Source organism: Streptomyces sp. NPDC048191, from assembly GCF_040652655.1.
Lineage (GTDB): Bacteria > Actinomycetota > Actinomycetes > Streptomycetales > Streptomycetaceae > Streptomyces.
In genome coordinates this window covers 170,244-221,280 of sequence record NZ_JBEZMO010000015.1, presented here as the reverse complement: position 1 = coordinate 221,280, position 51,037 = coordinate 170,244, and the positions used below count along the sequence as shown (strand labels likewise).

Genomic DNA, 51,037 nt, shown 5'->3' with positions numbered 1-51,037 from the left:
CTGTGGGGCGCGGCCACCTTTAAGGTCGCGGCCCCCATCTGCGTATCGTCAGTGATCGTGTCCGAGGGGGGACTTGAACCCCCACGCCCGATAAAGGGCACTAGCACCTCAAGCTAGCGCGTCTGCCATTCCGCCACCCGGACCAGGTGTCTGTCGCCTGGGCGGGGGTGCTCCCCGCGGCGACATGGACAACAATACCAAGGTTTCGGAGTGCGTTTCACCTGCGTATCCGTCCCGTGAGTGGTGGCCCGGACCGAACCGGGCCGCCGGATCAAGGCCGGATACGGACGGCGAGATCCCGTGCACAGGTGGTGAGGATCAGGGCATGAGCTGGTACTCCGGGAAGTTGCCCGGCAGACGCTCACCCGCCGGCCCCCGGGTGACGGCACGCACCAGAAGCTCGCCGCCGACGAAGGCTCCGCGCCAGGATGCGCCGAACCCGCCGAACAGCTCGTCGCGGTCACCGCGGGAGCGGGGCACGCCGTGCCCGGTCTTGAAGGCGCGGATCTGCGGGGCGAGCCGGTCGTAGGTGGCCCGGTCGTCCGTGGCGAGTGTGGCGACCAGCGCACCGTTGGACGCGTTCATGGCGGCCAGCAGCTCGGCCTCGGTGTCGACCAGGACGATCGTGTCGACGGGGCCGAAGGGTTCCGCGTGGTGCAGCGGGGAGGACGGCGGTGGGTTCAGGAGGGTGACCGGGTGGACGTAGGCGGAGGTGTCCTGGCCCGGCAGGAACCGTCTGTCGTCGGGGCGGCCGCGGTACAGCGGTACGGCGCCCCGCTCCGTGGCCTCGGCGACCTGGTCGGTGAGCTCCTTGGCCTTGGCGGCGTTGATCAGCGGACCGAAGTCCAGCTCGGGTAGGGGGTCGGCGGGGTCGGCGACCGCGAGGGGATGGCCGACGCGGACGGAGCGGACCGCGGGCAGGTAGGCGGCCAGGAACGCGTCGAAGAGGGACCGCTGCACCACGAACCGCGGGTAAGCGGTGCAGCGCTGTTTTCCGTAGTCGAAGAGCTTGGGGATCACGGCGGTGAGCCGCTTCCAGTCGGAGAAGTCCCAGATGCCCCAGGTGTTCAGGCCCTCCTGTTCCAGGATGTGCCGTTTGCCGAGGCCGGCGACCGCGGTGGCGACGTCGGCGCCGGTGTCGCGGCCGCCGACGAAGGACACGCAGCCGATCTCCGGTGCCCGCACCAGGGCGTGGTTGAGCTCACGGCCGCTGCCGCCGACCAGCGTGAGGGGCACCCCTTCGCGGGCGGCGAGCGCCGTGGCGAGGGTGAGGCAGGCCACGCCGCCGTCGGTGGGGGTCTTGGCGATCACCGCGTTGCCCGCGAGGGCCTGCACGAGGGTGGCGTGCACGAGCACGCTCATCGGGTAGTTCCAGCTGGCGATGTTGGAGACAGGCCCGTCCAGCGGGGTCCGGCCGGCGAGCATCGGCCCGATGCCGTCGACGTACCAGCGCACGCCGTCGATAGCCCGGTCCACGTCCGCGAGGGCGAGCCGCCACGGCTTGCCGATCTCCCAGACGAGCAGTAGGGCGAGCAGGTCGCGGTGCGCGGTGAGCGCGTCCAGGGTGGCGCTGGTCCGCGCCCGCCGTTCCGGCAGCGGGATGTGCCGCCAGGCGCGGTGTTGGTCGAGGGCGGCGCGCACGGCCTGCTGGGCGGTGGCGCCGTCGAGGCGCGGGGCCCCGGCTATCGGGGTGCCGTCGACCGGGGTGGTCGCGGGGAGCGTGCGCCCGTCGGGGCGCCAGGCGGCTCCCCAGAGGTTCAGGACACGGTCGTCCCGGAAGGCCTCGGGCGCGGCGGCCAGGCAGCGCCGCCACGCGTCGGCGTAGGCCGTGCCCGGTTTGAGGAATGCGGGGGGCGGGGGGTCGGCGGACGGAGGGTTCGGGGTGAGGGTGGGTGCCATGCGTCAGCTCCGCTCTCGGTGCACGGTCGGGGCGGGGTGGAAAACGCTTCGGTAACGGGCAGGCGTCAGCCGGTGGGCAGGAAACGCTTCGGGACCGGTGAACCGGTCGGTCAGTCGGCGGGCAGGAAAGCGCTCCCGTAACAGGCAGGCGTCAGCCGGTGGGCAGGAAAACGCTCCCGTAAAAGGTCGGTGTCAGCCGGTTCGCTGGGTCTCCAGCACCAGTCGGGCCGTCTCGGTCGGGGTGCGGCCGACGCGGACTCCGGATGCCTCCAGTGCCTCCTGCTTGGCGCGGGCCGTGCCCGAGGAGCCGGAGACGATCGCGCCGGCGTGGCCCATGGTCCGGCCCTCGGGTGCGGTGAACCCGGCGATGTAGCCGACGACGGGTTTGGTGACGTGGTCCCGGACGTAGGCGGCGGCCCGTTCCTCCGCGTCACCGCCGATCTCCCCGATGAGGACGATCAGTTCGGTGTCGGGGTCGTCCTGGAAGGCGGCCAGGCAGTCGATGTGGCTGGTGCCGACCACCGGGTCACCTCCGATGCCGACACAGGTGGAGAAGCCGGTGTCGCGCAGCTCGTACATGAGCTGGTACGTCAGCGTGCCCGACTTGGAGACCAGGCCGACGGGGCCGGGCTTGGTGATGTCGGCGGGGATGATGCCCGCGTTGGACTGGCCGGGGGTGATCAGGCCGGGGCAGTTGGGGCCGATGATCCGGGTGCCGTTCCGTCGTGCGTACGCGGTGAAGGCGACCGTGTCGTGGACCGGGATGCCCTCGGTGATGACGACTGCGAGGGGGATCCCGGCGTCGGCGGCCTCGACGACGGCGGCCTTGGCGAAGGCGGGCGGCACGAAGACGACGGTGACATCGGCTCCGGTCGACCGGATGCCGTCGGCGACCGACCCGAAGACCGGGACCGCCTGCCCGTCGAAGTCGACGCTCTGCCCGGCCTTGCGCGGGTTGACCCCGCCGACGACGTTCGTGCCGGCCGCGAGCATGCGCCGGGTGTGCCGCATGCCCTGGCCCCCGGTCATGCCCTGGACGAGGACCCTGCTCTCCTTGGTGAGGTGGATGGCCATGTCCCGGCTCCTCAGGCGGTGTGGGCGAGTTCGGCGGCCCGGCGGGCGGCGCCGTCCATGGTGGTGGCCTGTTCGACGAGCGGATGGGCGCGCTCGCCGAGGATCGCGCGGCCGCGCGCGGCGTTGTTCCCGTCGAGGCGGACGACGAGCGGCTTGGTCAGGCGGACGGTGTCGACGGCCGCCACGATGCCTTCGGCGACGGCGTCGCAGGCGGTGATGCCGCCGAAGACGTTGACGAGGACGGACTTCACGGCCGGGTCGGAGAGGATCACCGACAGTCCGTCGGCCATCACCTGCGCGGAGGCCCCGCCGCCGATGTCGAGGAAGTTGGCGGGACGGGCGCCGCAGCCGGCGACCACGTCCAGGGTCGACATGACCAGTCCGGCGCCGTTGCCGATGACCCCGACCTCGCCGTCGAGCCGGACGTAGGTGAGGCCGCGCTCGGCGGCGGCGGCCTCCATCGGGTCCCCGTGCCCCTGGTCCCGTCCGCCCCAACGGGCCTGGCGGAAGCGGGCGTTGTCGTCCAGGGTGACCTTGCCGTCGAGCGCGAGGATCCGTCCCCGCGCGGTGCGCACCAGCGGGTTGACCTCGACCAGCAGGGCGTCCTCGCGGACCAGCACCTCCCACAGCCGCACGAGGACGTCGGCGCTCTGCGGCGGCAGCCCGGCCGCGCTCGCGATCCGGCCCGCCGTGGCCGACGTGACACCCTCGGCCAGGTCGACGGGGATCCGCGCCACCGCTTCCGGCCGGGTGGCCGCCACCTCCTCGATCTCCATGCCGCCCTGGGCGGAGGCGATGGCGAGAAAGCCGCCGGTGGCGCGGTCGAGGACGTAGGAGACGTAGAACTCCTCGGCGATGTCGACCGGTTCGGCGAGCATCACGGTGCCGACCCGGTGTCCCTTGATGTCCGCCCCGAGGATTTGACGTGCCGTCAGTTCGGCCGTCGCGGGGTCGGCGGCGAACCTGACCCCGCCCGCCTTGCCGCGCCCGCCCGTCTTCACCTGGGCCTTGACGACGACCCGGCCGCCGAGCCGGCGGGCGATCCCGCGGGCCTCCTTGGGCGAGTCGGTGACCTCGGCCCGCGGCACGGGGATGCCGTGGTCCTCGAAGAGCTGCCGTGCCTGGTGTTCGTACAGGTCCATGTGCGGCTCCTGTCTGCCAGGTCGTCACGGTGCCGCGACGCCTGCTGTCGGTGTGTCACCGCCGGAGCCAGCCGCGGTGAGGGAGAGCGGCCGGATTTCGGTGACCGAAAAGTGCGTACGCCCCCTGGACACCACCCACCGGGATGGGGGATAACAAGCTTCATACAGTATTCGTCGACTGTATGCAATCTACCGCATACAGCATGCCGTACCACGCATGCAGGACCAAGCGAGCCGCCCGACCCCCCTACGAAAGGGACAGGACTTCGCCATGCCCGACGACACCCAGGACGTGATCTCCGGTGGTCATCTCGTTGCCAAGGCGCTGAAGGCCGAGGGGATCGACCGCATCTACACCTTGTGCGGCGGCCACATCATCGACATCTACGACGGCTGCGTCGACGAGGGCATAGAAGTCGTCGACGTACGCCACGAGCAGGTCGCCGCGCACGCCGCCGACGGCTATGCCCGTATCACCGGCAAGCCCGGCTGCGCCGTGGTCACCGCCGGCCCGGGAACGACGGACGCCGTCACCGGGGTCGCCAACGCCTTCCGCGCGGAGTCCCCGATGCTGCTGATCGGCGGCCAGGGCGCGCTCACCCAGCACAAGATGGGATCGCTGCAGGACCTGCCGCACGTCGACATGATGACGCCGATCACCAAGTTCGCGGCGACGGTGCCGGACACCACGCGCGCCGCCGACATGGTCTCCATGGCGTTCCGCGAGTGCTACCACGGCGCGCCCGGCCCCTCCTTCCTGGAGATCCCCCGCGACGTCCTGGACGCGAAGGTGCCGGTGGAGAAGGCGCGGGTACCGAAGGCGGGCGCCTCCCGGGCCTCCACCCGCTCCGCCGGCGACCCCGAGGCAATCGAGAAGCTCGCCGACCTTCTCGTGCACGCGGAGAAGCCGGCGATCCTGCTGGGCAGCCAGGTGTGGACGACCCGGGGCACCGAGGCCGCCGTCGAGCTGGTGCGCACCCTCGACATCCCGGCGTACATGAACGGCGCGGGACGCGGCACCCTGCCGCCCGGCGACCCGCACCACTTCCAGCTCTCCCGCCGCTACGCCTTCTCCAACGCCGACGTCATCGTGATCGTCGGCACGCCCTTCGACTTCCGCATGGGCTACGGCAAGCGCCTCTCCCCCGACGCCACGGTCGTCCAGATCGACCTGGACTACCGCACCGTCGGCAAGAACCGCGACATCGACCTCGGCATCGTCGGCGACGCCGGACTGGTGCTGAAATCGGTGACCGAAGCGGCCGGCGGGCGCGTCAACGGAGGTGCGTCCCAGCGCAAGGAGTGGCTGGACGAGCTGCGCGCGGCCGAACAGGCGGCGATCGAGAAGCGGTTGCCGCAGCTGAAGTCGGACGCGTCGCCCATCCACCCGTACCGCCTGGTCAGCGAGATCAACGACTTCCTCACCGAGGACTCGGTCTACATCGGCGACGGCGGCGACATCGTCACCTTCTCCGGGCAGGTCGTCCAGCCCAAGTCGCCCGGCCACTGGATGGACCCGGGCCCGCTCGGCACGCTCGGCGTCGGCGTCCCGTTCGTGCTCGCCGCCAAGCAGGCCCGCCCGGACAAGGAGGTCGTCGCCCTCTTCGGGGACGGTGCCTTCTCGCTGACCGGCTGGGACTTCGAGACCCTGGTCCGCTACGACCTGCCGTTCGTCGGCGTCGTCGGCAACAACTCCTCGATGAACCAGATCCGTTACGGCCAGGCCGTCAAGTACGGCAGGGAACGCGAACGGGTCGGCAACACCCTCGGCGACGTGACGTACGACAAGTTCGCGCAGATGCTGGGCGGTTACGGCGAGGAGGTCCGTGACCCCGCCGACATCGGGCCCGCGCTGCGCCGGGCCCGCGAGTCGGGCAAGCCGTCGCTGATCAACGTCTGGGTCGACCCGGACGCGTACGCCCCCGGAACCATGAACCAGACCATGTACAAGTGAGGAGCGCCAGTCATGACCAAGGCTCTTGACGGCATCCGCGTCCTGGACATGACGCACGTCCAGTCCGGGCCCTCCGCCACCCAGCTGCTCGCCTGGCTCGGCGCCGACGTCATCAAGCTGGAGGCACCGACCGGCGACATCACCCGCAAGCAGCTGCGGGACCTGCCGGACGTCGACTCCCTCTACTTCACGATGCTCAACTGCAACAAGCGGAGCATCACCCTGAACACCAAGACCGAGCGCGGCAAGGAGATCCTCACCGAACTGATCCGGCGCTCCGACGTCATGGTCGAGAACTTCGGGCCGGGCGCCGTCGACCGGATGGGGTTCACCTGGGACCGCATCAAGGAGATCAACCCCCGGATCGTCTACGCCTCCATCAAGGGGTTCGGCGAGGGGCCGTACACCGGTTACAAGGCGTACGAGGTCGTCGCGCAGGCCATGGGCGGGTCGATGGCGACCACCGGTTTCGAGGACGGGCCGCCGCTGGCGACGGGAGCCCAGATCGGTGACTCGGGCACCGGAGTGCACACCGTCGCCGGGATCCTCGCGGCGCTCTTCCAGCGCGAGCGCACCGGACGCGGGCAGCGCGTCAACGTCGCCATGCAGCACGCCGTGCTCAACCTCTGCCGGGTGAAGCTGCGCGACCAGCAGCGCCTCGCGCACGGCCCGCTCGCCGAGTACCCCAACGAGGACTTCGGCGACGAGGTGCCCCGCTCCGGCAACGCCTCCGGCGGTGGCCAGCCCGGCTGGGCGGTCAAGTGCGCGCCGGGCGGCCCGAACGACTACGTGTACGTCATCGTCCAGCCCGTCGGCTGGAGGCCGCTCAGCGAGCTCATCGGCCGGCCGGAACTCGCCGCCGACCCCGAGTGGGCGACCCCCGAGGCCCGGTTGCCGAAGCTGAACAAGATGTTCCAGCTGATCGAGGAGTGGTCGTCCACCCTCCCCAAGTGGGAGGTGCTGGAGAAGCTGAACGCGCACAACATCCCGTGCGGGCCGATCCTGTCCACCAAGGAGATCATCGAGGACGCCTCGCTCGCCGCGAACGAGATGGTGGTGCGCGTCCCGCACCCCGAACGCGGCGAGTTCGTCACCGTCGGCAGTCCGCTCAAGCTGTCCGACTCCTCCGTCGAGGTGACGGCCTCACCGCTGCTGGGCGAGCACAACGAAGAGGTCTACGTCGGCGAACTGGGCCTCGGTGACGAGGAGTTGCGCCTGCTCAAGTCGAACGGAGTGATCTGACGTGATGGCAGAGGACCGGGAGCTGCGGGTGCGCGCGCTCCTCGACTCGGTGCGCGCCGAGGGCCGTACGGCTCTCACCGCGCCCGAGGGCAAGGTGATCGCCGACGCGTACGGGATCGCCGTACCGGGCGAGGAGCTGGCGACGGACGTGGACGAGGCGGTGGCCGCGGCGGCGCGCCTCGGCGGGCCCGTGGTCATGAAGATCGTCTCGCCGGACATCCTGCACAAGACGGACGCCGGCGGCGTCGTGGTGGGCGTGCGGGGCGCGGCGGAGGTACGGGCCGCGTTCTGCCGGATCGTCGAGAACGCCCGCGCGTACGACGCCGCGGCGCGCATCGAGGGCGTGCAGGTGCAGGAGCTGCTGCCGCGGGGCCAGGAGGTCATCGTCGGCGCGGTCACCGACCCGACCTTCGGGAAGGTGGTGGCGTTCGGGCTCGGCGGTGTGCTGGTCGAGGTGCTGAGGGACGTGACGTTCCGGCTGGCGCCGCTGGATGCCGACGAGGCGCTGTCGATGCTGGACTCCATCCGGTCGGCGGAGATCCTGCGCGGGGTGCGCGGGCAGGCCGGCGTGGACCGGTGGGCTCTCGCGGAGCAGATCCGCCGGGTGTCCCAACTGGTCACGGACTTCCCGGACATAGCCGAGGTGGACCTCAACCCGGTGATCGCCACCGCTCAGGGCGCGGTCGCCGCCGACATCCGGGTGATCCTCGCCGGGAAGCAGCCGCCCCCGCGCAGGACGTACACGCGCGAGGAGATCCTCACCTCCATGCGCCGGCTGATGCAGCCGCGCTCGGTCGCGGTGATCGGCGCCTCCAACGAGCAGGGCAAGATCGGCAATTCGGTCATGCGCAACCTGGTCGACGGCGGTTTCGCCGGGGAGATCCATCCGGTGAACCCCAAGGCCGATGACATTCTGGGCCGCAAGGCGTACAAGAGTGTCACGGACGTTCCCGGTGAGGTGGATGTGGCCGTCTTCGCCATTCCCGCCAAGTTCGTGGCAGCCGCGCTGGAGGAGGTGGGACGCAAGCGGATCCCCAACGCCGTCCTCATCCCCTCCGGCTTCGCGGAGACCGGCGAGCACGAACTCCAGGCGGAGATCGTGGAGATCGCCGAACGGCACGGCATCCGCCTGCTCGGTCCGAACATCTACGGCTACTACTCCACCTGGCAGGACCTGTGCGCCACGTTCTGCACGCCGTACGACGTGAAGGGCGGGGTGGCGCTGACCTCGCAGTCGGGTGGTATCGGCATGGCCATCCTCGGTTTCGCCCGCACCACCAGGACGGGTGTGTCGGCGATCGTCGGCCTCGGCAACAAGTCCGACCTGGACGAGGACGATCTGCTGACCTGGTTCGGCGAGGACCCGCACACCGAGTGCATCGCGATGCACCTGGAGGACCTCAAGGACGGCCGCGCCTTCGTCGAGGCGGCACGGAACACCGTACGCAGGAAGCCCGTTGTGGTCCTCAAGGCGGGGCGCACCGCGGCCGGTGCCAAGGCCGCCGGTTCGCACACCGGCGCCCTCGCGGGCGACGACGCCGTGTACGACGACATCCTGCGGCAGGCCGGGGTGATCCGGGCGCCGGGCCTGAACGACATGCTGGAGTACGCGCGCGCCCTGCCCGTCCTGCCGACTCCCCGGGGCGACAACGTCGTGATCATCACCGGCGCGGGCGGCAGCGGCGTGCTGCTGTCCGACGCGGTGACCGACAACGGGCTGTCCCTGATGGAGATCCCGCCGGACCTGGACGAGGCGTTCCGCCGGTTCATCCCGCCGTTCGGGGCCGCGGGCAACCCGGTCGACATCACCGGTGGCGAGCCGCCGTCGACGTACGAGGCCACGATCCGGCTGGGCCTGGAGGACCCGCGCATCCACGCGCTCGTCCTCGGCTACTGGCACACGATCGTCACCCCGCCGATGGTGTTCGCCGAGCTGACCGCGCGGGTGGTCGCGGAGTTCCGGGAGCGTGGCGTCGAGAAGCCGGTCGTGGCCTCGCTCGCCGGGGACGTCGAGGTCGAGGAGGCCTGCCAGTACCTGTACGAGCGGGGGGTCGTGGCCTACCCGTACACCACCGAGAAGCCGGTGGCCGTGCTCGGCGCCAAGTACCGGTGGGCGCGGGCGGCCGGGCTGCTGGGGGGCGGCTCATGACCTAGGCGAGGAGGGAGCCGGCCGGCGGTGCGCGTCGGCCGGACCCGGGACCCGTGCGCGCACGAAAGGCATTGGACAGGGGGCGCTGGCCAGAACTTTCGACGCAAGGGGTGCAGAGCAGCCATGAAATCCACCGATCTATCGATACCCGTCCCCTTCAGGGAGGTGACGGATCGCAACGGCCGCGTGTACCGGATCGGCGAGACAGACGTCGATCTCATGGGCCGAACACGCATGTGGATGGTCGTCCTGCCCTGGGTGGGCATGATGGGCATCAGCTCCGCCGAGTACGCGTTCACCTCCGCGGAGGACACGCTGCACGAGGCGCATCTGTGGAGCAGCGGGAACATCTTCTGGCTGCTGGGCGTCTGGGTGTTCTTCCAGGCGGCCGTGGCCTTCCCGGCCGGGCAGCTGCGGGAGAGCGGACGGCTCCCGGCCCGTACGGCCATGCTGGTCGGCGCGGCGGGCACGCTGCTGGGCTATCTGTCGCCGGCGTACGCGCCGAACGTGGCCGTCGCCTGTCTCGGCTTCGGCATGTGCAGCGGCATCGGCGCCGGTCTCGTCTACGCGACCTGCGTGAACATGGTCAGCAAGTGGTATCCGGAGCGCAGGGGCGGCAAGACGGGTTTCGTCAGCGGCGGCTTCGCCTACGGGTCCGTGCCGTTCGTGTTCCTCTTCACCTCCGTGCTGGACCTGAGCAACTACCGGGTCGTGCTCACCACGGCCGGCGTCGGGCTGTGTCTGGTGGTGGCCACGGCCGGCTGGTTCTTCCGGGACCCGCCGAAGAACTGGTGGCCGCCGCACGTCGATCCGCTCAAGGCCGACCGGGACCCCCGGACACGGCGGGCCCTGGAGAAGAACCCACCCGCGATCAGGCAGTACACCCCGAAGGAGGCCGCCCGTACGCCCGTCCTGTGGATGATGTGGTTCTGTCTGCTGTGCACGGCCGGGATCAATGTCTTCGGCATCGCCTTCCAGGTGCCGTTCGGCAGGGACATGGGGTTCGCGGGCGGGATCGTCGCCACCGCGATGTCGTTGCAGGCGATCGTCAACGGCACCGGTCGCGGGGTCGTCGGCTGGGTCTCCGACCGGTACGGCCGCCGGAACACGCTGATCATCGTCTGTGCCGTGCTCGGCGGTGCGCAGTTCGGTGTGCTGGTCTCCGGCCAGGCGGGCAGCATGCCGTTCTTCCTGTTCTGCTCCATGGTCTCCGGGTTCGGCGGCGGGGCGGTCTTCCCGCTGTTCGCGGCCATGACGGCGGACTACTTCGGTGAGAACCACAACGCCACCAACTACGGGCTGGTCTACAGCTCCAAGCTGGTGTCCGGGCTGGTGGGCTCCGGGCTGGGCGCGGTCGTCGTCGGGGAGTGGGACTACCACGGCGCGTTCGTCCTGGCGGGCTCCATCGGCCTGGCCTCAGCGGTACTGGCCCTCTTCCTCAAGGCACCGGGCAGGCCCGACGCCCGGCGCATCGTCCCCAACCCGCATCCGCTCGGCGAGGAGATGGCGTGACATGACGGCAGACCCGATAGCCACGAACAGCACCGGTGCCGAACGACGTCCGTACCGCGAGGTGACGGACGCCCACGGCCGGGTGTACCGGATCGGCGAGACCGACCGGGACATCCTCGGCCACTCCCGCAAGCTCATGGTGTATCTGCCCTGGATCGCCATGATGGCCATCAGCGTCTTCGAGTACGCGTACGGTTCCGCCGAGGACACCCTGTCGCGCGCGCACGGCTGGACGCAGTCCAACACCTTCTGGATCCTGAGCATCTGGGTGTTCTTCCAGGCCGGCATCGCCTTCCCGGCGGGCTGGCTGCGCGAGAAGGGCGTCCTGACCGCGCGGCGGGCGATGCTCACCGGATCCGGGATGTGCCTGCTCGGCTTCCTCGCCCTGTCCCACATCAGCGAGATCTGGCTGGCGATCATCGGATTCGGGGTGATCGGCGGGCTCGGTTCCGGCCTCGTCTACGCGACGTGCATCAACATGGTCGGCAAGTGGTTCCCCGAACGGCGCGGCGCCCGGACGGGTTTCGTGAACGGCGGCTTCGCCTACGGCTCGCTGCCCTTCATCTTCGTCTTCAACTACGCCTTCGACACGGCCAACTACCACCGGGTCCTGGACCTGATCGGGCTCTACGTCATGGTCGTGGTGCTGGTCAGCGCGTTCTTCTTCAAGGACCCGCCGAAGAACTGGTGGCCCGCCGACATCGACCCGCTCACCTTCGCGGGCGACACCAAGAACGCGGCGAGCCTCGCCAAGAACCCGCCCGCAGTACGGCAGTTCACCCCGAGGGAGGCCGTCCGCACCGGCATGCTGCCGCTGATGTGGATCTCCATCGTGATGACCGCCGGCGTGTCGATCTTCGGGATCTCCTTCCAGGTGGACTTCGCCAAGGACGTGGGCTTCGGCCCGCTCGTCGCGGCCTCGTCAATGGGCGTCATGGCGGTCATCAACGGCATCGGCCGGGGTGTCGTGGGCTGGCTGTCGGACCGGTTCGGCCGCAAGTCCACGCTCGTCTTCGTGATCGTCGTCCTCGGCCTCGCCCAGTTCGGCGTGATCTGGGCCGGTGACGTCAAGAGCGAGTGGCTGTTCCTGTTCTTCGCCTTCCTCTCCGGTTTCGGCGGCGGCGCCTTCTACCCGCTGTTCGCCGCGCTGACCCCGGACTACTTCGGCGAGAACTACAACGCCACCAACTACGGCCTGGTCTACAGCGGCAAGCTGGTCAGCGGTCTGTTCGGCGGCGGCCTCGGTTCCATGGTGGTCGGCGCCTGGGGCTACGACGGGGCCTACGCGCTGGCCGGCGGTGTGTCGATGCTGGCGGCGGCGATCGCGCTGCTGCTGCGCCAGCCGGGCCGGGGCCGGGCCGGGACGGCCGTGGCGGCACCGCGGACACAGCCCGCCTCCTGAGCACGGCCCAACGGTTCCCCCTCTGCGATCCGCTCGCCGGTCGCGGAGGGGGACCTCCACATGCCCACCACGCCGTCGGACACGGCCGGCCGGGCGACGCCGATCCTCGCCGCCCTGTTCATCTCCGGGGTCCGCGTTGACGCTTTCGCCGCCGGGCGGCCGGCGCCCCGCTCGCCGCGGCCACCGCCACGGCCGGAATCGGCCCGCCGGTCCACGGCGAACTCCTGCTGCCCGTGGCCGCGCTGGTGAGCATGCCGACGGTGGAGACCCGGGCGGGCACGGTGGCGCCCCACCACCACGATGGGCGGGCCGTGGGATCAGGACTCGTTGCGTTCGTGGTAGGAGTGGCGGGTGTGTTCCGTGTGGAGCCGCATCAGGTGGGCGGCCCGCTCGTCGTCGCGGTCGGCGATCGCGGTGATGAGTTCCCGGTGCTCGATCCACGACTGGCGCCCGCGCTGCCGGGCCACCGGGGTGTAGTACCAGCGGACCCGGCGGTCCACCTGGGCGGCGAGTTCGGCGAGGACCGCGTTGCCCGCCAGTTCCATGATCTTGGCGTGGAAGGCCGCGTTGAGGGCGACGGCGCGGTCCACGTCGTCGGCGGCGACGGCCTTCTCGCCCTCGGCGCACAGCTCCTCCAGCGCGCTGACCCCGGGGGTGCCGGCGTGGGTGGCGGCCAGCCGGGCCGCCTCCGCCTCCAGCAGGGTGCGGACGGAGAGCAGCTGGTCGGCCTCCTCCACGGTCGGCTCGTGCACGAACGCGCCCTGCGCGGGCCGCAGATCGACCCAGCCCTCGGTGTTGAGCCGCTGCAGCGCCTCGCGCACGGGTTGCCGGGAGACGCCGAGGTGCCCGGCGAGCTCGCTCTCGACCAGGTGCTGGCCGGGCCGCAGCGCGCGCGTGGTGATGAGCTCGAGCAGTGCCTCGTAGACGCGCTCGCGCAGCGGTCCGGGACGCTCCAGCTTGGGCACCGCCCCCTGCGGCAGTCCGGTCGGCAACATCACGGTCCCCCTCCTGGGCAGGTCTGGCACGCAGACGCTGGACGCTCAGTTTCGATTGTCTTTTGTCTACAGTCTACGGTGCACAAAATCCAGGCCCGATACACCTTTTCCGCCGCTCACGGACAGCGCACGACCTGCCCGGCGTACGAGAGGTTGCCACCGAAGCCGAACAGCAGCACCGGATCGCCGGAACTGAGCGCTCCCTGCTCCAGCAGCTTGGAGAAGGCGAGCGGGATGCTGGCCGCCGAGGTGTTGCCGGATTCGGTGACATCGCGGGCGACCACCGCGTTGACGGCGCCGAGCTTCTCCGCAAGTGGTTCGATGATGCGCAGGTTGGCCTGGTGCAGGACGACCCCGGCGAGGTCCTCGGGGGCCACCCCGGCCCTCTCGCAGGCGCTGCGGGCGATGGCCGGCAGCTGGGTGGTGGCCCAGCGGTAGACGCTCTGCCCCTCCTGCGCGAACCGCGGCGGGGTGCCCTCGATCCGCACGGCGTGCCCCATCTGGGGCACCGACCCCCACAGCACCGGGCCGATCCCCGGCTCCTGACCCGGCGGGCAGGCCTCGACGACGGCGGCCCCGGCCCCGTCGCCGACGAGCACACAGGTGGTGCGGTCGCTCCAGTCGGTGACGTCGGACATCTTGTCGGCGCCGATGACGAGCGCGCGGGTGGCCGCGCCGGCCCGGACGGTGTGGTCCGCGGTGGCCAGGGCGTGGGTGAACCCGGCGCACACCACGTTGACGTCCATCGCGGCCGGCCGGGGGATGCCGAGCCGGGCCGCGACCCGGGCGGCGGTGTTCGGGGAACGGTCGATCGCGGTGGAGGTGGCGACCAGGACCAGGTCGATGTCCTCGGGGGCCAGACCGGCGGCGGCGAGCGCCTTGGCGGCGGCGTGCGCGGCCAGTTCGTCGACCGGCTCGTCGGGTCCGGCGATGTGCCGGGTCCGGATGCCGACCCGGCTGCGGATCCACTCGTCGCTCGTGTCGACCATGCCGGCCAGGTCCTCGTTGGTCAGCACCCGGGCGGGCCGGTAGTGACCGATGGCGGCGATGCGCGAGCCGTTCATGACGAGAGGTCCCCTCGTTGCCGTGGGTAGCGGGATCCCTCAGTCTGATCAGTGACCCACGGGTACGCCGGCAGGTGAAGCCACAGGAATCGGGCGTCCGAGTTGTCGGCTTCCCTCAGACCCTCGGACGCCCGGACATTCATCCCGTGAACAGTTGCATCGCCTTCTGCACGAGTTCGTAGACCCCGTAGGCGAGGGGCGCTCCCACCCACAGCCAGGCGAGGAGGATCAGGCCCCGCCGGCTAGGCGGGCTGCTGTCGCTGGGCATCGGCGGCCTCCCTCTGGGCGGGGACGTGGTGGCGGGTGTGGACGGGGCGGACGAGTTCGTTGGCCACGAAGCCGACGACGAGCAGGCCGATCATGATGCCGAACGACAGCCCGTACAGCGCCGGGCCGTGCTTCCCGGCCTCCTTCTGCCGGTCCGCGATCCAGTTGACGATCAGCGGCCCGAGTACGCCCGCGGTGGACCAGGCGGTGAGCAGCCGGCCGTGGATCGCGCCGACCTGGTAGGTGCCGAAGAGGTCCTTCAGATAGGCGGGAACGGTCGCGAAGCCGCCGCCGTAGAAGGACAGGATCACCAGGGCGCACAGGACGAACAGCGGTTTCGCCGAGTCCCCGAACAGCGCGAGGAGCAGGTACATCAGCGCGCCGACGCCGAGGTAGACGCGGTAGATGTTCTTGCGGCCGATGCGGTCGGAGGCGGACGACCAGCCGATCCGGCCCGCCATGTTGGCCGCCGACAGCAGCGCGACGAAACCGGCGGCCGCGGAGGCCGACACTGGGGTGGAGCCGCCGGTGAAGAAGTCCGTGATCATCGGGGCGGCCTTCTCCAGGATGCCGATGCCGGCGGTCACGTTGGTGCACAGCACGACCCACAGCAACCAGAACTGCGGGGTGCGCAGCGCGCTGCCGGCGGACACCTGCACACCGGCGACGGAGCTCGGCCCGCTCGCGCTCGAGCCGGGCGTGTCCCCGCGAGGCACGCGGACGAGGAGCACGCCGAGCGTCATGAAGACGGCGTACACCAGACCGTGCACGAGGAACGCGAGCGCGATGCCGGAGTGGCCGGTGCCGAAGGAGTCGAGCATCTGCGCCGACCAGGGCGAGGCGATCAGCGCGCCGCCGCCGAAGCCCATGATGGCGATGCCGGTGGCCATGCCGGGCCGGTCGGGGAACCACTTGATCAGGGTGGAGACGGGCGAGATGTAGCCGATGCCGAGGCCGATCCCGCCGACGAAGCCGTAGCCGAGGACGATCAGCCAGTACTGCCTCGTCTGGGCGCCGAGCGCGGAGATCAGGAAGCCGGAGGAGAAGCAGACCAGGGCCACGGTCATCGCCCAGCGCGGCCCGTTGCGTTCGACGAGCGTGCCGCCGAACGCGGCCGACAGCCCGAGCATCACGATCGCCAGTTGGAAGGGCAGGGCGCTCTGGGTGCCGTCGAGGTTCAGCGCGGATTCCAGGGGCGGCTTGAACACGCTCCAGGCGTAGGCCTGCCCGATGGACAGATGGACGGAGAGGGCGGCGGGCGGTACGAGCCAGCGGCTCCAGCCCGGGGGTGCGAGAGGGGGGCTGCTCATGCCCGCGGACGCTAGGGCCGGCAGGGGGAGTTGAGAAGGGTGCGGTCGACCGTATGCGGTGAACGGTGTCCGGGACGCGTTCAACGGTCGGCGCACGACCCTTGCCGAGGATCATTCCATACTGTAGACAATATTTCGTCGACAGGATTCAGCCGACGTTCGACGGTCGGCCCCTCTCCCTCTCCGCGGTATCCCTCAAACCGAACGGAGTGCTCCCGTGAAAGTGGCAGTTCTCGGCGCCGGCGCCATAGGCGCCTACGTCGGTGCCGCGCTCCACCGCGCCGGCGCCGATGTGCACCTCATCGCGCGTGGACCGCATCTCGCGGCCATGAGGCAGCACGGAGTACGTGTGCTCAGCCCGCGTGGCGACTTCACCGCGCACCCCCACGCCACCGACGATCCCGGCGAGGTCGGCCCGGCGGACTACGTCTTCCTCGGCCTGAAGGCCAACGCGTACGCGGCGTGCGGGCCGCTGATCGCGCCGCTGCTGCACGAGCGCACCGCGGTGGTGGCCGCACAGAACGGCATCCCCTGGTGGTACTTCCACCGGCACGGCGGCCCCTACGACGGCCACCGCCTCGAAAGCGTCGACCCGGGCGGCGCCGTCAGCCGGGTCCTCGCCCCCGAGCGGGCGGTCGGCTGCGTCGTCTACGCGGCCACGGAACTCCAGGCACCCGGTGTCGTACGGCACCTGGAAGGCACCCGGTTCTCCATCGGCGAGCCCGACCGCAGCGCCTCGGCCCGCTGCCAGGACCTCAGCGAGGCCATGCGGACCGGGGGTCTGAAGTGTCCGGTGGAGCAGGAGCTGCGCGCGGACATCTGGGTCAAGCTGCTGGGGAACATCTCCTTCAACCCGATCAGCGCCCTGGCCCGCGCCACCATGCGGCAGATGTGCCTGCACGGCGGCACCAGGCGGGTCATCGAGACGATGATGCGCGAGACGCTCTCGGTCGCCGAGGCCCTCGGCTGCACGGTCGGCGTCTCCGTCGAACGCAGGCTCGCGGGCGCGGAACGGGTCGGCGACCACCGCACCTCCACCCTCCAGGACCTGGAGCGCGGCAAGCCGCTGGAACTGGACGTGCTGCTCGCGGCCGTCGTCGAACTCGCGGAGATCACCGGCGTCGAGGTGCCCACGCTGCGCACCGTGCACGCCATATCGGACCTGCTCGCGCTGAGGAGCGCCGCATGAGGAACCGGCAACCGAAGACCTACACCCGGCTGACCCACCCGCTGGTCCGCGACTCCCGGGAGGAGCCGTTCCGGCGGGCGTCCTGGGAGGAGGCGCTGGACCGGGCGGCCCGGGGTCTGGAACGCAACCGGGGCGCGTTCGGGATGTTCTCCTGCGCCCGCGCCACCAACGAGATGAACTACGTGGCGCAGAAGTTCGCCCGGGTCGTCATGGGCACCCACAACGTCGACTCCTGCAACCGGACCTGTCACGCCCCGAGCGTCGCGGGTCTGTCGGCGGCGTTCGGCTCCGGCGGCGGCACGTCGTCGTACGAGGAGATCGAGCACACCGACGTCATCGTGATGTGGGGATCCAACGCCCGTTTCGCGCACCCGATCTTCTTCCAGCACGTGCTGAAGGGGATCAGGAACGGCGCCCGGATGTACGCGGTCGACCCGCGGCGCACCTCGACCGCCGAGTGGGCGGAGAGCTGGCTCGGGCTGAACGTCGGCACCGACATCGCGATGGCGCACGCGATCGGCCGCGAGATCGTCCACGCGGGGCTGGCCAACGAGGCGTTCATCGAGCGGGCCACCACCGGATTCGAGGAGTACCGCGCGCTGGTCGAGCCGTGGACGCCGTCGCTCGCCGAGCAGGTGACCGGCGTACCGGCCCGCGCGATACGGGAGTTGGCCCACGCCTACGCCCGCGCCGAGCGCGCCCAGCTGTGCTGGACGCTCGGCATCACCGAGCACCACAACGGCACCGACAACGTCCGCGCACTGATCAACCTGTCCCTGCTCACCGGTCACGTCGGCCGCTACGGCTCCGGACTGCAGCCGCTGCGCGGGCAGAACAACGTGCAGGGCGGCGGCGACATGGGCGCCATCCCCAACCGGCTGCCCGGCTTCCAGGACATCCTCGACGCGGGCGTCCGGCTGAAGTTCGAGTCGGCGTGGGACACCGTCATCCAGCCGCACTACGGCCTGAACCTGACGGAGATGTTCGAGGCGATGGAGGAGGGGAGTCTGCGGGCCGTGTACTGCGTCGGGGAGAACCCGGCGCAGTCGGAGGCCGACAGCGAGCAGGCCGTACGACGGCTGAGCGCGCTGGACTTCCTCGTCGTCCAGGACATCTTCCTCACCAGGACGGCCCAGCTGGCGGACGTCGTGCTGCCGGCGACCGCCGGGTGGGCGGAGACCGAGGGCACTACCACCAACAGCGAACGCCGGGTGCAGCGCGTCCGGCGGGCCGTCAGCCCGCCCGGCGAGGCCCGTGAGGACATCGACATCATCTGCGCGCTGGCGGCCCGGCTCGGCCACGACTGGAAGTACGCCGACGCCGAGGCCGTGTGGAACGAACTGCGGTCGGTGTCCCCGGACCACTACGGCATGACGTACGAGCGGCTGGAGGAGCACCGGGGCATCCAGTGGCCCTGCCCGAGCACCCGGCAACTCGAACCGTCCTATCTGCACGGCCGGTTGTGGGAGTCCGACCCGCGGCGGCGGGGCACGCCGGCGCCGTTCGGGCTCGTGCGGCACGATCCGCCGGTGGACCTCACCGACGAGGAGTACCCGATCCGGCTGACCACGGGCCGGCGCCTGGACTCGTACAACACCGGTGTGCAGAGCGGCGGTTTCGCCTCCCCGCTGCGCCGCGGCGAGTACGTCGAGCTGTGCCCGGAGGACGCCGAGCGGTACGGGGTCGTCGTCGGCGAGGAGGTGCGGGTGACCTCGCGGCGCGGGTCGGTGGTGGCGCCGGTGTGGGTGGACACCGCGCTGCGGCCCGGTCTGGCCTTCATGACCATGCACTTTCCCGACGAGGTGGACACCAACCGGCTGACGATCGAGGCGAACTGCCCGATCGCCGGGACGGCGGAGTTCAAGGCGTCGGCGATCCGGATCGAGAAGCTTCCCGTCGCGACCATCGTGAGGTGACCTGGTGGATCTGCACTTCGGCGACAGCAAGCCGACGGACGAGGAACGGGCCGCCGTGGACGCCCTGCTGGGCCCGCCGGAGTCCTCCTGGGAGGGCGCCGACCGCAGCGACGCGGACCTGCGGTGGGCGCGCGGCGGCCGCGCGGCCCGGGACCGCCGCGACCTGCTGCTGCCGGGGCTGCACGCGCTCAACGACCGGGTCGGCTGGATCAGCGAGGGCGCCCTCGGCTACCTGTGCCGCCGGCTGACCGTCCCGCCGGCCGAGGCCTACGGGGTCGCCACCTTCTACGCGATGTTCTCCGTGAAGCCCCGCCCGGCGACCGTCCTGCACGTCTGCACCGACCTGGCCTGCGCGTCCGCCGGGGCCGACGCGCTGTGCACCGGCCTGGAGGAACGCCTCGGCAGCGGGGTGAGCGTCGAGCGCAGCCCCTGCCTGGGCCTGTGCGAGCGGGCCCCGGCGGCCCTCGCCGTCAGGGCGGGGGATCCGGTGCGTACGGCGGTGGCGGCGCCGGCCACCGTGGACGAGGCCGTCCGCGCGGCCGGCGCGCCCGACTCGGCCGAGGAGGAGCCTCCGGCTGCGGCGGCCGTGCCCCAGGCGGGCCAGGAGGGCCTCCTCCTGCTGCGGCGGGTGGGGGTCGTCGACCCGGCCTCGCTGGACGACTACCGCGCGCACGGCGGCTACACCGCGCTGCGCCGGGCCTTCGCGCTCGGGCCCGCCGCGGTCATCCGCGAGGTCACCGACTCCGGGCTGGCCGGGCGCGGCGGCGCCGCCTTCCCCACCGGCCGCAAATGGCAGGCCACGGCGTCCCAGGCCGACCACCCGCACTACCTCGTCTGCAACGCCGACGAATCCGAGCCGGGCACCTTCAAGGACCGCGTGATCATGGAGGGCGACCCGTACGCGCTGATCGAGGCGATGACCGTCGCGGCGTACGCGACCGGCGCCCACCGCGGTTACCTGTATCTGCGCGGCGAGTACCCGCGCGCCCTGCGCCGCCTGGAGCACGCGATCGCGCAGGCCCGCGCGCGTGGCTTCCTCGGGGACGACGTCCTCGGCCAGGGGTACGCCTTCGACATCGAGATCCGGCGGGGCGCGGGCGCGTACGTCTGCGGTGAGGAGACGGCCCTGTTCAACTCCATCGAGGGGTACCGGGGCGAGCCGCGCTCCAAGCCGCCCTTCCCCGTCGAGAAGGGGCTGTTCGGCAGGCCTACGGTCGAGAACAACGTGGAGACACTGGTCAACGTCCTGCCGGTCCTGACCATGGGCGCCCCGGCGTACGCGGCGATCGGCACCGAGCAGTCGACCGGGCCCAAGCTGTACTGCGTGTCCGGGAGCGTGGCACGGCCGGGTGTCTACGAGCTCCCCTTCGGCGCCACGCTCGGCGAACTCCTCGAACTGGCCGGAGTCCGGCAGGGGTTGCGGGCGGTGCTGCTCGGCGGTGCGGCGGGCGGTTTCGTACGGCCCGACGAACTGGACATCCCGCTGACCTTCGAGGGCACCCGCCGGGCGGGCACCACGCTCGGCTCGGGTGTGGTGATGGCCTTCGACGACACCGTGCCGCTGCCCCGGCTGCTGCTCAGGATCGCCGAGTTCTTCCGGGAGGAGTCCTGCGGTCAGTGCGTGCCGTGCCGGGTCGGGACCGTCCGGCAGGAGGAGGCGCTGCGCCGGGTCGCCGAGCGCACCGGGGCGGCGGCCGCCGACGACATCGCCCTGCTGCGGGAGGTCGGCCGGGCGATGCGGGACGCCTCGATCTGCGGTCTGGGGCAGACCGCGTGGAACGCCGTGGAATCCGCCATCGACCGTCTGGGGGCGTACGCATGACCGTCACACCGCTGGGCATCCCGCGCCGGCTGCTGGAGTTCACCCTCGACGGCGAGCCGGTCCGGGTGCCGGAGGGCTCGACCGTCCTGGACGCCTGCCGGGCGGCGGGGAAGGACATCCCGACCCTGTGCCAGGGCGACACGTTGCGGCCGAAGAACGCCTGCCGGGTGTGCGTGGTGGAGGTGGAGGGCTCGCGGACGCTGGTGCCGGCCTGCTCGCGCCGGGCGGAGCCCGGTATGGAGGTGCGCACCGGCACCGAGCGGGCCCGGCACAGCCGCAAGATCGTCCTGGAGCTGCTCGCCTCCTCGGTCGACTTGTCGACCACGCCGAGGGCGGCCGAGTGGATCAAGGAGTACGACGCGAAGCCGGACCGTTTCGGCCCCGACGCGGCCGGGGTGAACGAGGAACCGAGGATCGACAACGACCTGTACGTGCGGGACTACGGCAAGTGCATCCTGTGCTACAAGTGCGTCGACGCCTGCGGCGAGCAGTGGCAGAACTCCTTCGCGATCTCGGTCGCCGGGCGCGGTTTCGACGCCCGGATCGCCGTCGAGCACGACGCGCCGCTCACCGACTCGGCCTGTGTGTACTGCGGGAACTGTGTCGAGGTGTGCCCGACCGGGGCGCTGGCGCCGAAGACGGAGTTCGACATGCGGGCGGCGGGCACCTGGGACGAGTCCCGGCAGACGCGGACGTCCACGGTGTGCGCGTACTGCGGGGTGGGCTGCACCCTCACGCTCCATGTGCAGGACAATGAGATCGTGAAGGTCACTTCGCCGCACGACAATCCGGTGACCCACGGCAACCTCTGCATCAAGGGCCGTTTCGGCTACCAGCACGTACAGAACCGGGGCTGATCAGGACATGGGACGAGTCACGGAACGACGCAAGGTCCTCCGCATCCGGGACGGGGCGCTCTCCACCCGGCCGGACACACTCGTCGCCGAGGAACCCCTGGAGATCCGGCTGAACGGAAAGCCGCTCGCGATCACCATGCGTACCCCGGGCGACGACTTCGCGCTGGCGGCGGGGTTCCTGGTGAGCGAGGGTGTGCTGGCCGGCGCGGACGATCTGCAGAACATCGTCTACTGCGCGGGCGCGACGGCGGACGGCTCCAACACCTACAACGTGGTCGACGTGAGGACCGCGCCCGGCGTCGCCCTGCCGGACTTCACCCTGGAGCGGAACGTCTACACGTCCTCCTCCTGCGGTCTGTGCGGAAAGGCCAGCCTGGACGCCGTACGCACGACCGCGCGCTTCCCGATCGCCGACACTCCCCCGGTCCGGGTCACCCCCGAGCTGCTGGCGAGCCTCCCCGACCGGCTGCGGGCGGCCCAGCGGGTGTTCGACCGGACCGGGGGCCTGCACGCGGCGGCGCTGTTCACCGAGGACGGCGAGCTCGTGGACATCCGGGAGGACGTGGGCCGGCACAACGCGGTCGACAAGCTGGTCGGGCGGGCGCTGCGGGACGGCCGGCTGCCGCTGTCGCGGACGCTGCTGCTGGTCTCCGGACGGGCCTCGTTCGAGCTGGCGCAGAAGGCGGTGATGGCGGGCATCCCGGTACTGGCCGCGGTGTCGGCGCCCTCGTCGCTGGCCGTGGACCTGGCCGCGGAGACGGGTCTCACCCTGGTGGGCTTCCTGCGGGGCAGCTCGATGAACGTGTACGCGGGCGAGGACCGCATCGCCCTGCGGGAGGCGGCCGCCCAGGGCTGAGGTGTCTCCCCGCGGCACGGCGGCGGGGGCCCGGCCGGCGGGGAGCGCCCCCTGCGCCGCCGGGCCCCGCCTCAGCCGAGCGGCTGCGCCGCTTCGACGAACGCCGTGATCGTGGGTCGCTGCTGGAGCCGCCGGCCCATGCCGGGTCCGAGTGCCGCGTCGGCGCTGTGCGGGCCGACGGGGCGCTTCCCGTGGAGCCGGCGCCGCTGCGGGTCGGCGCGGTCTCGCCCGGGGTGGCGCGTACCGAGCTGTGGCGGGAGCTGCCGGAGACGGACCGCGCGGGGCTGTTCCGGTCGTCCGCCGAGTCGCTGCCGGTGGGGCGGGTCGGCGAGCCGGCGGATGCGGCGGAGGCGTGTCTGCGTCTGACGCGTGGGGGCTGCGGCACCGGTTCGGTGGTGGTCGTGGACGGGGCGGGGCGTCCGTCCGAGGTGTCAGGTGACCGCGAGGCGTACGCCGGCGGCGGTCACGACCGCGCCGAGCCGGGGGAAGTCGAGCCGGACCGACGCCTCGTGCTCGGCGGCGGTGAGGGCGGCCATGGCGTCCTCGACGAAGACGAGGTCGTAGCCGAGGTCGGCGGCGGCGCGGGCGGTGGACTCGACGCCGAGGTTGGTGGCGATGCCGCCGAACACCAGGGTGGTGACGCCACGTTCGCGCAGCCGCTCGTCAAGTCCGGTGCCCTGGAAGGCGCCGAGGGTCCGCTTGACCACCTCCAGGTCGCCGGCCCGGGCGAGGCCGGGCACGAGGGAGCTGCCGGGCGGCTGCTCGGCGACCGAGGGGCGTTCGACCCGGACGAGGACGACGGGCGCTCCGGCGGCGCGGAAGGCGCCCGCCAACTCCTCGGCGGTGGCCAGCACTTCGGTGCCTTTGCGGGGTTCCAGGGGCAGCGCGACGATGCGTTCCATCAGGTCGACGAGGACCAGGGCGGTGCGCTGCGGATCGAGCACGGGAGCTGCGGTCATGACGGAACGTTAGCCGCCGTCAGCCGTCCGTGCCGGAAATCCGGATCAACAGGCCCGTGAACTGATCGCGTTCGGCGGCGGACAGCGGGGCGAGCAGCTCCTCGTTGGCCTCGCGGGCCGCCTTCTCGCAGCGGACGAGGAGGCGGGCGCCGTCGCCGGTGAGGGAGACGGCGTTCTTGCGCCGGTCCCCGGGGTCGGGGGCGCGGACCACGTGACCGGCGGACTGCAGGTCGTTGAGCACACCCACCAGGTCCTTGGGATCCAGGCCCACGCTGCGGCCGAGGTCGGCCTGGGCGACGGGCTGGAGGTCGCGCACGGCGGAGAGGACCACGTGGTGCCACATCTTCTGCCCCTCGGCCGCGAGAGCGTCGGCGACCAGGGCTCGGCCGCGGGCGGCGGCGCGGCCGAGGAGCCAGCTGGGCAGGGAGCGGATCGCGGGCAGGGGTGCTTCGGCCATGGGGGCAGCGTATCCGAGAAACCGTTGGACCTCCCAACGAAACCGGGATACCGTTGGGACTCCCAACGAGTTCGTGGGGTCCCCCCGATCGACGGGCCGGGTGTGCCCGGCCGTGGAGGTGTGTGCGATGCGTCGCGTCCGGTACGAGTCCACCGGCGGCCCGCTGTTCGTGGAGGAGGCCCCCGTCCCGGAGCCCGGCCCCGGGGAGCTGCTGGTGCGCTGCGCCGCGGTCGGCGTGACCCTGCCCGTGGTCCGCAAGGTCACCGAGGCCGCCGAGCCGATCGCGCTCGGCGGCGAGATCGCCGGCGAGGTGGTGGCGGTGGGCGAGGGCGTGACCCGCTTCCGGCCCGGCGAGCGGGTGACCGGGCTCTGTTTCGGGCACGGGTACGCCGACTTCGCCCTGCTGCACGAGGCCATGGCCACACCGGTCCCGGACGGCGCCGACGCCGTGGACGCGGTCGCGCTCGTGCGCAGCGGTCTGGTGGCGTACGGGGCGCTGGAGGCGGCGCGCCCGGCGCCGGGCGAGTCGGTCCTCGTCACGGCGGCGGCGAGCGGCGTCGGGCACCTGGCCGTGCAACTGGCGCGAGCCCGGGGCGCGGGACGGGTGGTCGGGGCCGTGTCCGACCCGGGCAAGGCGGACTTCGTCCGCTCGCTCGGCGCGGACGACTGTGTGGCGTACGACGACGGCAGCTGGGGAGATCCGGTCGACTGTGTGCTGGACGCCGTCGGCGGCGACCTGCTCACCCCCGCCCTCGCCGCCCTGGCCCCGCACGGCCGCCTCGTCGCCTACAGCTCGGGCGGCGGGACCGTCCAGGCCTACGACCTGCTGGTGGGTGCCAAGTCGGTGATCGGATTCCAGATGGCCCTGATCGCCCGGGGCCGGCCGGACCTGTACGAGCAGTGGCGCCGGGAGCTGTGGCGGCTGTTCGCCGAGGGCGCCCTGAAGCCCCAAGTGCACGCCGAGTTCGCACTGGAGGACGCCGCGAAGGCGCACGAGGCCATCGGGACACGGGCCAACCTCGGCAAGGTCGTACTGCGCCCCTAGTCCCAGAGCCTTCGCGCGCTCCATGTGCTGCACGCTTCTTGTGGGGCGACCCGGCCGCAACTACCTTCGATGGGGCGCACGTTGGACATGGGATGTCCGGATGTCCAGATGTCCGGCCGACGAAGGGCAAGGTCGCACCATGCCGTCAGGTCTTCGCGCCCGCCTCAGAGCCGTACTCGCCACCGCCCTCACCACGGCGGCCCTTCTCCTGGTGCCACTCGCAACCCCCCACCCGGCACACGCCCAACCCTCGGCAGCTTCCCCCGACTTCGAGCAGGAGGTGCTCTTCAAGGCGTCCCAGGACCCCGGCTACGCCTGCTTCCGCATACCGGCGATCGTGCGGACGGCCGACGGCACCCTGCTGGCGTTCGCCGAGGGCCGGGTCCTCAACTGCGGCGACGCCGCCGACATCGACCTCGTCGTCAAGCGCTCCACCGACGGCGGCCGCACCTGGGGCCCGCTGCAGGTGGTCAACGAGGGCGCCGGGGACACGCACGGCAACCCCGCGCCGATCGTGGACCGCGAGACGGGCCGGGTCTGGCTCGCCGAGACGTACAACACCGGCCGTACCGACAGCTCCAGTTGCTCGGTCCCCTGCGACCGCACCCCGCACCTGCAGTACAGCGACGACGACGGCCGGACCTGGTCCGCGCCGCGCGATCTGAGCCCGGAGATCCTGCCCGCCGACTGGAACTCCTGGTACGCGACCGGACCGGTGCACGGCATCCAGCTCACCAGGGGCCGGTACGCGGGCCGGCTGGTCTTCGGGGTGAACACCGAGACCTGGGACGGCAGCCGGGTCACCGCCAACCACGCGGCACTGATCGTCAGCGACGACCACGGCGGTCACTGGCGGATCGGCGCCACCGACACCTGGCCCATCGCCGACGACGGCACCTTCCGGCAGAAACCCTCGGAGCTGACCCTGGCCGAGCGCGGCGACGGCTCCGTCCTGGTCAGCGGTCGCGAGCAGGATGGCACCGACCTCGGCCACCGCACCCAGGCCGTCAGCCGCGACGGAGGCGACAGCTTCACCGCGCCGTTCCACGACCTGCCCGACCTGTACACCCCGCAGGTGCAGGGTTCACTGCTGCGCCTCGGCGACCGCCTGCTGCTGGCCTGCCCCGCCGACCCCGACCGGCGGCGGACGATGATGATCCGCCCCTCCTACGACGGCGGCCGCACCTGGGACAGCGTGGACCGCGGCACGGTCGTCACCACGGACTGGTCCGGCTACTCCGACATGGTGCGCGCGGACGGCGACACGGTGGGCCTGATCTACGAGGGCGGCGCGGTGGACGCGCGCGACGAGATCCGCTTCGCCCGCTTCACCGAGGACTGGCTCACCCCGCGCCGCGGCCCCGACCCCGTCACCGCCGACCTCGCCCCGCACGCCCGCCCGGCGGCGGTGCTCGGCGGCGCGGAGGAGACGGACGGCGTCTTCGGCGGCGCCCTGCGGTTCGACGGCACGGCCGCCGCCGTACGCCTGCCGTACAGCAGTGCGCTGCCGCTGGGCACCAAGGACTTCACGGCGTCCCTGTGGTTCCGGTACACGGCCACGACCGGGGAGCAGCCCCTGCTGTGGATGGGCGGGACCGGCACCACGCAGCCGCAGGTGTGGGTGCGCGGGGAGCCGGCGAACAACCGGATCCAGGGGCTGATCACGGTGCGGGACGGGGCGATCGCGCCGCAGACCGCCTACGCGCGCACGGCCACCGCGTACAACGACGGCCAGTGGCATCACCTGGTGCTGCGCCGGGGCGGGGGGCGGCTGTCGCTGTTCGTCGACGACACCCGGGCGTCCGTCGCCGACATCCCGGGGTCGGTCAGCCGCAACTCCCCCTTCGGCGTGCACATCGGTCAGCGCATGGACAGCCGGGCCTTCTTCACCGGCGCCATCGACGAGGTGCACGTCTGGGACCGGGCGCTCACCGACGCCGAGCTGTCCGATCCGAAGGCGCTCAGGTCACCGAAGGACACGGTCCTGTGGCTGCCCCTGGACCACGTGAGCGGCTGACGCGGTGACGGTGTCCGGGACCTCCTGCGGGTCCCGGGCCCGTCGCCGGGCGATGAACGCGCACACCATCAGCTGCATCTGGTGGAACAGCATCAGCGGCAGCACGGCGAGGGAGGCGTGGGCGCCGAACAGGACGCCGGCCATGGGCAGCCCGGAGGCGAGGGACTTCTTCGACCCGGCGAACTGGATGGCGATCCTGTCCTCCCGGCCGAAACCGAGCGCCTTGCCGCCGTACCAGGTCAGGACGAGCATCACGGCCAGCAGGACGGCCTCGACGACGAGCAGCCCGCCGAGCCGGACGGGGCTGACCTGGTGCCAGATGCCCCGGGTCATGCCCTCGCTGAAGGCGGTGTAGACGACCAGCAGGATCGAGCCGCGGTCGACCAGCCCGAGGACCTTCTTGTGCCGGGCGACGAAGCCGCCGATCCACTGCCGCAGCAGCTGTCCCGCGAGGAACGGCACCAGCAGCTGGAGCACGATCTTGACCAGTGAGTCGGCGGAGAACCCGCCACCGCTGTTGCCGAGCAGTCCCGCCGCCAGCAGCGGGGTGAGGACGATGCCGATGAGGGAGGAGAAGGACCCCGCGCAGATCGCGGCGGGCACGTTTCCCCGGGCGATCGAGGTGAACGCGATGGACGACTGGATCGTGGACGGCACCAGCGTCAGGAACAGCAGCCCCTGGTAGAGCGGCTGGGTCAGCACCACCGGCACCAGGGAGCGCGCCGCCAGACCGAACACCGGGAAGAGGACGAACGTACAGGCCAGCACGGTCACGTGCAGCCGCCAGTGGCGCAGTCCGTTCAGCGCCTCCCGGGTGGAGAGCCGGGCGCCGTAGAGGAAGAAGAGGAAGGCGATCGCGGCGGTCGACGCGCCCGAGGCCACGTCGGCGGCGGCGCCCCGGGCCGGCAGCAGTGCGGCGAGGCCCACGGTCCCGAGCAGCAGGACGATGTACGGGTCGATCGGCATCCAACTCGGCCGGCGCAGGCGGTTCACGGTGCTCCGATTGCTGTGCGGGGACGCGTCCTGCTCCGGACGCGTCGGTGTGATGTGTCGTTTCCTCAGCGGGCCCGCAGGGCCCCCCTCCATCGTCCTCCGCGGGCCACCGATCGGGAATCCCACACACCACTCTGACTGACATCGTGATCCGTGATAACCGGCTAGCCTGGCGGGTGTGTACGATCCGACACAGCTGCGGACCTTCCTGGCCGTGGCCCAGACGCTGAGCTTCACGCAGGCCGCGCGCCGGGTCGGGCTGCGCCAGTCCACGGTCAGCCAGCACGTACGCCGGCTGGAGGACGCGACCGGGCGGCAGCTGTTCACCCGGGACACCCATTCCGTGGAGCTGACCGAGGACGGCGAGGCGATGCTCGGCTTCGCCCGGCGGATCCTTCAGGTCCAGGAGCAGGCGACGGCGTTCTTCACCGGCACCCGGGTGCGCGGCCGGCTGCGGTTCGGCGCCTCGGAGGACTTCGTGCTCACCCGGCTGCCGGAGATCCTGGAGGGTTTCCGCTACGACCATCCGGAGGTCGACCTGGAGCTGACGGTCGAGCTGTCCGGCACCCTGCACGAGCGGCTGGCCGCGGGAAAGCTGGACCTGGTGCTGGCCAAGCGCGGCCCGGAGGATCCCCGGGGCGAGCTGGTCTGGCGCGACGACCTCGTGTGGATCGGCGCCGAGCGGCTGCGCCTGGACGCCGACCGGCCCGTCCCGCTGATCGTGTATCCCCCGCCCGGCATCACCCGGGCCCGTGCGCTGCAGGCGCTGGAGCGCGAGGGCCGCGACTGGCGGATCGCCTGCACCAGCGGCAGCCTCAACGGGCTGATCGCGGCGGCCCGCGCCGGGCTCGGCGTGATGGCCCACTCCCGGCGCCTGATCCCGCCCGGCCTCTTCCGGCTCCCGGACCGTGCCGGGCTGCCCGACCTGGGCAGGATCGACTTCGTACTCGTCCACGGCCCGCGCAGGGGCACGGCGGAGGAGGCCGCGAACGCGCTGGCGGCGGTGATCCTGGCGGGCGGGGAGCGGCTGCGGCACCGAGGGGGCTGACGGCCGGCCGTCGGCGCCTGGTATGCGGCGATCGCTGCGGTGTGCGCCGTAATCGCCGCGTACAGATTCGGTGGAGATTAGGCCACCGAAACTTACTGACCCGTCAGTATTGTGTCCGGCCCTTCCCCATGTGCGGGCATTTTCCGGTCACCGCCCGGGGGAAACGTGAGGTTTGCTAGGTTTCCAACCCCCTCCCGTCCGGTGACGGCGTGGGGTAGCTTTCACCGCGCTGTGCCGAGCGTCACGGTGTGACCAAGCAGCGAGGATCGGGGAGCGAGGTTTGCGCGAGTTCACCAACCCGCCGCTCACGTCGGCACCGCCGGTGGGCGGTCTGGCCGACGTGGTCTTCGAGCATGCCCGGACGGACCCGGTGCACATCGCCCTCGGCCGCAAGGACGCCTCCGGAGAGTGGCGGGACGTCACCGCCGCCGAGTTCCGCGACGAGGTCCTGGCCCTCGCCAAGGGCCTGCTCGCGCGCGGCATCCGCTTCGGCGACCGCGTCGCCATCATGTCCCGCACCCGCTACGAGTGGACCCTGTTCGACTTCGCGCTGTGGACGATCGGCGCCCAGGTGGTGCCCATCTACCCCACCTCCTCGGCCGAGCAGTGCTTCTGGATGCTCTACGACGCCGAGGTGTCCGCGGCGATCGTGGAGCACGAGGACCACGCGATGACCATCGCCACCGTCATCGACCGCCTCCCCCAGCTGCGCCAGCTGTGGCAGCTGGACTCGGGCTGTGTGCAGGACCTGTACGACGCCGGGGCGCACCTGGACGACGAGCTGGTGCACCGGCACCGGCAGGCGGTCACCCCGGACTCGATCGCCACCGTGATCTACACCTCGGGCACCACGGGCCGCCCCAAGGGGTGTGTCCTCTCGCACGCCAATTTCATGTACGAGGCGGACACCATGATCCAGCGGTGGCAGCCGGTGTTCCACACCAAGAAGGACGACGAGGCGTCCACGCTGCTGTTCCTGCCGCTCGCGCACGTCTTCGGGCGGATGGTGGAGGTCGCCGCGATCCGCGGCGGGGTCCGCTTCGGACACCAGCCGCAGCTGCACGCCGCCGCCCTGCTGCCCGACCTGCAGGCGTTCAAGCCGACCTTCATCCTCGCGGTGCCGTACATCTTCGAGAAGGTGTTCAACGCCGCCCGCCGGAAGGCGGAGAAGGAGGGCCGGTCCGGGCCGTTCGAGAAGGCGGTCGACATCGCGGTGAAGTACGCGGAGGCCGTAGAGGCCAAGGCGTGGGGCACCGGGCCCGGCCCGTCGGCGGGTCTGCGCATGCAGCACCAGCTCTTCGACAAGCTCGTGTACTCCAAGGTGCGCGCGGCGATGGGCGGCCGGATACGGAACGCGATGTCCGGCGGCTCGGGGATGGACCGCCGACTCGGGCTGTTCTTCGCGGGCGCCGGCGTGCAGATCTACGAGGGCTACGGCCTGACCGAGTCGACGGCCGCGGCGACCGCCAACCCGCCCGAGCGCACCCGCTACGGCACCGTCGGCCAGGCCATCCCCGGCGTGACCGTGCACATCGCCGACGATGGCGAGATCTGGCTGTACGGCGGAAACGTTTTCCAGGGCTATCTCAACAACCCGAAGGCCACCGACGAGACCCTGCACGACGGCTGGCTGGCCACCGGCGACCTCGGCTCGCTGGACGAGGACGGCTATCTGACCATCACCGGCCGCAAGAAGGAGATCCTGGTGACCTCCGGCGGCAAGAGCGTCTCCCCCGGCGTGCTGGAGGAGCGGGTCCGCGACCATCCCCTGGTCAACCAGTGCATCGTCGTGGGCAACGACCGGCCCTACATCGCCGCCCTGGTCACCCTGGACCAGGAGGCCGTCGAGCACTGGCTGCAGATGCGCGGGAAGCCGCGCATGACCCCCGCCCAGCTGGTACGCGACCCGGACCTGGAGACGGAGGTGCGGCGCGCGGTGGTCGCCGCCAACACCCTCGTCTCCCAGGCCGAGTCGATCCGCACCTTCCGCATCCTCGCGCAGCCGTTCACCGAGGAACACGGCCTGCTCACCCCGTCGCTGAAGCTGAAGCGGAAGGCGATCGAGAAGGTCTACGACACCGAGGTCGAGGCCCTCTACCGGAGCTGACGCGCCTTGTGCAGCGTCAGCCGACGGTCACTTCGAAGACCTTGTCGGGTCCGTCCGCGGCACCTCCGTTGTTGTCGCAGTTGGTGGTGGACAGCCACAACTGGTCGGCGCCCGGCACCTTGGTGACGGTACGCAGCCGGCCGCCGGGTGCGGCTCGGGCCCGACGGTCTGCCCCCATGGAACTGACTGACCAACCAGTCGGGGCGGATCTCATGGTCAGGAATGCATCACGGCGCCTGATCGTTGACCATGGGAGTACCACCTGTCGACAACCGAAGGATCAAGAGGCTCGTGAGCAGCAAGGTCCCCCCGATCATCCTGAACAACGGCGTCGAGATGCCCCAGCTGGGCTACGGCGTCTGGCAGGTGCCGGACGACGAGGCCGAGCGGACCGTCGCCACGGCTCTGGAAGCCGGTTACCGCAGCATCGATACCGCGGCGATCTACGGCAACGAAGAGGGCACCGGCAAGGCGATCGCCGCTTCCGGCGTGCCCCGCGAGGACATCTTCGTCACCACCAAGCTCTGGAACGCCGACCACGGGTACGACTCCACGCTGCGTGCGTTCGACGCGTCGCTGGAGAAGCTGGGGCTCGACTACGTCGACCTGTACCTGATCCACTGGCCGCTGCCGTCCCGCGGCACCTACATCGACACCTACAAGGCGTTCGAGAAGCTGCTCGCCGACAAGCGGGTGCGCGCCATCGGCGTGTCCAACTTCCTTCCCGAGCACCTGCGTCGGCTGATCTCGGAGACCTCCGTCATCCCGGCGGTCAACCAGATCGAGCTGCACCCGCATCTGCAGCAGCACGCCGCCCGCGAGCTCCACGCGGAGCAGGGCATCGCGACCGAGGCCTGGTCTCCGCTCGGCCAGGGCAAGGGCCTGCTGGAGGTGCCGGCGATCGTGGCCATCGCGCAGAAGCACGGCCGGACCCCGGCCCAAGTCGTACTGCGCTGGCACATCCAGCTCGGAAACGTCGTCATCCCGAAGTCCGTGACGCCGTCCCGGATCAAGGAGAACATCGAGGTGTTCGACTTCAGCCTGGACGACGAGGACCTCGCGGCGATCAGTGCGCTGAATGAGGACCGGCGCCTGGGTCCCGACCCGGCCACCTTCGAGATGGGCTGACACCCTCGCACGCCACGGCCGTCCGCCTGCCCGCACAGCGGGGCGGACGGCCGTTTTCCGCCGTTTTCCGCGGCCCGCGCGTACGTACGGCGCGCTCAGGTCTGCGCGGACGTACGGCGCGCTCAGCCGACGCGTACGTCCGCGTGGACGATCTCGAACTCCTCCAGGGCGACCACCGTGAGGTGCGCCTTGGCCGCGCCCTCGCGGCGGACCACGGCGTTCGCGGCCCGGCTCGCCGCGAGCGACACCCGGTCGGCGAAGAGGACCCCGGCCATGCCGCGGCCGCGCGCCCGGTCCACGAAGAGTGCCGCGCCGGCGAATCCGGACATCACCTCCAGCCGGGGCAGCACGCCGCTGTGGAAGGTGTCGGCGGCGAGGTCCGCGTCCGCCGGGTCGAGCTCGAACCGCGAGACCCGCGCACCGCCGCCGGTCAGGGGCCGGTGCCCCGGGTGGAAGACGGCGGCCTCGTAGTTCTCGACCGCGACGGTCCCGGCGAAGGGCTGCAGCAGCTCCGGCCGCCGCGCGCTCATCACCTCGTCGCTGTTGCGGCGCGCCTGAGCGGACTCCCACCAGCTGACCGTGAGCAGTTTGCCGAGGTCGCGGTCGACGAAGACGCCCGCGCCCCGGTAACCGGGCCGCTCCTCCAGCAGATCGTGGCCCCGGGTGTTCAGGTTCCCGACGGCCGCGCCCAGTCGCGCCGGATCGCCGGTCGCGTACACCGTGCGTACGAACATGCGCCTCGCCTCCCAGAGCCGCGGCCGTGACGGCCGTCGGCGGCAGACATATCCGGATACACCGCTTTCTTCAGTCTTGCCGCAGGTCTCAAATCACCGCAATACGCACAGGATTCCGGACCTCGCAATCAGAGGGTTGACGAGGACATGCCGACGGGTCCACGGTGGACGCCACTGGTAAGGAAACTTTCCTAACAGAAGGGCCCCACAGTGCGCCTTCGTACCCTGACCCTCGCCGCGGCCTCCGGGACCGCCCTGCTCGCCGCCGGAGTGCTTCCCGCACACGCCTCCGCCGGCTCGGCGGCGCGGACCGCCCCCGCCTCGCCCCAGGAGGGCTCGGTCAGCGCGGCCGACCTGCTCGCCAAGGTCAAGACCTGTTCGCAGATATCGAACGGCAAGTACCGCACCGACGACGAGACGTCGGCCACGGTCCCCGTGTGCGGCAAGAACGGCGCGGTGTTCTGGAAGGCCGACATGGACATCGACTGCGACGGCCAGCGCACCACCAACTGCAACGAGAACCGCGACCCCTGGTATCAGGACGACACCGCTTTCCACCAGTCCGACGGCAAGCCGCTGAAGGCGGAGTCGCTCCCGTACGTCGTGGTGCCCAGCTCCAGCAGCATCTGGAACTACGCCGGCGCCGGCATCAAGGGCGGCGGCGTGGTAGCCGTCATCTACAACAACAAGGTGGAGTACGCCGTCGTCGGCGACACCGGCCCCACGAACATCATCGGCGAGGCGTCGTACGCCACCGCCAAGGCGCTCGGCATCGACCCCGACCCGGCCACCGGCGGCGCCGACTCGGGCGTGACCTACCTCCTGTTCAAGAACTCCAAGGTCTCCCCCATCGAGAGCCACAGCGCCGCGGTCGCGCTCGGGGACCAGCTCGCCAAGCAGTTCCTGGCCAACAACTGATGTGCCTCGTACGTCAGTTGGGCTGACCCAGCGGGCGTACGACCACGGTGTTGACGTCGACCCCGGTCGGCTGCCCGATCGCCCAGACCACCGAGTCGGCGATCTGGTCGGCGGTCAGCAGGTGCCCCGGGGGCAGGCTGCCGAGGCCGTCCCAGAACGGGGTCTCCACCCGGCCGGGGGCGACCAGCGTGACACCGATCCCGAGCTCCGTCACCTGGCGGCGGGTGTTCTCGGCGAGTCCGGTGACCGCCCACTTCGTGGCGCCGTAGAGATTGCCCGGGGTGTTCACGAACCCGGCGACGCTGCCGATGAGGACGATCCGGCCGCGGGACTCCTTCAGCGCCGCGACGGAGGCCCGGATCAGCAGGGCCGGGCCGAGGACGTTGGTGAGCAGCATCTCGGTCCAGCCGGCCGGATCGCCTTCGGCGACCGTGTCGTGGGTGGCGGAGCCGGCGTTGGCGACCACCGTGTCCAGACGGCCGTACGTCTTGAGCGTGCGGTCGACGGCGTCCTGCATGTCCTCGAAAGCGGACGCGTTGGCGGCGACCGTCAGCAGTTCGCCGGGATTGCCGAGCCCGTCGGCGAAGTCCCGCAACCGGGCCTCCGTGCGGCCGGTGACGGTCACCCGGTGGCCGGCGGCCAGCAACTGCCGGGCGACGGCGGCGCCGATGCCGGTGGCGCCGCCGGTGATGAGAGCGACCGGAGAGTCGTTCACGTCGGATCCCCCTGTGTGTGTCGGTGAGACCGGGAGTCCATCACTTGGAGCACTCTCGAAGTCAAGTCCCGTCACAGGTACGGCGGTACGGCACCGAGTGCAGGTAACGGCGCCAGGTCGCGGGACCGGCGCCGCCGTGCGCACGGGCACAGACCTCGGCAGCGGCCCGCCGCGGGTCCAACGGGCGTGACCGCTCGGTCAGATGGGCCGAGGCGATGCGCAACTGACGGTCGTCGGCGCCGAATCCGACGGCGAGGGCCGGCCCGTCTCCGGTCGGGACCGTCGCCGGTGCGGACAGCGTGGGCCCGGAGTAGCCGGTCGGTGCCGCCATCGCCCGGCAGGTCGGGGTGCCCGCCCCGTCCCGCAGTCCCCGCAGCTCGTACGCGAACCGCTGCACCGCACCCGCCCCCGGATCCAGCGGTTTCTCCCGGCGGCCCATACACCTCTCCCCCGTCGACGGCGATCCCCTGCAACGCTAAGAACGCCTGCGGGGAGCACACCGGTTGAGCCGGGCGGATGCGCCGCCCAGCACCGACTCCGGTACGCGGGACAAGGCGGACCCGGCTCGGTGCCGGGTCCGGAAAGGGCGGGCCGGTGCCCGGTCCGCAGGGTCAGACGGGCCGTACCGCCCGGTGCACCGTGTGGGCCGTCAGGACGAAGACGTCGGGGCGTCGGTGGACGCTGCCGGGATCGGTTGGGTCCAGCAGACGGTCGAGGGTCGCGAGGTCCTCGGCGTCCAGGGCGTCGGCGTGGATCTCCCGGGCTCGGGTCAGCGTCCCGGCGACGAAGGCGCGGGCACGCTCGGGGACGGGGGCCGGCACATCGAGGAGGAAGCTGCGGGTGCCCGTGTGCTTCAGGCCGGCCGCGGTGAGCAGGGCGGGCCAGTCCTCGGTCTCGGGGACCGAGCCGGGCAGCTCGGCGCGCATCCGGGCGAAGCGCTCCTCCTGGGCCACGTCGAGACGGGCCTGCAGTCCCGGGCGGCCGAAGCCGATCTCGCGGGGCAGACAGCGGCTGGGCAGGCCCCCCTCCAGGATGGCCAGCGTCCCGCCGGGGGCGAGACGGTCGCCGAACGCGGCGAGCGCGGCCTTCTGGTCGCCGAGGTGGTGCAGGCTGCGGCTGGCCCACAGCAGGTCCGCCGGGTAGTCCAACTGGGCCAGCGATCCGGGAAGTTCACCGGCGAGGGTGTCGAAGCGGTCGGCGACGCCCTGGCGCGCGGCCCGGGCCCGGGCGCGCTCCAGCAGCGGCTCGGATCCGTCGGCGGCGACCACCCGCGCGCCGGGGAACGTCTCCGCCATCAGGCAGGCGATCACTCCGGGCCCGCTGCCCGCGTCCACGATCAGACCGGGCTCGGTGACGTCCTTGCCCAGCCAGGCCAGGGCGCGCGCGTAGAGCGGGCCGAGCAGTTCGGCCTCCGCCTCCAGCAGCGCCGCCATGGTGGCCCAGTCGACGTCGCCGCCGTGACCGTGGCCATGGCCATGGCCGTGCTGTGCGGGGTTCCCGGGGTGGGCCTGGTGGTCGTGTGGCATGTCGGTCAGCCTCTCGCTCGGATGCGGTCAGCGTGCGACGGCACACGGTGAGACGCCACTTTCGTTGCCGGTGCCGCAAAAAATTGCCGGTGCGGCAAAGAGGGAGGACGCGCGGGCGAGGTGTTCGGCCTGTCGTGGGTGAGGGCCGGTGCGTGCCGTACGAAGTGGAGCGGCCCGACGGGGCGCACTCGCCGGTCGCGACGGGGGTTCCGCCGGGGCCTCGGCGGGCAGAGGTCGGGGCCCCGGCGGCGGTCGGTCCGTTACGACAGCGGTTACGACAGCGGCGGGTAGGCGTTCCGCATCAGCTGCTGGAACTGCGCGGAGAACCAGTGCCCGGACAGCGGCGCGCCGGCCAGCGCGCCGGTCAGGTTGTTCCCGTTGCGGGCGTTGCCCGTGTACGTCGGGTCGCACATCCGGTCGAAGCCCTTGCCCTCGTCGTTGGCGACGGCGGTGCTGGAACCGTCGGACTCGCCCGGCGGCTTGGCCCACACATAGGCGTCGATTCCGGCGGCCGGGGCCGCGGTCGGCCGTTCGCCGAGGCCGGCGCCGCTCTGGTTGCACCAGTTGCCGACGTGGATGCGCCGGTCGGTGCGGCTGCCGTTGACGTAGTCGTCCACGGAGGTGAGCGGGCCGGGGCCGGTGGGCCGTGCGGTGCCGCCCCAGCCGTTGCGGGAGGTGTCGACCAGCATCCCGATGCCGGGGTCGAACCCGGCCGCGACGAGCTTGTCCCGCAGCGCGAGGGCGTACGACTGCTCGTCCACGTACTGGTTCCAGTCCAGCCACTTCGACTGGCGCACGGTGGTGCCGTTCACGGTGTCGGAGACCTTGAGGTAGGGCTCCGTGGTGGGGCTGTAGTTGGCGGTGTTGACGATGAACCCGGTCACGTCGGCCACGCTCGCGCCGTTCGTCGTGGCCACCTTGTGGAACTCCTGCACGGCGGGGCCGAGGTTGGTGTCCCAGCCGAGCCAGCCGTGGTGGGCGGCGTCCACGTAGTTGTAGACGTTGGGAATGGCACCGAGCTTGTCCAGGGCGTAGGAAACCCCTTTCTCGTAGTTTCCGTTGTTCTTCATGGTCGCGCAGGCGTCCGTACTGGTGTTGGTGCCGCCGGCGTTGGTGACCAGGTTGGGCAGCGAGTCGGGCTCGATGATGGTCGCGATCCTGAGGGAGGCGTAGGCCGGGTCGGAGAGGATCGACGCGATCGGGTCGATGTACTGGGACTCGTACGTGCCCAGGTCGTCCGGGCCGAGTTCGCCGTTGGAGGCGAGGGCGGCGCAGTCGCGTCCGGGGAGGTCGTAGATGACCAGTTGGACGACCAGGTCGCCGGAGCCCTTCTGTTTCAGTGCCTCGTTCAGGTGGTCGCGCAGGCCCATGCCGCCGGCCACGCCGTTGATCGTGGCGATGTGGTCGAGCCACACGGCGGTGGGCTGGTCGGAGATGCGGCTGCCGCCCGGTTCGGCCGCGGCCCTGGCCGACCACTCCGGGTTCACGTAGACCTTGGCCCCGGCATAGGGGTTGTCGGCCCGGCCGCCGGTGCCGCCGCCCCCCGTGCCGCCGCCGCCCGTCCCCCCGCCACCGGAACCGCCGCCGTCGTCGACGTTGCAGGTGACACCGTCGAGGGTGAACGTGGCAGGAAGGGCGTTGGCGCCGCTGTAGGAGGCGTTGAAGCCGAAGCTGAACGAGCCGCCCGTCGCGAGGGAGCCGTTGTAGCTCGCGTTGGTGGCGGTGACGGCGGCACCGCTCTGGCTGATCTGCGCGTTCCAGCCGTTGGTGACCTTCTGGTCGCCGGAGTAACTCCACTTCACCGCCCAGCCCGACTTGGCGGCGGCGTTGTTGGTGGCGGTGACGGCGGCGGTGAAACCGGTGTCCCATTGATTCTGCACCGTGTAGTCGACGGTGCACGGGACGGCCGGGACCGCCGCGCCGGCCGGTGTGGTGGCGAGCGCCGTCCCAAAGGCCCCGGCGACCAGCGTCAGGGCGGCGAGCAGCGATGTTCTGGTACGACTCATGAGTGCGGGTTCCTTTGATCGTCCGTGGTGGCTACGGGTTCAGGGCGCGCAGATGGTCGCGCAGCCCGATGCCGTACGCGGTCGCAGTGCCGTCGTAGGCGGAGATCAGGGACGGCCCGGAGGAGCAGTCCCAGGTGTTCCAGGCCCAGCCCAGGTAGGACAGGTCCCGGTCGTCGAACCACTTCATGACCTGGTCGGAGAAAGCGTGCGAGCAGGTGTTCTCGCCGATCTCGCCGGCGATCAGCGGCACCTCGGCCGCGACCGGGGCGAGCGTGGAGTTCCAGCAGCTCTCGGTCGAGCAGGCGTTGAAGTTGTAGACGTGGTAGGCGGCGGTGAGATTGCCGGCCGGGTCGGTGGGCCGGTAGGCCGGCCACTGGCTGAGGTCGTTGGAGTACGCCAGGCCGCCGGCCATGATGACGTTCTTCGCCCCGGCGCCGCGCACGCTGTCCACGAGATCCTGCATCCCGGCGACCTCGTAGGAGATCCCGGGGCAGGTCCCGCCGTCCCGCCAGCACTTCCAGGCGTCGGTCGTGCTGGAGGTCGCCCGGTCCGGATAGGGCTCGTTGAACAGGTCGAACACCGGCGCCGGGTCGTCTTTGAAGGTGCTCGCCACCGAGGCCCAGAACGACGGGCTGTACCGCATGTCGGGCATGGGCTTCTGGCAGGTGGCGTGCACGTCGGAGCAGCCGGCCGAGTTGCCGGTGTACTGGCCATAGGTCCAGTGGAGATCCAGGATCGGGGTCATGCCGTGCGCCTCGACGCGGGCCACCAGGTCCTTGACGGCATTGATGTAGTTGGCGCCGCCGTACTCGGGTTTGATGCCGGAAAGCCCCAGCCAGCACTCCTCGTTGAGCGGGATGCGCACGGCGTTGGCCTTCCAGTCGGCGATCGCCTTGACGGCCGCGTCGTCGACGGGTCCGTCCCAGATGCCGTAGCCCTGGACGCAACGGAACTCGCCGCCGGAGCGGTTGACGCCGAGCAGCCGGTGGCTGGTGCCGTCGGCGGTCACGAGCCTCGTGCCGGCGACGTGCAGGGCGGGTGCCGTGCCGCCCGTGGGAGGCGGGTCGGTGGGCGGGGGCGTGGTCGGCTCCGGGTCCTCGTTGCAGGTCGTGCCGTTGAGCTTGAACGATGTCGGGGCGGTGTTCGCGCCGGACCAGGCGGCGAGGAAGCCGGCGGTGACACTGTCACCGGTGCCGAGGGAACCGTTGTAGCTCTCGTTTCCGGCGGTCACGGTGGTGCCGGACTGCGACCACCGGGCGCTCCAGCCCTGGCTGACCTTCTGGCCGTCGGCGAAGTCGAAGGTGAGCGACCAACTACTGAGCTGGGCCTGGTTGTTGCTGATTTTCACCGACCCCTGGAAACCGCCCGCCCACTGGTTGGTGACGGAGTAGTCCACCGTGCACGCGGGGGTGGCTCCCTGGGCCGACACCACCGGGACGACCGCGCTGCCCACGAGCGCGACCGCACCGGCGGTGGCTAAAAGTACTGAACGCGGGGGGTGTCGCATGAGCGACTCCTTGCAGTTGGGCGCGCCGGGACGGGCGCGTCGACTGACTGGAACCGCTCCCACTGGTGCGATGGAAGGTAGCGCCAAGTGACGGGGTTGCCCAGGGGAGTTGCCGACTTTTCCGCAACCGCCCCCGTCGAATCTTTTCGACTCTTCGAGCGTCTTGACCGCGCACAGCGCCGTCTCCACTATGGGAGCGCTCCCACTGGTTCAGGCCTTGACTTCTCCCGAGCAGCAAGCCGCAAGGAGGAACCAGCACATGGATCCCGGACGCAGACGCAGAGCCGTGCGGCGGTTGTGGACCGCGGTGGCGGCCGCGTTCGCTCTGCCCCTCTCGATGCTCGTCACCGGCACGACAGCCGCGCACGCGGCGTCCGTGCAGTGCAACGTCGACTACAAGACCAACGACTGGGGAACCGGTTTCACCGCCGACCTCACGATCACCAACCGTGGTACGGCCGCCATCGACGGCTGGACGCTGGGCTACGCCTACAGCGGCAACCAGACGCTGACCAACGGCTGGAACGGCACCTGGTCCCAGTCCGGCCGGGCGGTCACGGTGAAGAACGCCTCGTACAACGGCACCATCGCCGCCGGCGCCGCCGTCTCGACGGGGGCGCAGTTCAGCTACAGCGGCACCAACACCGCACCCACCTCCTTCACCGTCAACGGCACCGCCTGCGCCGGCGCGCACCAGCCGCCGGTGACGGTGCTGACCAGTCCGAGCGCGGGCGCGGTGTACACGCAGGGGGACGCCGTCCCGCTCGCGGCGACCGCGGCGGCCGCCGACGACGCGACGATCAGCAAGGTGGAGTTCTACGACGACACCACGCTGCTCGGCACGGACACGAGCGCGCCGTACACGCTTTCCGCTTCAGGTTTGACCGTGGGCAGTCATTCGCTGGTGGCGAAGGCGTACGACAGCCTGGGCGCGTCCGCCGAGTCCACGCCGGTCGGCGTCACGGTCGCCTCGGGGCCGGCGGTCGTGGCCTCGCCCGCCCAACTGGGTGTCCAGCAAGGTAAGTCGGGCACGTTCGACGTGAAGCTGTCGACCAGGCCGAGCGCGAACGTGACGGTGAGCGTGGCCCGCACGGACGGCAACACCGGCCTGTCCGTCACCGGTGGCTCCTCCCTCACCTTCACACCGTCCACCTGGAACACCGCGCAGACGGTGACCGTCACGGCCGACTCCTCCGGCACCGGGTCGGCGACCTTCACCGCCTCGGCCACCGGCCACACCAAGGCGACGGTCACCGTGACGGAGCTGGCGGCGGCGAAGGCGTACGACGCCCGTTTCCTGGACCTGTACGGGAAGATCACCGACCCGGCAAACGGTTACTTCTCCCCCGAGGGCATTCCCTACCACTCGGTGGAGACGCTGATCGTCGAGGCTCCGGACTACGGCCACGAGACCACGTCGGAGGCCTACAGCTACCTTCTGTGGCTGCAGGCGATGTACGGCAAGGTCACCGGCGACTGGTCGAAGTTCAACGGCGCGTGGGGCCTGATGGAGAAGTACATGATCCCCACGCACGCCGACCAGCCGGCGAACTCCTTCTACAACGCTTCCAAGCCCGCGACGTACGCGCCCGAGGAGGACACCCCGGACCAGTATCCGGCGAAGCTGGACACCTCCGTGTCCGTGGGATCGGATCCGATCGCCGGTGAACTGAAGAGTGCCTACGGCACGGACGACGTCTACGGCATGCACTGGATCGAGGACGTCGACAACGTCTACGGCTACGGCGACACACCGGGCGGCACCTGCGAGGGCGGCCCGACGGCGAGCGGTCCGTCGTATCTGAACACCTTCCAGCGCGGCCCGCAGGAATCGGTGTGGGAAACGGTTCCGCAACCGACCTGCGACGCCTTCAAGTACGGCGGCAAGAACGGTTACCTGGACCTGTTCACCGGCGACAGCTCCTACGCCAGGCAGTGGAAGTACACCGACGCCCCGGACGCGGACGCCCGAGCGGTGCAGGCGGCGTACTGGGCGGACGTGTGGGCGAAGCAGCAGGGCAAGGGCGGTGATGTCTCCGCGACGGTCGCCAAGGCCGCGAAGATGGGCGACTACCTGCGGTACGCGATGTACGACAAGTACTTCAAGAAGATCGGCAACTGTGTGGGCGCGTCGGCCTGCGCGGCCGGCACCGGCAAGGACGCCTCGCACTACCTGCTGTCCTGGTACTACGCCTGGGGCGGCGCCACCGACTCCAGTGCGGGCTGGGCCTGGCGGATCGGCTCCAGCCATGTCCACGGCGGCTACCAGAACCCGCTCGCCGCGTACGCGCTGAGCAGCTACCCGGACCTGGAGCCCAAGTCGGCGACCGGGGCCGCGGACTGGGGCAAGTCGCTGCAGCGGCAACTGGAGTTCTACCAGTGGCTGCAGTCCTCCGAGGGCGCGATCGCGGGCGGCGCGACCAACAGCTGGCAGGGCCGTTACGCCACCCCGCCGGCGGGCACGCCGACCTTCTACGGCATGTACTACGACTGGGAACCGGTGTACCACGACCCGCCGTCCAACCAGTGGTTCGGGTTCCAGGCGTGGTCGATGGAGCGGGTCGCCGAGTACTACCAGCAGACCGGGAACGCCACGGCCAAGGCGGTGCTCGACAAGTGGGTGAAATGGGCGCTGTCCAGGACCACGGTCAACCCCGACGGCACCTACCGGATCCCGTCCACCCTCCAGTGGTCAGGTCAGCCCGACACCTGGAACCCGTCAAGTCCCGGGAACAACAGCGGACTTCACGTCACCGTCGCCGACTACACCAACGACGTCGGGGTGGCGGCCGCGTACGCCAAGGCCCTGACGTACTACGGCGCCAAGTCCGGTGACGCGACGGCGAAGGCGACCGCGAAGGCGCTGCTCGACGGCATGTGGGACAACTACCAGGACGGCCTGGGCGTCGCCGTCCCCGAGACCCGCAGCGACTACAGCCGGTTCGGTGACGGTGTGTACGTGCCGAGCGGCTGGAGCGGCACCATGCCGAACGGCGACGCGATCGACTCCTCGGCCACCTTCACCTCGCTGCGGTCCTTCTACAAGAACGACCCGGCCTGGTCGAAGATCGAGACCTACCTCAAGGGCGGCGCCGCGCCCACGTTCACCTATCACCGGTTCTGGGCCCAGGCGGACATCGCCCTGGCCATGGGCTCGTACGCGGAGCTCCTCGAATAGTCCCCGCTGACGCTCCGCGTGCAGGACCCCCGTCACAGGGCGACGGGGTCTGCCACGGGCCGGGCGACCCCACCCGCAACAGGGGGCCGCCCGGTCGTCAGTCGTCCCCAACGGGACGCGCACGGCGGCGATTTCACGCCGTGGCGCTCACCTCGGGCCGCGCTGTGCGACACGGAGGTGACGTCGTCATCTCGTCAGCGGTTTCCGGAACGCCCGCACCGCGAACACCGGATCCGCACGGGGTCGGTCCTGGTCCGGCAGTGCGGACAGGCGCGCGGCGAAGTCCTCGGTGCGCGGCTCGCCCGGCGGCAGGAGAGTGAACCAGCCGCGGCGCAGGTCGGCGATGGTCGCACGCGGGCTGCGGCCCTGGCCGACGCCGCGGAACGCGGTGGCGCCCGCCGGCCGGAGGCCCTGACGGGCCGCGTGCCCGGTGACGGTGGCGGCGGCGTCCTGGGCGGGGCGGCGCGGGCGGGAGGCGAGGACGGCGTCGATGTCACTGCCGACGTCGTGTGCCGCGGCCTTGTCGACCGTGGTGACGTACACCCCGCCGGGGCGCAGCACGCGGGCGCACTCGGCGACGATCGCGCCGACGTCCTCGGCGTCCGGCAGCAGGTGCAGCAGCCAGATGCTGGTGACCGCGTGGAAGGTGGCGGTGCGGAAGGGCAGACGGCGGCTGTCGGCCCGGACGACAGCGCCCGGCAGCCGGGCCGCCGCCCTGCGGACCATCGCGGCGGCGAGGTCCGCGCCCGTGACCCGCAGCGCGGGCCGGTCGGCGGAGAGCCGGCGGGTGACGATGCCGGTGCCGCAGGCCACGTCGAGGAGACGGCCCGGCCCCTCGGGGATGAGCCCGAGGACCGCCGCGGACGCCGCCGCGGCGCGGGCCTCCCCGCCCCGGGACGCGTCGTAGGCGCCGGCTTCCCTGTCGTAGTCGAGCACGGCCCTCAGTGTGCGCCGTGACCTGGGGCGACGTCCTCCACCCTACGGGCGAGCGCGAAGTCCTTGGCGGTGAGTGCGCCGCCCGCGCTGTGTGTGTGGACGCTGAGGGAAACGGTGTTGTAGCCGAGGGCGAGGTCGGAGTGGTGGTCCAGTTCGTCCTGGACGGCGGCGACGTGCATGACCAGCGCCGCCGCCGCGACGTGCGAACCGAGCCGGTAGGAGCGGGTGAGCCGGCCGGCGTCGTCGACGGACCAGCCGGGCAGTTCGGCGAGCCGGTCCTCGATCTCCTTCTGCGAAAGCGGTTCCACGGCCATGGCCGGTTCTCCCTTCGAGGCGGCGGGAAGGCGGGCTACGCGTTCAGCCTGCCACGCCGGACGCGTGCGCACTCCACCGACAGGCCTGTCGCATCAGCCACACACTCCCGCCCACTCCTCCGCCGGACCGGTCATGTCAGCCGCGCGCGCACTCCGCCGCGAGGTCGTCGGCGAGCGCGGCGATCCGGTCCCGGCCCTCCAGTTGTGCCACCCAGTCGTGCGGCAGGCCGGTGTCGCCGTACCGCGCGCCCACCAGGTTGCCGCAGATCGAGCCGGTGGAGTCACTGTCGCCCGAGTGGTTGACGGCCAGTGGCAGGGCCTGTTCGGCGCGCGGCTCGACGAGTGCGCAGTAGACGCCGATGGCGAGTGCCTCCTCGGCGACCCAGCCCGCGCCGAGGGACTCCACCTTCTCGGCCGTCGGTGCCCCGTCGGCGGCGAGGTCCAGGGCGGTGCGCAGGGCGGCCGTGGTCTCCGTGTGGCCTCGGTGCCGCTCCAGCAGCCGCAGCGTGCGCAGGACCGCGCCTTCCAGGGAGTCCCCGGCGACCAGGTGCGACACGATCGCGGCGAGGGCGCCGGCCGCGTAGTAGCCGGTGGGATGGCCGTGGGTGATCTGGGCGCCGCGCGCGGCCATCGCGAAGGCCGCGTCGGCGGGGCGGCCCACCAGGCCGAAGGGGGCCGATCGCATGACGGTGCCGCAGCCCTTGGAGTCGGGGTTGACCTCGCCCGGTGTGCCGTCGAGCGGGAGTGCGGGGTCGGGCGCGTACATCTGGGCGACGCCGGACAGGCAGGCGTTGCCGGGGGCACGGCGGGAGTACAGCCAGGCCTCGGTGACCAGCCCGCCCGGGGACGGCATGCCGGGCCGCGGCGGCGCCGGCTCCTCGGGGCCGGGCTTGGACTGCGTCTCCAGCCAGCGCTCGTAGGCCTGGCGCAGCAGCAGGGGCCAGGCGACGCCGGTGCCCTTCTCGCGCACCTGGGCGCACGCCTGGATCAGGGCCTCGACGGTGAACAGCGTCATCTGGGTGTCGTCGCTGATCAGGCCGACCGCTCCGCGTGCGCCGGGGGTGAAACCGGTTACGCCGCGCGGACCGTGGGTGGTACGGATCCGGTCCAGGGAGGAGAACTCCACGGGGTAGCCGAGGGCGTCACCGAGCGCGCCGCCGAGGAGGCAGCCGCGGACCCTGGCCCGGTACACGGCGGCGGTCTGAAGACAGGCCTGGGACGAGTTCCCCCACGGCTTCTGCCACGGCTCGTTCGTGCGCAACTGAAGCAACTCCTCGACTACGGTCGGACGTATGGCCATTGTCGCTTCCGGTCCCTCCGCGTCCGCCACCGCCCCCGCCGCCGACAAGGGCGTCGGCCCGCTGCTGCGCGCCTGGCGGGAGCGGCGCCGGGTCTCCCAGCTGGAACTGGCGCTGCGCGCCGACTCCTCGGCCCGGCACATCAGTTTCATCGAGACCGGACGTTCCCGGCCGAGCGAGGAGATGGTGCTCCGCCTCGCCGATCATCTGGACGTGCCGGTACGCGAGCGCAACTCCCTGCTGCTGGCGGCGGGTTACGCACCGCACTATCCGGAGACCCCGCTGGACGACCCGGCGCTGGACGCGTTGCGGGACGGTATGGAACGCCTCATCCAGGGCTACGAGCCCTATCCGGCGCTGGTGGTCGACGCCTGCTACACGGTGGTCGCCGCGAACCGGGGCATCGCGATGCTGCTGGACGGCGTGCCGGAGAAGCTGATGACCCCGGCGCCGAACGCGATGCGGCTGACGCTGCACCCGGAGGGGCTGGCGCCGCGCATCCGCAATCTGCGGGAGTGGCGCGGACACCTGCTGGCGCAGATGGACCGGCAGATCGCCCTGCAGCGCTCGGACCGACTGCGCGCCCTGTACGAGGAGGTGGCCGCCTACCCGGTGCCCGAGGAGGCGCAGGACGACGAAACCGCGGAAACGGTCGCGTACTTCGCGCTGCCGATGCGTATCGAGCACGCCGGCCGGATCCTTTCCTTCGTGTCGTCGATCTCGACGTTCAACACGCCGATGGACGTCACGGTGGCCGAGCTGGCCATCGAGACGTTCCTGCCGGCGGACCCGGCGACCGCCAAGTACCTGCACACACTGACCGGTTGAGCGCCGCCCCGCCGTTCCGGTTCCCCTCGGACCCGTGTGCGAAGGGGGATCACATGGCAGACTGCCCGCGTACTTCGGCGCGTAGGGGAGGCGTGGCGTGAGTGAGCGGCGGGCTGCGCCCACCGTGGGCCAGGTGGTGCTCGGTAAACGGTTGCAGGAGCTGCGCGAGGCATCGGGCCTCAGCCGGGAGGAGGCGGCCCGGGTCCTCAGGGTGGCCTCGGCGACCGTACGGCGGATGGAGATGGCCGAGGTCGCGCTGAAGATCCCGTACGTGCAGGTGCTGCTCGACACCTACGGGGTGGCCGAGGAGGAGTCGGCCGCGTTCGTGCGGCTGGCCGAGGAGGCGAACCAGCCCGGCTGGTGGCAGCGCTTCCACGACGTGCTCCCGGACTGGTTCAGCCTGTACGTCAGCCTGGAGGGCGCCGCCCGGATCATCCGCTCCTACGAGCCGCACTTCGTCCCCGGCCTGCTGCAGACCGAGGACTACGCGCGGGCGGTGCTGGAGGCCGGGACGATCGGGCAGACCTCGCCGGAGAGCGTGGAGCGACATGTGTCGCTGCGCATGGAACGCCAGCGGCTGCTGGAGCGGGACGATCCGCCCCACCTGTGGGTGATCATGGACGAGACGGTGCTGCGGCGCCCGGTGAGCGTGCGCGGCGAGGTGATGCGCGATCAGCTGGACCGGCTGCTGGAGTACGCCGACCGGGACCGGGTCACGCTGCAGGTCGCCGAGTTCGCGGCGGGCCCGCATCCGGGGACGTACGCGCCGTTCACCCTGTTCCGGTTCGCCGAGCCGGAACTGCCGGACATGGTGTTCACCGAGTATCTGACCGGCGCCCTCTACCTGGACTCCCGCCACGAGGTCGCCGCCCATCTGGAGGTGCTGGACCACATGACCGCCCGGGCCGCCTCCGCCCAGCGCACACGGACCCTGCTCCGGGAGCTCCGCAAGTCCCTGTGACCGCACTACCTGGGACCGCAACTCCCTATGACCGCACGACCAGTGACCGCACGACCAGTGACCCGTCCGCCCTGTGACACCCGTCCGTCCACGACCCTGACGTCCCGTCCGGACCGACCCCTGGGGGAACAGCCGTATGACCGCGCCCGATGCCGTGCCCGCGCCGATCGACACCAGCCGTCCGCACCCCGCCCGGGTCTACGACTGGTGGCTGGGCGGCAAGGACAACTACCCGGTGGACGAGGAACTGGCGCGCGACATCCTCGCCGCGGACGGCACCGTGGTGCGCGGGGCGCGCGCCAACCGCCGGTTCATGCACCGGGCCGTACGCACCGCGGCCGAGGCCGGGGTGCGGCAGTTCCTGGACGTCGGAACCGGTATCCCGACCGAGCCCAACCTGCACCAGGTGGCCCAGGACGTGGCCCGGGACGCCAGGGTGGTGTACGCGGACAACGACCCGATCGTGCTGCGGCACGCCGAGGCACTGCTGCACGGCTCCGCCGAGGGCAGCACCGACTACATCCACGCCGACGTCCGGGACCCGGAGACGATCCTGCGGCTCGCCGGCGAGTCCCTGGACTTCGGCAGCCCGGTCGCGCTGTCCCTGGTGGCCCTCACCCACTACCTCGGTGACCAGGAGGACGACGTGTACGGGCTGGTCGAGCGGTACGTCGACGAGCTCGCCCCCGGCAGCTTCCTGATCCTCTCCCAGGTCACCCAGGATCTCAGCCCCGAAGGCGTGGCCAGGGCCGCTGAGCTGTTCCGGAGGAGCGGCACGCCGTTCCACCCCCGCACGCTGCCCGAGTTCTCCCGCTTCTTCGACGGCCTGGAGCTGCTCGGCCCCGGCGTCATCCCGGTGTACGGCTGGCGCCCGGAGCCGGTGGACGTGGCGGCGCAGGCGGAGGGGGTCGTGCCGGTGTACGCGGGGGTGGCGGTCAAACGGTGAGCCCCGGGGCCGGCGGCCCCGATGACCCGTACGGGTCTGTGGACGGGTGCGCTCCCTCCCCCGCCTCTAGGTTCGGCAGTAAGGGGTGAGCCTAGGGAGCGCGCACGTGACCGACACGCAGACTCCGCTGACGGAGGCGGGCGCGGCCCGGCCGGCCACCCGGTGCCAGGACCGCTGGAGCCATGACAAGCTCGTGCGCTCCACCCACCGGGTGAACGCAACCGCTTCCTGCCGGTGCGGCCTGCCTCCGGAGACGTACCGCGGGGCCCGGCGACGGCAGTGCCCCGACGACCCGGCCGACGCCGAGGAGGCCTGATGCCCTCGGACGCGGTGCTGTACCAGGCGGCGGCGCTCTGTCTGACCTACCCGGACGACGACCTCTTCGCCCGGCTGCCGCTGCTGCGCGAAGCCGCCCCGCAGCTGCGGACGTTCACCGACCACGCCGCCGTCACCCCCCGACGGGAACTGGCCGGGCACTATGCGCGGGTCTTCGACGAGAGGAACCGGCACAGCCTCCACCTGAGCCGGTGGCAGGACGGCGACACCCGGCGGCGCGGCACGTCCCTGGCCCGCTTCGAGGACCTCTACCGCAGGCACGGTCTCGAATGCGGCGAGGAGCTGCCGGACTTCCTGCCGGCGGTGCTGGAGTTCACCGCGCGGACCGGCGACACCAGCCTGCTGACCGAACACCGCGCGGGACTGGAGCAGTTGCGCACCCGGCTGACCGCGTACGGCACGCCGTACGCGGCCGTGCTGGACGCGGTGTGCGCCACCCTGCCGACCGGACGCACCTGACGGCACTCGTGCGCCCCCCGGCGGACGGTGGGGCGTCGGGTCAGGCGGCTCCGCCCTTGTCGCCGGGTTCGTCGTCCACGATCTCCGCGTCGACCACGCCGTCCGCGCCCTCCGCGCCGGGCGTGGCCTCGCTCTCCTGGGTGGCCTCGCCGGCGGCGGAGGACGAGGAGGCGTTCGCATACATGGCCTGCCCCATCTTCTGGCTGACGGTGGCAAGTTTCTCCACCCCGGTACGCAGGGCGGTGGTGTCGGCGTTCTGTTCCAGCAGGGTCTTCAGCTCCGCGGCGGCCGTCTCGACCTCCCCGCGCGTGTCGGCGGGAACGCGGTCGTGGTTGTCGCGAAGGAACTTCTCGGTCTGGTAGACGAGTTGCTCGGCCTGGTTGCGGGTCTCGGCGGCCTCGCGGCGTTCACGGTCCTCCTCCGCGTACTGTTCCGCCTCCCGCATCATGCGGTCGATGTCGTCCTTGGGGAGCGCCGAACCGCCGGTCACCGTCATCTTCTGCTCGCGGCCCGTGGCGAGGTCCTTGGCGGAGACGTGCATGATCCCGTTGGCGTCGATGTCGAAGGCCACCTCGATCTGCGGGACGCCGCGCGGGGCGGGCGGCAGCCCGGTGAGGTCGAAGACGCCGAGCTTCTTGTTGTACGCGGCGATCTCGCGTTCTCCCTGGTAGACCTGGATGCCGACCGAGGGCTGGTTGTCGGTGGCGGTGGTGAAGATCTCCGAACGGCGGGTCGGGATCGTGGTGTTGCGCTCGATCAGCTTGGTCATGATGCCGCCCTTGGTCTCGATGCCCAGGGACAGCGGGGTGACGTCGAGCAGCAGCACGTCCTTGACGTCGCCGCGCAGCACACCTGCCTGGAGTGCGGCGCCGACGGCGACCACCTCGTCGGGGTTGACGCCCTTGTGCGGGTCCTTGCCGGTGAGTTCGCGCACCAGCTCGGTGACGGCGGGCATCCGGGTGGAGCCACCGACGAGGATGACGTGGTCGATCGCGGACAGCTGGATCCCGGCGTCCTGGACGGCCTGGTGGAAGGGCTGCTTGCAGCGGTCGAGCAGGTCGGCGGTCAGCTCCTGGAACTGGGCCCGGGTCAGTTTCTCCTCCAGGTGCAGCGGGCCCTCGGCGGAGGCGGTGATGTACGGCAGGTTGATGGAGGTCTCCGAGGACGACGACAACTCGATCTTGGCTTTCTCCGCGGCCTCGCGCAGCCGCTGCACCGCCATCTTGTCGGCGGCCAGGTCGATGCCGTAACTCCCCTTGAACCGCTTCACCAGGTGCTCGACGATCCGCTCGTCCCAGTCGTCGCCGCCGAGGTGGGTGTCGCCGTTGGTGGCCTTGACCTCGATGACGCCGTCGCCGATCTCCAGCAAGGAGACGTCGAAGGTGCCGCCGCCGAGGTCGAAGACCAGGACCGTCTGCTCCTCGCCGCGGTCGAGGCCGTAGGCGAGGGCAGCCGCGGTCGGCTCGTTGATGATCCTCAGCACCTTCAGGCCCGCGATCTCGCCGGCCTCCTTGGTGGCCTGCCGTTGGGTGTCGTCGAAGTACGCCGGTACGGTGATCACCGCGTCCGTGACGTCCTCGCCGAGGTAGGCCTCCGCGTCCCGCTTCAGTTTCTGCAGCACGCGCGCGGACAGCTCCTGCGCGCGCAGCCGGGTGCCGTCGATGGAGCCCTGTTCCGGAAAACGCCAGGAAGCGTTTCCCATGTGCCGTTTCACCGAGCGGGCGGTGCGCTCCACGTTGGTCACGGCCTGCCGTTTGGCGACCTCTCCGACCAGCACCTCCCCGTTCTTCGCGAACGCCACCACGGACGGTGTGGTCCGCGCACCCTCCGCGTTGGTGACGACGGTGGGCTCACCGCCCTCCAGGACGGCCACCACCGAGTTCGTCGTCCCGAGATCGATCCCGACCGCGCGTGTCATGGTCCGTCCCCTTCCGCCCGGGCGCCTGCCGCACTCCCAGCACATGACGCGCC

At 71.2% G+C, this 51,037-nt stretch carries 43 protein-coding genes and 1 tRNA gene; 22 read left to right on the top strand and 22 right to left on the bottom strand.

Going from position 1 to position 51,037, the window contains the following annotated elements:
• Nucleotides 1-58: 58 nt before the first annotated feature.
• The 4 genes from AB0D93_RS24665 to sucC form a co-directional block, all read right to left on the bottom strand.
• Nucleotides 59-143, bottom strand: a tRNA-Leu gene (locus AB0D93_RS24665).
• 175 nt (nt 144-318) lie between these two features.
• Nucleotides 319-1,899 (bottom strand): aldehyde dehydrogenase family protein, encoded by a 1,581-nt coding sequence (locus AB0D93_RS24660; protein WP_362122798.1) that lies wholly within the window; start codon nt 1,897-1,899, stop codon nt 319-321.
• 192 nt (nt 1,900-2,091) lie between these two features.
• Entirely contained in the window at nt 2,092-2,973 is an 882-nt protein-coding gene (gene sucD, locus AB0D93_RS24655) for a succinate--CoA ligase subunit alpha (RefSeq protein ID WP_362122795.1), read from the bottom strand.
• Between the two features lie 11 nt (nt 2,974-2,984).
• Nucleotides 2,985-4,115, bottom strand: coding sequence for an ADP-forming succinate--CoA ligase subunit beta (gene sucC, locus AB0D93_RS24650; protein ID WP_362122792.1), 1,131 nt, complete (start codon nt 4,113-4,115; stop codon nt 2,985-2,987).
• A 271-nt stretch (nt 4,116-4,386) separates the two neighbouring features.
• Here sucC and AB0D93_RS24645 point away from each other — a divergent pair, with 271 nt between their 5' ends.
• The 5 genes from AB0D93_RS24645 to AB0D93_RS24625 all read left to right on the top strand — a co-directional run bounded on the left by AB0D93_RS24645 (nt 4,387) and on the right by AB0D93_RS24625 (nt 12,374).
• Nucleotides 4,387-6,069 (top strand): thiamine pyrophosphate-binding protein, encoded by a 1,683-nt coding sequence (locus AB0D93_RS24645; RefSeq protein WP_362122790.1) that lies wholly within the window; start codon nt 4,387-4,389, stop codon nt 6,067-6,069.
• 12 nt (nt 6,070-6,081) lie between these two features.
• Nucleotides 6,082-7,311 (top strand): formyl-CoA transferase, encoded by a 1,230-nt coding sequence (frc, locus tag AB0D93_RS24640; protein ID WP_362122787.1) that lies wholly within the window; start codon nt 6,082-6,084, stop codon nt 7,309-7,311.
• A 4-nt stretch (nt 7,312-7,315) separates the two neighbouring features.
• On the top strand, nt 7,316-9,460 hold the full coding sequence (locus tag AB0D93_RS24635) for an acetate--CoA ligase family protein (RefSeq protein WP_362122784.1): 2,145 nt from the start codon (nt 7,316-7,318) through the stop codon (nt 9,458-9,460).
• A 123-nt stretch (nt 9,461-9,583) separates the two neighbouring features.
• Nucleotides 9,584-10,972 carry an OFA family MFS transporter gene (locus tag AB0D93_RS24630; RefSeq protein ID WP_362122781.1) on the top strand — a complete coding sequence of 463 codons (1,389 nt, stop codon included), beginning with the start codon at nt 9,584-9,586 and terminating at the stop codon, nt 10,970-10,972.
• Between the two features lies 1 nt (nt 10,973).
• Entirely contained in the window at nt 10,974-12,374 is a 1,401-nt protein-coding gene (locus AB0D93_RS24625) for an OFA family MFS transporter (RefSeq protein ID WP_362122778.1), read from the top strand.
• Between the two features lie 317 nt (nt 12,375-12,691).
• Here the strand turns inward: AB0D93_RS24625 and AB0D93_RS24620 are convergent, their stop codons facing one another.
• From AB0D93_RS24620 to AB0D93_RS24605, 4 genes are all read right to left on the bottom strand, one after another.
• Complete coding sequence (locus AB0D93_RS24620; RefSeq protein ID WP_362122833.1) at nt 12,692-13,369, bottom strand: GntR family transcriptional regulator; 678 nt, start codon at nt 13,367-13,369, stop codon at nt 12,692-12,694.
• Nucleotides 13,370-13,485: 116 nt separating this feature from the next.
• Nucleotides 13,486-14,433: a beta-ketoacyl-ACP synthase III gene (locus AB0D93_RS24615; RefSeq protein WP_362122775.1), complete on the bottom strand. Its 948-nt coding sequence runs from the start codon at nt 14,431-14,433 to the stop codon at nt 13,486-13,488.
• Nucleotides 14,434-14,572: 139 nt separating this feature from the next.
• Nucleotides 14,573-14,701 carry a hypothetical protein gene (locus AB0D93_RS24610; protein WP_362122772.1) on the bottom strand — a complete coding sequence of 43 codons (129 nt, stop codon included), beginning with the start codon at nt 14,699-14,701 and terminating at the stop codon, nt 14,573-14,575.
• Nucleotides 14,676-16,010, bottom strand: coding sequence for an OFA family MFS transporter (locus tag AB0D93_RS24605; protein WP_362122769.1), 1,335 nt, complete (start codon nt 16,008-16,010; stop codon nt 14,676-14,678). The genes AB0D93_RS24610 and AB0D93_RS24605 overlap by 26 nt, the downstream gene beginning before the upstream one ends.
• A gap of 217 nt (nt 16,011-16,227) precedes the next feature.
• Here AB0D93_RS24605 and AB0D93_RS24600 point away from each other — a divergent pair, with 217 nt between their 5' ends.
• The 5 genes from AB0D93_RS24600 to fdhD are packed head-to-tail and all read left to right on the top strand — an operon-like array spanning nt 16,228 to nt 22,650.
• Nucleotides 16,228-17,199, top strand: a complete 972-nt coding sequence (locus AB0D93_RS24600) for a 2-dehydropantoate 2-reductase (RefSeq protein WP_362122766.1) — start codon at nt 16,228-16,230, stop codon at nt 17,197-17,199.
• Nucleotides 17,196-19,115: a molybdopterin-dependent oxidoreductase gene (locus tag AB0D93_RS24595; protein ID WP_362122763.1), complete on the top strand. Its 1,920-nt coding sequence runs from the start codon at nt 17,196-17,198 to the stop codon at nt 19,113-19,115. Before AB0D93_RS24600 ends, AB0D93_RS24595 begins: the two co-directional genes overlap by 4 nt.
• Nucleotides 19,116-19,119: 4 nt before the next feature.
• Nucleotides 19,120-20,937, top strand: coding sequence for an NADH-ubiquinone oxidoreductase-F iron-sulfur binding region domain-containing protein (locus tag AB0D93_RS24590; RefSeq protein ID WP_362122760.1), 1,818 nt, complete (start codon nt 19,120-19,122; stop codon nt 20,935-20,937).
• The gene (locus AB0D93_RS24585; RefSeq protein WP_362122757.1) at nt 20,934-21,794 is read left to right on the top strand and encodes a 2Fe-2S iron-sulfur cluster-binding protein; all 861 of its coding nucleotides are present in this window, start codon (nt 20,934-20,936) and stop codon (nt 21,792-21,794) included. The genes AB0D93_RS24590 and AB0D93_RS24585 overlap by 4 nt, the downstream gene beginning before the upstream one ends.
• Nucleotides 21,795-21,801: 7 nt before the next feature.
• Entirely contained in the window at nt 21,802-22,650 is an 849-nt protein-coding gene (gene fdhD / locus AB0D93_RS24580; protein WP_362122754.1) for a formate dehydrogenase accessory sulfurtransferase FdhD, read from the top strand.
• Nucleotides 22,651-23,081: 431 nt separating this feature from the next.
• Here the strand turns inward: fdhD and AB0D93_RS24575 are convergent, their stop codons facing one another.
• Both AB0D93_RS24575 and AB0D93_RS24570 read right to left on the bottom strand, forming a co-directional pair.
• Nucleotides 23,082-23,609: an isochorismatase family protein gene (locus tag AB0D93_RS24575; RefSeq protein WP_362122750.1), complete on the bottom strand. Its 528-nt coding sequence runs from the start codon at nt 23,607-23,609 to the stop codon at nt 23,082-23,084.
• 19 nt (nt 23,610-23,628) lie between these two features.
• Nucleotides 23,629-24,066: a MarR family winged helix-turn-helix transcriptional regulator gene (locus tag AB0D93_RS24570; RefSeq protein WP_362122747.1), complete on the bottom strand. Its 438-nt coding sequence runs from the start codon at nt 24,064-24,066 to the stop codon at nt 23,629-23,631.
• Nucleotides 24,067-24,193: 127 nt separating this feature from the next.
• Here AB0D93_RS24570 and AB0D93_RS24565 point away from each other — a divergent pair, with 127 nt between their 5' ends.
• Together AB0D93_RS24565 and AB0D93_RS24560 are read left to right on the top strand one after the other, a co-directional pair.
• Nucleotides 24,194-25,111 carry a zinc-binding dehydrogenase gene (locus tag AB0D93_RS24565; protein WP_362122744.1) on the top strand — a complete coding sequence of 306 codons (918 nt, stop codon included), beginning with the start codon at nt 24,194-24,196 and terminating at the stop codon, nt 25,109-25,111.
• 139 nt (nt 25,112-25,250) lie between these two features.
• On the top strand, nt 25,251-27,128 hold the full coding sequence (locus tag AB0D93_RS24560) for a sialidase family protein (RefSeq protein WP_362122741.1): 1,878 nt from the start codon (nt 25,251-25,253) through the stop codon (nt 27,126-27,128).
• Here the strand turns inward: AB0D93_RS24560 and AB0D93_RS24555 are convergent.
• On the bottom strand, nt 27,078-28,121 hold the full coding sequence (locus AB0D93_RS24555) for a bile acid:sodium symporter family protein (RefSeq protein ID WP_362122738.1): 1,044 nt from the start codon (nt 28,119-28,121) through the stop codon (nt 27,078-27,080). The genes AB0D93_RS24560 and AB0D93_RS24555 overlap by 51 nt on opposite strands.
• Before the next feature lie 178 nt (nt 28,122-28,299).
• Between AB0D93_RS24555 and AB0D93_RS24550 the strand changes: the two genes are divergently transcribed.
• Nucleotides 28,300-29,169 (top strand): LysR substrate-binding domain-containing protein, encoded by an 870-nt coding sequence (locus tag AB0D93_RS24550; RefSeq protein ID WP_362122735.1) that lies wholly within the window; start codon nt 28,300-28,302, stop codon nt 29,167-29,169.
• A 280-nt stretch (nt 29,170-29,449) separates the two neighbouring features.
• Nucleotides 29,450-31,276: an AMP-dependent synthetase/ligase gene (locus tag AB0D93_RS24545; protein WP_362122732.1), complete on the top strand. Its 1,827-nt coding sequence runs from the start codon at nt 29,450-29,452 to the stop codon at nt 31,274-31,276.
• A 16-nt stretch (nt 31,277-31,292) separates the two neighbouring features.
• Here AB0D93_RS24545 and AB0D93_RS24540 read toward each other — a convergent pair whose 3' ends face one another.
• Entirely contained in the window at nt 31,293-31,454 is a 162-nt protein-coding gene (locus AB0D93_RS24540; RefSeq protein WP_362122729.1) for a hypothetical protein, read from the bottom strand.
• 113 nt (nt 31,455-31,567) lie between these two features.
• Here AB0D93_RS24540 and AB0D93_RS24535 point away from each other — a divergent pair, with 113 nt between their 5' ends.
• Nucleotides 31,568-32,404 carry an aldo/keto reductase gene (locus AB0D93_RS24535; RefSeq protein WP_362122726.1) on the top strand — a complete coding sequence of 279 codons (837 nt, stop codon included), beginning with the start codon at nt 31,568-31,570 and terminating at the stop codon, nt 32,402-32,404.
• Nucleotides 32,405-32,526: 122 nt separating this feature from the next.
• Here the strand turns inward: AB0D93_RS24535 and AB0D93_RS24530 are convergent, their stop codons facing one another.
• Entirely contained in the window at nt 32,527-33,138 is a 612-nt protein-coding gene (locus AB0D93_RS24530) for a hypothetical protein (RefSeq protein ID WP_362122723.1), read from the bottom strand.
• A gap of 210 nt (nt 33,139-33,348) precedes the next feature.
• On the opposite strand from AB0D93_RS24530, the gene AB0D93_RS24525 reads away from it, so the two are divergent.
• A complete protein-coding gene (locus tag AB0D93_RS24525; protein ID WP_362122720.1) occupies nt 33,349-34,056 on the top strand; it encodes a glycoside hydrolase family 75 protein in 708 nt (235 codons plus the stop codon).
• Nucleotides 34,057-34,069: 13 nt separating this feature from the next.
• On the opposite strand, the gene AB0D93_RS24520 is transcribed toward AB0D93_RS24525, so the two are convergent.
• From AB0D93_RS24520 to AB0D93_RS24500, 5 genes are all read right to left on the bottom strand, one after another.
• The gene (locus AB0D93_RS24520) at nt 34,070-34,771 is read right to left on the bottom strand and encodes an SDR family oxidoreductase (protein WP_362122717.1); all 702 of its coding nucleotides are present in this window, start codon (nt 34,769-34,771) and stop codon (nt 34,070-34,072) included.
• A gap of 61 nt (nt 34,772-34,832) precedes the next feature.
• Nucleotides 34,833-35,210, bottom strand: a complete 378-nt coding sequence (locus AB0D93_RS24515) for a hypothetical protein (protein WP_362122714.1) — start codon at nt 35,208-35,210, stop codon at nt 34,833-34,835.
• A 172-nt stretch (nt 35,211-35,382) separates the two neighbouring features.
• On the bottom strand, nt 35,383-36,297 hold the full coding sequence (locus AB0D93_RS24510) for a methyltransferase domain-containing protein (protein WP_362122711.1): 915 nt from the start codon (nt 36,295-36,297) through the stop codon (nt 35,383-35,385).
• Nucleotides 36,298-36,569: 272 nt separating this feature from the next.
• Complete coding sequence (locus tag AB0D93_RS24505) at nt 36,570-38,303, bottom strand: glycoside hydrolase family 6 protein (protein WP_362122708.1); 1,734 nt, start codon at nt 38,301-38,303, stop codon at nt 36,570-36,572.
• A 31-nt stretch (nt 38,304-38,334) separates the two neighbouring features.
• A complete protein-coding gene (locus AB0D93_RS24500; protein WP_362122705.1) occupies nt 38,335-39,810 on the bottom strand; it encodes a cellulase family glycosylhydrolase in 1,476 nt (491 codons plus the stop codon).
• A 259-nt stretch (nt 39,811-40,069) separates the two neighbouring features.
• Here AB0D93_RS24500 and AB0D93_RS24495 point away from each other — a divergent pair, with 259 nt between their 5' ends.
• Nucleotides 40,070-42,988: a glycoside hydrolase family 48 protein gene (locus AB0D93_RS24495; protein WP_362122702.1), complete on the top strand. Its 2,919-nt coding sequence runs from the start codon at nt 40,070-40,072 to the stop codon at nt 42,986-42,988.
• A gap of 186 nt (nt 42,989-43,174) precedes the next feature.
• On the opposite strand, the gene AB0D93_RS24490 is transcribed toward AB0D93_RS24495, so the two are convergent.
• The 3 genes from AB0D93_RS24490 to AB0D93_RS24480 form a co-directional block, all read right to left on the bottom strand.
• The gene (locus tag AB0D93_RS24490) at nt 43,175-43,924 is read right to left on the bottom strand and encodes a class I SAM-dependent methyltransferase (RefSeq protein WP_362122699.1); all 750 of its coding nucleotides are present in this window, start codon (nt 43,922-43,924) and stop codon (nt 43,175-43,177) included.
• A 5-nt stretch (nt 43,925-43,929) separates the two neighbouring features.
• Complete coding sequence (locus tag AB0D93_RS24485) at nt 43,930-44,238, bottom strand: 4a-hydroxytetrahydrobiopterin dehydratase (RefSeq protein WP_362122696.1); 309 nt, start codon at nt 44,236-44,238, stop codon at nt 43,930-43,932.
• 136 nt (nt 44,239-44,374) lie between these two features.
• Nucleotides 44,375-45,430, bottom strand: coding sequence for an ADP-ribosylglycohydrolase family protein (locus AB0D93_RS24480; protein ID WP_362122830.1), 1,056 nt, complete (start codon nt 45,428-45,430; stop codon nt 44,375-44,377).
• Between the two features lie 100 nt (nt 45,431-45,530).
• Between AB0D93_RS24480 and AB0D93_RS24475 the strand changes: the two genes are divergently transcribed.
• The 5 genes from AB0D93_RS24475 (at nt 45,531) to narJ (ending at nt 49,066) form a co-directional block, all read left to right on the top strand.
• Nucleotides 45,531-46,364 (top strand): helix-turn-helix transcriptional regulator, encoded by an 834-nt coding sequence (locus tag AB0D93_RS24475; protein WP_362122693.1) that lies wholly within the window; start codon nt 45,531-45,533, stop codon nt 46,362-46,364.
• Nucleotides 46,365-46,461: 97 nt separating this feature from the next.
• Nucleotides 46,462-47,325, top strand: a complete 864-nt coding sequence (locus tag AB0D93_RS24470) for a helix-turn-helix transcriptional regulator (RefSeq protein ID WP_362122690.1) — start codon at nt 46,462-46,464, stop codon at nt 47,323-47,325.
• Between the two features lie 136 nt (nt 47,326-47,461).
• Nucleotides 47,462-48,271, top strand: a complete 810-nt coding sequence (locus AB0D93_RS24465) for an SAM-dependent methyltransferase (RefSeq protein WP_362122687.1) — start codon at nt 47,462-47,464, stop codon at nt 48,269-48,271.
• A 106-nt stretch (nt 48,272-48,377) separates the two neighbouring features.
• Entirely contained in the window at nt 48,378-48,587 is a 210-nt protein-coding gene (locus AB0D93_RS24460) for a hypothetical protein (protein WP_362122684.1), read from the top strand.
• On the top strand, nt 48,587-49,066 hold the full coding sequence (narJ, locus tag AB0D93_RS24455) for a nitrate reductase molybdenum cofactor assembly chaperone (RefSeq protein WP_362122681.1): 480 nt from the start codon (nt 48,587-48,589) through the stop codon (nt 49,064-49,066). The genes AB0D93_RS24460 and narJ overlap by 1 nt, the downstream gene beginning before the upstream one ends.
• Before the next feature lie 40 nt (nt 49,067-49,106).
• On the opposite strand, the gene dnaK is transcribed toward narJ, so the two are convergent.
• The gene (gene dnaK, locus AB0D93_RS24450) at nt 49,107-50,984 is read right to left on the bottom strand and encodes a molecular chaperone DnaK (protein ID WP_362122679.1); all 1,878 of its coding nucleotides are present in this window, start codon (nt 50,982-50,984) and stop codon (nt 49,107-49,109) included.
• Nucleotides 50,985-51,037 lie beyond the last annotated feature (53 nt).

Bases quoted from the DNA above. Each gene is read 5' to 3' on its own strand.
- AB0D93_RS24660 (WP_362122798.1), bottom strand. From the start codon at position 1,899: ATGGCACCCACCCTCACCCCGAACCCTCCGTCCGCCGACCCCCCGCCC.
- sucD (WP_362122795.1), bottom strand. From the start codon at position 2,973: ATGGCCATCCACCTCACCAAGGAGAGCAGGGTCCTCGTCCAGGGCATG.
- sucC (WP_362122792.1), bottom strand. From the start codon at position 4,115: ATGGACCTGTACGAACACCAGGCACGGCAGCTCTTCGAGGACCACGGC.
- AB0D93_RS24645 (WP_362122790.1), top strand. From the start codon at position 4,387: ATGCCCGACGACACCCAGGACGTGATCTCCGGTGGTCATCTCGTTGCC.
- frc (WP_362122787.1), top strand. From the start codon at position 6,082: ATGACCAAGGCTCTTGACGGCATCCGCGTCCTGGACATGACGCACGTC.
- AB0D93_RS24635 (WP_362122784.1), top strand. From the start codon at position 7,316: ATGGCAGAGGACCGGGAGCTGCGGGTGCGCGCGCTCCTCGACTCGGTG.
- AB0D93_RS24630 (WP_362122781.1), top strand. From the start codon at position 9,584: ATGAAATCCACCGATCTATCGATACCCGTCCCCTTCAGGGAGGTGACG.
- AB0D93_RS24625 (WP_362122778.1), top strand. From the start codon at position 10,974: ATGACGGCAGACCCGATAGCCACGAACAGCACCGGTGCCGAACGACGT.
- AB0D93_RS24620 (WP_362122833.1), bottom strand. From the start codon at position 13,369: ATGTTGCCGACCGGACTGCCGCAGGGGGCGGTGCCCAAGCTGGAGCGT.
- AB0D93_RS24615 (WP_362122775.1), bottom strand. From the start codon at position 14,433: ATGAACGGCTCGCGCATCGCCGCCATCGGTCACTACCGGCCCGCCCGG.
- AB0D93_RS24610 (WP_362122772.1), bottom strand. From the start codon at position 14,701: ATGCCCAGCGACAGCAGCCCGCCTAGCCGGCGGGGCCTGATCCTCCTC.
- AB0D93_RS24605 (WP_362122769.1), bottom strand. From the start codon at position 16,010: ATGAGCAGCCCCCCTCTCGCACCCCCGGGCTGGAGCCGCTGGCTCGTA.
- AB0D93_RS24595 (WP_362122763.1), top strand. From the start codon at position 17,196: ATGAGGAACCGGCAACCGAAGACCTACACCCGGCTGACCCACCCGCTG.
- AB0D93_RS24585 (WP_362122757.1), top strand. From the start codon at position 20,934: ATGACCGTCACACCGCTGGGCATCCCGCGCCGGCTGCTGGAGTTCACC.
- fdhD (WP_362122754.1), top strand. From the start codon at position 21,802: ATGGGACGAGTCACGGAACGACGCAAGGTCCTCCGCATCCGGGACGGG.
- AB0D93_RS24575 (WP_362122750.1), bottom strand. From the start codon at position 23,609: ATGACCGCAGCTCCCGTGCTCGATCCGCAGCGCACCGCCCTGGTCCTC.
- AB0D93_RS24570 (WP_362122747.1), bottom strand. From the start codon at position 24,066: ATGGCCGAAGCACCCCTGCCCGCGATCCGCTCCCTGCCCAGCTGGCTC.
- AB0D93_RS24565 (WP_362122744.1), top strand. From the start codon at position 24,194: ATGCGTCGCGTCCGGTACGAGTCCACCGGCGGCCCGCTGTTCGTGGAG.
- AB0D93_RS24560 (WP_362122741.1), top strand. From the start codon at position 25,251: ATGCCGTCAGGTCTTCGCGCCCGCCTCAGAGCCGTACTCGCCACCGCC.
- AB0D93_RS24540 (WP_362122729.1), bottom strand. From the start codon at position 31,454: ATGGGGGCAGACCGTCGGGCCCGAGCCGCACCCGGCGGCCGGCTGCGT.
- AB0D93_RS24530 (WP_362122723.1), bottom strand. From the start codon at position 33,138: ATGTTCGTACGCACGGTGTACGCGACCGGCGATCCGGCGCGACTGGGC.
- AB0D93_RS24515 (WP_362122714.1), bottom strand. From the start codon at position 35,210: ATGGGCCGCCGGGAGAAACCGCTGGATCCGGGGGCGGGTGCGGTGCAG.
- AB0D93_RS24510 (WP_362122711.1), bottom strand. From the start codon at position 36,297: ATGCCACACGACCACCAGGCCCACCCCGGGAACCCCGCACAGCACGGC.
- AB0D93_RS24505 (WP_362122708.1), bottom strand. From the start codon at position 38,303: ATGAGTCGTACCAGAACATCGCTGCTCGCCGCCCTGACGCTGGTCGCC.
- AB0D93_RS24500 (WP_362122705.1), bottom strand. From the start codon at position 39,810: ATGCGACACCCCCCGCGTTCAGTACTTTTAGCCACCGCCGGTGCGGTC.
- AB0D93_RS24495 (WP_362122702.1), top strand. From the start codon at position 40,070: ATGGATCCCGGACGCAGACGCAGAGCCGTGCGGCGGTTGTGGACCGCG.
- AB0D93_RS24485 (WP_362122696.1), bottom strand. From the start codon at position 44,238: ATGGCCGTGGAACCGCTTTCGCAGAAGGAGATCGAGGACCGGCTCGCC.
- AB0D93_RS24475 (WP_362122693.1), top strand. From the start codon at position 45,531: ATGGCCATTGTCGCTTCCGGTCCCTCCGCGTCCGCCACCGCCCCCGCC.
- AB0D93_RS24465 (WP_362122687.1), top strand. From the start codon at position 47,462: ATGACCGCGCCCGATGCCGTGCCCGCGCCGATCGACACCAGCCGTCCG.
- narJ (WP_362122681.1), top strand. From the start codon at position 48,587: ATGCCCTCGGACGCGGTGCTGTACCAGGCGGCGGCGCTCTGTCTGACC.
- dnaK (WP_362122679.1), bottom strand. From the start codon at position 50,984: ATGACACGCGCGGTCGGGATCGATCTCGGGACGACGAACTCGGTGGTG.